The following is a 56958-nucleotide window of genomic DNA, read 5'->3' as shown; positions in this document are numbered from 1 at the left end:
CGAGCTCGACGCCTTCGCAAAGCTTGTCGTGCCGGAGCTGCAGCGGCGCGGCCTGTTCCGCAAGGACTATGAAGGCCGGACGCTGCGCGAGCATCTCGGCCTGAAGCGGCCTGTGTGAAGCGCCTCAGCCGGCTTTCATCAATCGCGCCGTTCCGGACACCCTGATCGAGCTGCCCGGTGTCGGCGGGATATCGGCATGAAGCCGCGAGCGCATGCCCATGTCCTCGCCCTGGACGATGTCGATCGCGCCGCCATGCGGCCAGCCGAGATCGCGCAGATAGCCGGCAAAGGCCGCGGTCGAAGCGCCCGTCGCCGGATCCTCGTAGACGCCACCGGAGGCGAAGGGATTGCGCGTGTGGAAGAGGCGCGGCGTCTCGGCATAAGCGAGCAGGATGGTGACTAGGCCTTCGCGCCGCATGAAGGACTGGCCTTTCTTGAGATCATAGGCCATGGCGGCCAGCGCCTCGCGCGACTTCAGCGCCAGCACGAGATGATCGGCGCCGCCATGGATGAGCGCCGGCGGAATGGCGGGATCGAGATCGCCCGGCTTGTATCCAAACAACGCCAAAGCCTCCCCGACCAGCTCGGCCGACGCAGGCGTGCTGCGCGTCGGTGGCGACTGCAAGGCGGCGGCAAAGTTGGCGCCATCGCGAAACCCTTCGACGGTGATGTCGGCCTGGTTGAGGGCCAGCTTGAAGATGCCGTCGCCGAACTTTCCGACCAGGGCCGCGCCCAGCGCGGTGGTGGCATGGCCGCAGAACGGCACTTCCGATTCCGGCGAGAAGTAGCGGACGCGCCAGCCGTCGCCTTCGGGCGCGGCGAAGGCGGTCTCCGAGAAGCCGACTTCGGCCGCGACACGCTGCATGTCGGCTGCGCCCGGCAAGGCCTCGCCGATCACCACGCCGGCGGGATTGCCGCCGGTGTTTCCGTCCGAAAATGCCGCTATGCGCAAAACGTCCATATCGCTTATCCGTGTTCGTGAGGTGCGCAGAAAACACGTTTCACAGCCGTTTGGGAAACGAAGAAAGCGACGAGCAGCTGTGAGTGGCAGTCATATCTCACGGCATCGTCGGTGCTCTTCGGGACGGAACGAAGTCGCGTCATCGCCGTTTGGCGAATGGCGGCGCGCTAGGCCGCCCCCCGCCAATCGACGCAGCGCGACAGGAGCCAACCATGGACGCCATCGTCACCAAGAACGACCTCAAATCCGATGCCAAGAAGGAATCGATCGATCTGCTCAATGCCAGGCTTGCAGACGCCATCGACCTGGCGCTGATCACCAAGCAGGCGCACTGGAACGTCAAAGGCCCGCAATTCATCGCCATCCATGAAATGCTGGATGAATTCCGCGAGGAGATCGACGGCCATGTCGACATCATCGCCGAGCGCGCCGTGCAGCTCGGCGGCACCGCGCATGGCACCTCGCAGGAAGTGTCGAAGGCGACCAAGCTGAAACCCTATCCGACCGACATCCACAAGACCAAGGACCATCTGGCGGCGCTGATCGACCGCTATGCCGCGGCGGCCAAGCTGACGCGCGAGGCGATCGATGAATCGGACGATGCCGGCGACGCCGACACCGCCGACATCTTCACCGCCTATTCGCGCTCGCTGGACAAATTGCTGTGGTTCCTGGAGGCGCACACGCAGGAGAAGGAATAGCAAGGAAACTGTTCGGCCTGGCTTGGATCAGCCGGCCATCGCCTTTTCAGCGCAGGCTGCGCTTGGCGCATCCGATGCATGCGAGACGAGCGCCGTCATGATCTCGGCGGCGGCGAGCGCGGCGATCACCGGCGGGCGCTTGTCCTTCACAGCATTGCCGCCGATCGGCGAGATAAGCCGGCCGAACTGCGCTTCGCTGCCATCGGCGGACTTCAGGAACCAGTTCCTGAACGTCGCCTTCTTGGTCTTGGAGCCGATCATGCCGACATAGGCCGTGTCGTCGCGCTTCAGCGCCTCGGCGACGATCAGGAAATCCAGCGCATGGTCGTGGGTCAGGATGGCGAAGGCCGATCCCGCGGGCGCCTCGCGCACCACGGCTTCGGGCATCGGCGTCAGCCGCGTTTCCACCGTTTCCGGCATGCCTTCCAGCGCCTCGGATCGGGTCTCGACGACGACGACGTGGATCGGCAGCAGCGCCAGCGACGCCGCGAGAGCCTGGCCGACATGGCCGCCGCCGAAAAGATAGACATGCGGAAGATGCGCTTCTTCCGCCTCAGCGCCGGCGATCAGCTTTTCTTCGATTATCGCATCGACCAAGCGGATCGACACCTCGACGCGGCCGCCGCAGCATTGGCCGATCTCCGGTCCGAGCGGGACATCGAGCGTGGCGCAGACCTCATCGACCTCGATGCGGGCTTCCCTCCCCCTTGAGGGGAGGGTGGCGGCGGAGCCGCCGGGTGGGGTCGCCCGCGCAGTGCTCGGCGTTTTTGCGGTGCCTCCTGAGAGGACCCCCTGTGGCCGCTTCGCGGCCATCTCCCCCTCAAGGGGGGAGAGCATCTGCCGCGCCTTGTCGATCGCCATATATTCGAGCTGGCCGCCGCCGATGGTGCCGAAAATCGCCGATGCCGAGACGATCATGAAGGCGCCGGCCTCGCGCGGTGTCGAGCCTTTCGTGGCCGCCACCTCGACGAGAGCGACCCGGCCGGCCTGGCCGAGAAACGCCTTCAGACTTTGCACTTTCGAGTTCATCGTCTGCATTTCCATCCTGGAAATATAGCGTTTTACGCCTCGATTTGCACGTTTGGCCGGATTTCAGGCCGGTTTCGCGGCTTCCTGCTTCAACCGCTCGATCGCCATCAGCACCCGTTCCGGCGTTGCCGGCGCATCGAGCCGCGGGCAGATCTTATGGTCGGCGACGCTCGCGATCGCATCGGAGAGCGCATGCAGCACCGACATGCCGTGCGGCAGCGGCGGCTCGCCGACAGCCTTGGAGCGGTGGATGGTCGGCTCATAGGCCGACGACCAGTCGGTCAGCTTGACGTTGAATATCTTCGGACGGTCGGAGGCGAGCGGGATCTTGTAGGTCGACGGCGCATGCGTGCGCAGCCGGCCGCTATTGTCCCACCAAAGCTCTTCCGTCGTCAGCCAGCCCATGCCCTGGATGAAGCCGCCCTCGATCTGGCCGAGGTCGATCGCCCGGTTCAGCGAACGGCCGGCGTCGTGCAGGATATCGGTGCGCTCGACGACATATTCGCCGGTCAGCGTATCGACCGAGACTTCCGCGCAAGCCGCGCCATAGGCGTAATAGTAGAAGGCGTGGCCGCGGCCCTTGGCGCGGTCCCAATGGATCTTCGGCGTCTTGTAGAAGCCCGCCGCCGACAGCTGGACGCGGTTGATGTAGGCCTGCTTGACCAGGTCGTTGAAGGCCACCTCCTGATTGCCGACACGCACCCGGTTGGGCAGGAACACCACCTGGTCGTGCGGCACCTGGTATTTGTCGGCGGCAAAATCAGTCAGCCGCTTGCGGATCTGGCGGGCGGCATCCTGCGCGGCCATGCCGTTGAGGTCGGCACCGGAGGAGGCGGCCGTCGGCGAGGTGTTCGGCACCTTGGCGGTGGTGGTGGCGGTGATCTTGACCCGGTCGAGATCGATCTGGAACTCTTCCGCCACGACCTGCGCCACCTTCAAGTGCAGGCCCTGGCCCATCTCGGTGCCGCCATGGTTCATATGCACCGAGCCGTCGGCATAGACATGCACCAGCGCGCCGGCCTGGTTGGCCTCCGTCTTGGTGAAGGAGATGCCGAACTTGACCGGCGTCATCGCCAGGCCGCGCTTGATGAAGCGGCTGTTGTTGTTGAAAGCGCTGATCTCGCGGCGGCGCCGCGCATAGTTCGCGCTTTCCTCCAGCTCGGCCACGATGCGCTGGATGATGCAGTCCTCGACCTTCTGGTGATAGGGCGTGACGCTGCGCTCGCCAATCGCCTCCATCGGGTCGTAGAAATTCAGCTTGCGGATCTCGAGCGAGTCCTTGCCGACGGCGAAGGCCACCTCGTCGATGACGCGCTCGGCGCCGACCATGCCTTGCGGGCCGCCGAAGCCGCGGAAGGCGGTGTTCGATACGGTGTTGGTGTAGAGCGGCGCCGACTTCGCATGCACCGCCGGATAGAAATAGGCGTTGTCGCAGTGGAACAGCGCGCGGTCGCCGACCGGACCGGACAGGTCCGCGGAGAAACCGCAACGCAGGGCATAGGTGAAGTCGACGCCGAGGATGTTGCCCTCGTCGTCGAACCCGACCTCGTAGTCGATGGCGAAATCGTGCCGCTTGCCGGTGGCGGTCATATCCTCGTCGCGGTCGAGCCGGATTTTCACCGCGCGCTTGAGCTTCTTGGCCGCGATCGCGGCGATGGCGGCGCACTGGTTGGCCTGGGTCTCCTTGCCACCGAAACCGCCGCCCATGCGGCGCACCTCGACCGTGACGGCATGGCTCGGCACGCCGAGCGCATGGGCGACCAGGTGTTGCGTCTCGCTCGGCCCCTGCGTCGAGCAAAAGACGATGACCTCGTCATCCTCGCCGGGGATCGCCAGCGAGACCTGGCCTTCGAGATAGAAATGGTCCTGGCCGCCGAGCCACATGCGGTTCTTGATGCGGCGGGGTGCGGCAGCGATCGCCGCGGCCGCGTCGCCACGCTTCAGGATCAACGGCGTGGTGACCTGCTTGTCCTTGACCGGGTCGAGGTCCCATATCTCGACGACGGCGGGAAGCTCGTCATATTCGATCTTGGCCAGTCGTGCCGCGCGGCGTGCTTCCTCGCGCGTCTCGGCGATCACGGCGAAAATCGGCTGTCCGTAAAACTCAACCTTGCCTTCGGCGAGCACCGGATCGTCATGCATGTTGCTCGGCGAAACATCGTTCTCGCCCGGCACGTCGGCATAGGTCAGCACGTCGACCACGCCAGGCGCCGTGCGCACCGCCGACAGGTCGACGCTCTTCAACGCGCCGTGCGCGACCTTGGAAAGGCCCAGGCCAATATGCAGCGTGCCGGCAGGCTCCGGCATGTCGTCGATATAGACGGCGGCGCCGCTGACATGCTTGTGCGCGGAATCGTGCCGCTGGTCGGTGGCGATGCCGCCTACGATCTTCTCGGCCTTGAGGTTGGCTGGAGCGTGCTTGTTCATCAGGCCGCCTCGTCGCGTGAGACCTGGAACGGCGCCTTCGTTCCGGTCGTCTCGATATAAAAGCGCAGCAACAGGTTCCTTGCCGCCAGCGCCCGGTATTCCGCGGTCGCCCGCATGTCGGTCAGCGGCGTGAAATCCTTGGCGTACTCAGCCATCGCGGCCTCCACCGTCGCCTCGTTCCAGACCTTGCCGGCAAGCGCCTTCTCCACCGCCGCGGCGCGCTTCGGCGTCGCCGCCATGCCGCCATAGGCGATGCGGATGTCGGCCACCGTGCCATCCTTGGTCAAGGTCAGATAAAATGCCCCGAGCGTCGCCGTGATATCCTCGTCCCGGCGCTTGGTGACCTTATAGACGGCAAACTTCGTGCTTTTTGCCGGCACGGGCACGTGGACCGCCTCGACGAACTCGCCGGGCTGGCGGTCCTGCTTGCCATAGGCGATGAAGAAGGTTTCGAGCGGGATCGTGCGGCGCTTCTTGCCCTTGCGCAGGGTGAGCTGCGCGCCGAGCGCGATCAGCGGCGGCGGCGTGTCGCCGATCGGCGAGCCATTGGCGATGTTGCCGCCGATCGTGCCCATGTTGCGCACCTGCTCGCCGCCGATGCGGTCGACCAGCGGTCCCAGTGCCGGGATACGTCTCGACAGCGTCTCGAAAGCCTCGGTGTAGGTGACGCCGGCGCCGATGGTGATCACGCCATCCTTCTCGGACATCGCGCCAAGGCCATCGAGATTGCCGATGAAGATCGCCGGCGCGATGTCGCGCATGTGCTTGGTGACCCAAAGGCCCACATCGGTCGAGCCGGCAACGACGGTCGCTTTCGGCTCGTTTTCGAAGATGGCAGCGAAATCGTCGGCATTGGCCGGCACGATCAGCCGCGCCTTGCCCGACCCGATCTCGACCCTGGCGCCGTCGCGCAGCGCCTTCAGCCGCGCGATGATGTCCTTGCGCTCCACCGCCAGCGGATCCTTAGCCGCCTTGCCATAGCTCGAAATGGCGTGCGCGGCGCGCATGATCGCCTCATAGCCGGTGCAGCGGCAGAGATTGCCCTGCAGCGCCTTTTCGATCGCGGCATTGGACGGATCGGGCGTCTTCATCCAGAGCCCGTAGAGCGACATGATAAAGCCCGGCGTGCAGAAGCCGCATTGCGAGCCATGGAAATCGACCATCGCCTGCTGCACCGGATGCAATTTTTCGCCGTCGCCGCGCAGGTGCTCGACCGTGACGACATGGGTGCCGTCGAGCGAGCCCATGAAGCGGATGCAGGCGTTGACGCTTTCGTAGACCAGGCCTTCGGCGGAGAGCTTGCCGACCAGCACCGTGCAGGCGCCGCAGTCGCCCTCGGCGCAACCCTCCTTGGTGCCGCGCAGCGAGCGGTTGAGCCGCAGCCAGTCGAGCAAGGTCGCATCGGGCGCGACGTCTTTCAGGGCCACGTCGGCGCCATTCAGGATGAAGCGTATCTCGTTGCGGGTCTCAGCCATGTCTCAGCTCCCCCGATAGGTCGAGTAGCCATAGGGCGAAATCAAGAGCGGGACATGATAATGCCGCGCTTCCGCCATGCCGAAGCGGATCGGCACGATGTCCAGGAAAGCGGGCTCGGGCAGGTTGGTGCCTTGGCCGCGCAGATAGTCGCCGGCGGCGAAGACCAGCTCATACTCGCCGGTGCGGAAATCGGCGCCGGTCAGCAGCGGCGCGTCGCAGCGGCCATCCTCATTGGTGGCAACGGTCTTGAGATGCGTGCGGCTTTGCCCTTCGATGCGGAAAAGCCCGATCGACAGGCCCTTTGCCGGCCGTCCGGTCGCTGTGTCGAGCACATGGGTCGTCAGGCGCCCGCCATCGGCTTTCGACGTTTCTGCCACTGGCGGCCTCCCATCCCGGTACAGTTTCAGGTCAATTGTGCGCCAATTAAAGGCCATGCTTAAGCCCCGGTCGAGCGGAGCGCGGCAAAAAGCACTTTCAAAAATTTTCGGGGGAATGCATGCGCACTCCTTTCGATATCTTCATCTCAACCATCGGGCAGGAGCGACAATGCGTTACGATAGGGACATGCGCGGTTACGGGGCCAATCCGCCGGACCCGAAATGGCCTGGAGGCGCGCATGTCGCGGTGCAGTTCGTCGTCAACTATGAAGAAGGCGGCGAGAACTGCGTGCTGCATGGCGACAAGGCTTCCGAAGCCTTCCTGTCCGAGATCGTCGGGGCGGCGCCCTGGGTCGGCCAGCGCCATTGGAACATGGAATCGATCTATGAATACGGCGCCCGCGCCGGCTTCTGGCGGCTCCACCGGCTGTTCACCGAGGCGCAGGTGCCGGTGACCTGCTACGGTGTCGCCACCGCGCTGGCGCGCTCGCCCGACCAGGTCACGGCGATGCAGGAGGCCGGCTGGGAAATCGCCTCGCACGGGCTGAAATGGATCGATTATCGCGACTACGCGGCCGAGGACGAGCGGCACGATCTCGAAGAGACGATCAAGCTGCATTACGAGGTGACCGGCGCACGGCCGACCGGCTGGTACACCGGCCGCACCTCGGTCAACACCGTTCGCCTCGTCGCCGAGGAAGGCGGCTTCGATTACGTCTCCGACACCTATGACGACGAGCTGCCCTACTGGTTCGACCGCGACGGGCTGGAAAAGCCGCAGCTCGTCATTCCCTATACGCTCGACGCCAACGACATGCGCTTCGCGACGCCGCAGGGCTTCAATTCGGGCGACCAGTTCTTCGCCTATCTGAAGGACAGTTTCGACACGCTCTATGCCGAGGGCAAGGCGGGCCGGCCGCGCATGATGAATATCGGCCTGCATTGCCGGCTGGTCGGCCGCCCAGGCCGTGTCGCGGCGCTGAAGCGTTTCATCGACTATGTGAAATCGCACGACAAGGTCTGGCTGACGCGGCGCATCGACATCGCCAAGCACTGGCGCGAAACGCACCCCTACGAGGCGCCGGCGCTGCGTCCGTCGCGGATGGAGTTCGAGGAATTCGTACATGCCTTCGGCGGCGTTTTCGAGCATTCGCCCTGGATCGCCGAGCGCGCCTACGAATTGGAACTCGGGCCGGCGCATGACAGCGCCGGCGGCCTGCACAATGCGCTCTGCCGCGTCTTCCGCGCGGCGACGGAGGTTGAACGGCTTTCGGTGCTCAACGCTCACCCCGATCTTGCCGGCAAGCTGGCCAAGGCCAGGCGCCTGACGCCGGAATCAACCAAGGAACAAGCCTCCGCCGGGCTCGACGCGCTGACCGACAAGGAGCGCGAGCTGTTCTCGAAACTCAACGCCGCCTATGTCACCACCTTCGGCTTCCCCTTCATCATCGCGGTCAAGGGCAAGACCAAGGACGAAATCCTGGCGGAGTTCGAGACGCGCATCGGCAACAGCCGCGGCGTCGAGTTCGAAACCGCCTGCAGACAGGTCGAGCGCATCGCGCTGCTCCGCCTGAAAGACATGCTCCCGAAATAATGCCAGGGATCCCCATGGATATGATCAAGACTGCCGAGCGAACCTATTATGCGCCGCAAGGCGGCCATCCCGGCCAAAACGAGCTTTCGACCGGTCGAGCCGTCTTCACCGAAGCCTATGCGGTCATCCCCAAGGGCGTGATGCAGGACATCGTCACAAGCCCGCTGCCGTTCTGGGACGAGACGCGGGCCTGGATCATCGCAAGACCGCTGTCGGGCTTCGCCGAGACCTTCTCGCAATACATCGTCGAGGTCCTGCCCGGCGGCGGCAGCGACCGGCCGGAACTCGATGCCGGCGCCGAAGGCGTGCTGTTCGTCGTCGAGGGCGAGATCACCATATCGCTTGCCGGCAAAAAGCATGTGCTTGTCCCGGGCGGCTTCGCCTTCCTGCCGCCGGCGAGCGGTTGGACGGTGCGCAACGGGAGTGGCGCCGCCGCCCGCTTCCACTGGATCCGCAAGGCCTATGAAGCGGTCGACGGCCTCGACGTGCCGGAAGCCTTCTTCTCGAGCGACCAGGACGTGGCGCCGAGCCCGATGCCGGGCACGGAAGGGCGCTGGGCAACGACCCGCTTCGTCGACCCCGCCGACATGCGCCACGACATGCACGTCACCATCGTCACGCTGAAGCCGGGCGCGGTCATCCCCTTCGCCGAAACCCATGTCATGGAGCATGGGCTCTATGTGCTCGAAGGCAAGGCGGTCTATCGTCTCAACCAGGACTGGGTCGAGGTCGAAGCCGGCGACTTCATGTGGCTGCGCGCTTTCTGCCCGCAGGCCTGCTATGCCGGCGGCCCCGGCAATTTCCGCTATCTGCTCTACAAGGACGTCAACCGGCACGCCAGGCTTGGTGGCTATCTTGGGGGCGGCTATCTCGGGGGCAAGGCGCGGTGAGCCACATCGTCGCCCGACCGCTGATCCGCGAGAACTTCGCGCCCTTCGGTGACGTCATCGACATGGGCGGCGACAACCGCTACCCGATCAATGGCGGCCGAGCCATGCGCTATCACGACCTCGCCACCGCCGAGGCTACAGGCCCGAATGCGCGCGTGCTGATCTCGATGGTGCGCGGCACGCCCTACGAGATGCCGCTGAAGCTCACCATGGTCGAGCGCCATCCGCTCGGCAGCCAGGCGTTCATCCCACTGTCGCCACGCCCGTTCCTGGTCGTCGTCTGCCACGAGACCAAGGATGGGCCGGGCGAGCCGCATGCCTTTCTCGCCGGCCCCGGTCAAGGCATCAATTACCGCCGCAACCTTTGGCACGGCGTGCTGACGCCGATCGGCGAGGAACAGGATTTCCTCATCGTGGACCGCGGCGGCGACGGCTCCAATCTCGAAGAGTTTTACTTCTCGCATCCTTACGAGATCCACCTTCCCTGAAAGCCTTTCCCATGACCGACGTTTCGCTGATCGACCGCCTGCTCGACGTGATCGAGCACGACATCGTGCCGAAGACGGCGCAAGGCGTCGCCCATGGCAACAAGCTGTTCGGCGCCGCAATCCTGCGGAAGCACGACCGCTCGCTGGTGCTGGCCGAGACCAACAACGAGATGGAAAATCCGCTGTGGCATGGCGAAGTGCATTGCCTGAAGCGCTTTTACGAGATGCCCAGGGCCGAGCGTGTCGACACCAAGGATGCGCTGTTCGTCGCCACGCATGAGCCCTGCTCGCTCTGCCTATCGGCGATCACCTGGACCGGCTTCGACAATTTCTACTACCTGTTCAGCCACGAGGATTCGCGCGACAGCTTTGCCATCCCGCACGATCTGAAAATCCTGAAAGAGGTCTTCACCCTCGATCCTGGCGGTTACAACGCCGAGAACGCCTATTGGAAAAGCTTTTCCATCCGCAGGCTGGTGCGGGCTTTGCCCGAGGCCGAGCGCAAGCGGCTGGAAGCGCGCATCGGCAGGATTTCGACGCGTTATGACGAGCTGTCGGGCGCCTATCAGGCAAGCAAGGCCGAGAACGACATTCCGTTGAACTGACGCGGATTGCCTACCTTACCTTCGCGTTTTTCAGCACTTCATTTATCTTTGCCTGCCAGCCTTTGCCGGTCGCCTTGAATTTTCTGACGACGTCCTGGTCCAGGCGGATGGAGACGACTTGCTTTGGTTTCTCCAGGGCCGGCCGGCCACGGGAACGCCTTATGCTCTCGAAAAGTTCCGGGAGCGCTTCCGCGAAAGACTTGGCTTGCGCCAGCTGTTCGTCGGTCGCCTCCCCGTCTTCGGGATCAGCGGCAATCTGTCTTTGAATTTCAGCTTCCTCGGCATCGGTAAGCCGCCGAGACTTAGTGTTGCTCATACACGGACCTTTCCTTTCGGCTGGCATGACGCATCGAGATTCACCGAGATCGCTTCGGAACCGAGAGGCTTGAAGATCACGGCGAGAATGATCCCTCCAAATTCTCCAATTGCCTTGAGCCGACCGGCCTTGGCCGGGAGGACGATCGACGCGGCAAAAAACTCGATATCGAGATCGGCGAAGTCGAGACCTCGGTTTTCGAGGTTCGTCACCCGTTTTGGCTCATCCCAAACGATTTTCAGGCGAGATCATCCACTGTGTATGCGTCGAGCCACGTGAATAAACGTAATACATAAATTAATCTATGCAAGAAGAAGCTGGGTAATCGGAGATGCGCTCGCTAACGACCCAGGTCGCATTTTTTGATGCTCCAGTCGCGATTGGCGATTGAAAGTCGCTACGCCGCGGAGCGTTATGCGTCCCATGAAAACCGTCACCGAATTCCCTCGAAAAGTCATCGAAATTCCCGATATGGGCATCGTCATGCCGGATGGCTGCCGGCTGTCGGCGCGCATCTGGATGCCCGAGGATGCCGCCGATGATCCGGTGCCGGCGATCCTCGAACACCTGCCTTACCGCAAGCGCGACGGCACCATCTTTCGCGATCAGCTCACCCACCCCTATTTCGCCGGGCACGGCTACGCCTCGATCCGGGTCGACATGCGCGGCAACGGCGATTCCGAAGGGCTGATGGACGACGAATATTCCGAGCAGGAATTGCAGGACGCCTGCGACGTCATCGCCTGGGCGGCGGCGCAGCCCTGGTGCAACGGCAATGTCGGCATGATGGGCATTTCCTGGGGCGGCTTCAACTGCCTGCAGGTGTCGGCGAAACAGCCGCCGGCGCTGAAGGCGGTGATCAGCCTGTGCTCGACCGTCGACCGCTATGCCGACGACATTCACTACAAGGGCGGTTGCCTGCTGCTCGAAAATTTCGGCTGGGCCTCGACGATGCTGTCCTATTCGTCGCGGCCACCGGATCCGGCGATAGCCGGCGGCAATCGCTGGCGCGACCTGTGGCTCAGCCGGCTGGAGAACCAGTCTTTCCTCCTCCCACTCTGGCTCAGCCACCAGCATCGCGACGCCTATTGGAAGCGCGGCTCGATCTGCGAGGACTTTTCGGCGGTGAAAGCGGCCGTGCTGTCGATCGGCGGCTGGCACGACGGCTACCGCAACACGATCTCCAATCTGGTCACCAGCATCCAGTCGCCGGTCAAAGGCATCGTCGGCCCCTGGATTCACAAATACCCGCATTACGCCGGACCCAATCCGGCGATCGGCTTCCTGCAGGAAGCGTTGCGCTGGTGGGACCGCTGGCTGAAAAGTGCTGCGACCGGCGTCGAGGCCGATCCGGCCTACCGCGCCTATGTGATGGACAGCGTGCGGCCGGCGCGCTGGCATCCCGACCGGCCTGGCCGCTGGGTGGCGGAGCAGCAGTGGCCGTCCTCAAACATCAGGGTCGAGGCGATCGAGCTCATTTCGGCGGGCGCGAGACCTTCAATCGTCGCTTCGCCGCAGACTTGCGGGCTTGCCGGCGGCGAGTATTTTCCCTTCACCTTCGGGCCGGAACTGCCGGGCGACCAGCGCCCCGACGACGCGCTGTCGGTTTGTTTCGACCAGCCCGAGCTCGGCGAGGCGATCGACATCGTCGGGGCGCCGGAGCTCGAGGTCCGGGTCGCCTCCGATCGGCACCAGGCCAACATCGCGGTGCGTCTCTGCGACGTGCATCCCGACGGCGCCTCGGAGCTGATCTCCTATGGCGTGCTCAATCTCACCCACCGGAACTCGCATGAATTCCCCGAGATGCTGGTTCCCGGCGAGACGGTGTCGGCGCGCGTCGTGCTCGACCAATGCGCCTACCGGGTGCCGGCCGGCCACAAATTGCGTATCGCCGTTTCGACCGCCTACTGGCCGATGATCTGGCCCTCGCCGGAGCCGGTACAGCTGGATCTCGCGAAGGCCACGCTGAGACTGCCACTGCGCCCGCCGGCGAAAGGCAATGAGGTTTCGTTCCCCGAGCCGGAAGGCGCGACGCCGTGGGCGACCGAGACGGTCCGGCCGGCCAACTCCGAACGCCACATCGATCGCAATGAGAAGACCGGCCTTGTCACGCTCTCCATAACCGATGATTTCGGCGAGGTGCGCGATCTCGACCATGGGCTGGCCAATGGCAGCATCGTGCGCGAGACATGGACGATCCATCCCGACGACCCGCTATCGGCCACCGGAGCCACACATTGGACGCAGACATTGTCGCGCAATGAATGGTCGGTGCGGACCGAAACCTTTGCCCAGATACGATCGGACGCCGGGAACTTCATCGTCAGCGCCAGGATCGAAGCCTATGAGGGCGAAAAGCTGGTCTTCGAACGCGACTTCGAGCAGACGATTCCCCGCGCCCTGGTTTGAGCCGGGCAAGATTGGTCCAAACCCGACGTGCGATTTACGCCACCGCATGTCGCATTCGGTCTTGCCTGCCGCTTTCCCTTACGGTCATTATCTCCTCCAATAGCAAGAAACGACCAAAAGGTCGGATACCCAGAGTGAGGAACCGTAATGTCCAACGAACTCGACTATCTCAGCCGGCGAGTCGCGGCCGGAAAACTTAGCCGTCGCGACTTTCTCGGTCGCGCCGCGGCGCTCGGCGTCGCCGCCACCGTCGCCAACTCGATGCTCTCCAGCGCCGTGCGCGCTGCCGGTCCGGTCAAGGGCGGCACGCTGAAGGCCGGCTTGCAGGGCGGCGAATCCACCAACAGCCTCGATCCGGCGACCTTCCTCAGCCAGGTTCCGTTCGCCTTCGGCAAATGCTGGGGCGAGACGCTGGTCGAGCTCGCGCCGGGCGGCGGCATCGAATATCTCATCGCCGAGGAGATCGGCAGCTCGAAGGACGCCAAGACCTGGACGATGAAGATCCGCAAGGGTGTCCAGTTCCATAACGGCAAGGAAGTGAGCGCCGACGACGTCGCGGCGACGCTGAAGCGTCACAGTGACGAGAAGTCGAAATCCGGTGCGCTCGGCGTGCTGAAGAGCATCGACACCATCAAGGTAGACGGCGGCAATGTCGTGGTCACGCTCAAAGACCCGAACGCCGACATGCCCTATCTGATGGCCGACTATCACATCATCATCCAGCCGAATGGCGGGACGGACAAGCCGGACGCCGGCATCGGCACCGGGCCGTACAAGATCACCGGCAACCAGCCCGGCGTGAAACACACCGCCGCGCGTTTCGACCACTACTGGCAGCCCGACAAATACGGCCATGCCGACCAGGTCGAGATCGTCGTCGTCAACGACCCGACCGCCCGCATGGCAGCGCTCCAGGGCGGCCAGGTCAACATGATCAACCGCGTCGAGCCGAAGATCGTCGACCTGGTCAAGCGGCTGCCGGGCGTCACCATCCGCGCCGCCTCGGGGCGCGGCTTCTACCCGTTCAACATGTTCTGCGACACCGCGCCCTTCGACAACAACGACCTCAGGATGGCGCTGAAGCTCGCCATGGACCGCGAGGAGATGCTGCAGAAGATCCTGCGCGGCTACGGCTCGGTCGGCAACGACATGCCCGTCAATGCCGCCTACCCGCTGTTTGCGGAAGACTTCGAACAGCGCAAGTTCGATCCGGAAAAGGCCGCGGCCGCCTACAAGAAGTCGGGCCATAGCGGCTCGATCCTGATGCGCACCTCCGACGTCGCCTTCCCGGGCGCGGTCGACGCCGCCCAGCTCTACCAGCAGAGCGCCGCCAAGGCCGGCATCAAGATCGAGATCAAGCGCGAGCCGGGCGACGGCTACTGGACGGAAGTCTGGAACAAGCAGCCCTTCTCGCTCTCCTACTGGGGCGGCCGTCCGACCCAGGACCAGATGTACTCGACCGCCTACCTGTCGACCGCCGACTGGAACGACACCCGCTGGAAGCGTCCGGACTTCGACAAGATGGTGCTTTCGGCGCGCGGCGAGCTCGACGAAGCCAAGCGCAAGAAGATCTACCGCGACATGGGCGAGATCATGCGCGACGAAGGCGGCCTGATCGTGCCGTTCTTCAACCAGTTCGTCGACGCGACCGGCAAGGGCGTCGAAGGTTGGGTCGACAACCCGGCGCAGGAACTCAGCAACGGCCACGCCCTGATCGAGTGCTGGCTGCAGGCTTGACGAAGGACAAAGGAAGGGCCGGCGCGAGCCGGCCCTTCCCCTGCTTTCATGACCCGCCCGAAAGGCGGGCGTCATCCCTTCTTCACCATTGCAGGTAGCCGATGTCGTCTCCGATCCTGAGATTGGTCGCTCAGCGTATCTTGCTGGGCCTGGTTCTTCTTTTGGCCGTTTCGGTGCTCATCTTCGCCGGCACGCAGATCCTGCCGGGCGACGTCGCCCAGGCGATCCTCGGCCAGTCGGCAACGCCGGAGGCGCTGGCGAATCTGCGCGAGCAGCTCGGCCTCAACGATCCGGCATGGCTGCGCTATGTGCACTGGCTGTGGGGCATCCTGCATGGCGACTTCGGCACGGCGCAATCGAGCGGACTGGACATCGCAAGCTCGATCAGCACCCGGCTGAAGAACACGCTGTTCCTGGCCGCCTGCGCGGCAATCGTCGCGGTGCCGCTGGCGATCATCCTCGGCTTGATTGCCGTGCGCTACCGCAACGGCTTCGTCGACAAGCTGATCTCCGGCCTGGCGCTGGCCTCGACATCGTTCCCGGAATTCTTCATCGGCTACGTGCTGATCTATTTCTTCGCCGTGAAATGGCAAATCTTCCCGAGCATCTCGACTGTGGACGACTCCACGCCGTTCCTCGAAAGGCTGCAGGCCGTCGTGCTGCCAGCGACCGCGCTGACGCTGGTGGTGCTTGCCCACATGATGCGCATGACGCGCGCGGCGATCCTCAACGTCATGCAATCGGCCTATATCGAAACGGCTGAATTGAAGGGGCTGAAAGCCTTCGATATCATCCGCAAGCATGCTTTCCCGAACGCGATCGCGCCGGTCGTCAACGTCGTCATGCTCAACCTCGCCTACCTCATCGTCGGTGTCGTCGTGGTCGAGGTGATCTTCGTCTATCCGGGCATGGGACAGTATCTGGTCGACCATGTCGCCAAACGCGACGTGCCGGTGGTGCAGGCGGTCGGCCTGATCTTCGCCGCGGTCTACATCACGCTCAACATCGTCGCGGACATCGCCGCCATCGTGGCCAATCCGCGGCTTAGGCATCCGAAGTGACGGGAGCATCCGAAATGACGAACCGGATGCAAGACGACCAGAAGGGGAACTGAGGCGAATGGCCCTACGACAAATCCCAGTCACCGCCTGGATCGGGCTGATCCTGACCGGCGCTTTCGCGTTCTGCGCCATCTTCGCGCCCTGGGTCGCGCCGCACGGCAATGGCGAGATCGTCGGCGACGTGTGGGAGCCGATGTCGGCCGCTCATTGGCTGGGCACCGACAATCTCGGCCGCGATCTTATCTCGCGCATGATCTACGGCGCGCGCATCACCATGGAGATCGCGGTGGCGGCGACCGCGCTGTCCTTCTCGCTGGGGTCGATCCTGGGCTTCTCCGCGGCGGTGTTCGGCGGCTGGTTCGACACGCTGATGTCGCGCTTCGTCGATCTTTTGATGTCGATCCCGACGCTGATCTTCGGGCTCGTCGTGTTGTCGGTGCTGCCGACCAACGCGCTGACGCTGATCCTGGTCATGGGCATCCTGGATTCCACCCGCGTCTATCGCCTGTCGCGCGCCGTCGCGGTCGACATCAACGTCATGGACTTCGTCGAGGCGGCGAAGCTACGTGGCGAGGGCAAGGCCTGGATCATCTTCCGCGAGATCCTGCCCAACGCGCTGTCGCCGCTGGTGGCGGAGCTTGGCGTGCGCTTCATCTTCGCTGTTCTCTTCCTGTCGGCGCTCTCGTTCCTCGGCCTCGGCGTGCAGCCGCCGGATTCGGACTGGGGCGGCATGGTCAAGGAGAACAAGGACGGCATCGTGTTCGGCGTGCCGGCGGCGTTGATCCCGGCCGCCGCGATCGCGGTGCTGGCGATCTCGGTCAACCTCGTCGCCGACTGGGTGCTCAACCGCACGACGAGCCTGAAGGGAGGACGCGGCTGATGGCTGGCAATCAGGCGAAGTCCGGGCAAGCAGGCCAGGCAAGTTCGGGCAAGCTCCTGGACATCCGCAATCTGCGCATCGAGGCGACGGTCTATCCGCCGGGCGAAGCGCCGAAGACCATCACGCTCGTCCACGACGTTTCGCTGACGCTTGAAAAAGGCAAGGTGCTCGGTCTCATCGGCGAATCCGGCGCCGGCAAGTCGACCATCGGCCTGTCGTCCATGGCCTATGGCCGCGGCGGCGTGCGCATCACCGGCGGCGAGGTGATCCTCAACGGCCGCGACATCCTTAAGGCCGGCGCCAGGGGCGTGCGGGCGCTGCGCGGCCGCGAGGTCTGCTATGTCGCGCAGTCGGCGGCGGCCGCTTTCAACCCGGCGCACAGGCTGATCGACCAGGTGGTCGAGGCAACCCTCCTGCACGGCACCGCGAACCGCGCCGAGGCGGAGAAGCGGGCCATTGCGCTGTTCAAGAAGCTCAGCCTGCCCAATCCCGAAACGATCGGCGAGCGCTACCCGCACCAGGTCTCCGGCGGCCAGTTGCAGCGCGTGATGACGGCGATGGCGCTCTGCTCGGAGCCCGACCTCATCGTCTTCGACGAGCCGACCACGGCGCTCGACGTGACGACGCAGATCGACGTGCTGGCGGCGATCAAGGACGCCATCCGCGACACGCATGTGGCGGCTCTCTACATCACCCACGATCTTGCCGTCGTCGCCCAGGTGTCGGACGAGATCATGGTGCTGCGCCACGGCCGGCTGGTGGAGTGGGGCGGCACGCGGCAGATCATCAAGGAGCCGCGCCAGGAATACACCAACGCGTTGGTCTCTGTGCATGAGATCGAGCACCAGGAGCAGCAGCCCGGCACAACGCCCTTCCTGTCGGTGAAGAATGTCACCGCCGCGTATGGCGGCGGCCATGTGAAGGTTCTGAAAAACGTCTCGGTCGACATCTATCCGGGACAGACGCTGGCCGTGGTCGGCGAGAGCGGTTCCGGCAAGTCGACGCTGGCGCGCGCCATAACCGGCCTGTTGCCGCCCGAACAGGGTAGCGTCGTCTTCGATGGCCGCACGCTCGGCAACAGGCTGGCGGACCGGCCGAAGGAGGATCTGCGCCAGTTGCAGATGATCTACCAGATGGCCGACGTGGCGATGAATCCGCGCCAGACGGTGGGCACCATCATCGGCCGCCCGCTGGAATTCTATTTCGGCATGAAGGGACGCGAGCGCGACAAGCGCGTGACCGAACTGCTCGACGAGATCGAGATGGGCAAGGGTTTTGTCGACCGCTATCCGGCCGAGCTGTCCGGCGGCCAGAAGCAGCGCGTCTGCATCGCGCGCTCGCTCGCCGCCAAGCCGAAGCTGATCATCTGCGACGAGGTGACCTCGGCGCTCGACCCGCTGGTCGCCAACGGCATCCTGAAGCTGCTCTTGAACCTGCAGCAGCACGAAAAGGTCGCCTATCTGTTCATCACCCATGACCTGGCGACGGTGAAGTCGATCGCCGATTCGATCGCGGTCATGTATCGCGGCGAGGTGGTGCGCTACGGCTCCAAGAGCAAGGTGCTGACGCCGCCTTTCGATGCCTATACGGACCTGCTGCTCTCCTCCGTGCCGGAAATGGAGATCGGCTGGCTGGAGAAGGCGATCAAGGGCCGGCGCATGGCGAGCGCCGGCAATTAAAGCGCGTCGCGCTGAAACGGATTCAGGCGACGCGCTTTAAGTCTTTGTTTTGATGCATGCCGTTCCCCCAAAACCGCTGCGCACTTTTGGGCGACATGCATTAGCCCACGAAAAGTCTGCCTCCGAGGCGGCAGCTGTCATGCGGCTGCAATAGGGAACGGGAAAGATCGGCCGCGGGCGGGCAGAGCTCGCACCGAGATCAGTTTTCGAAAGGGGGGCAGGACATGCAGACCGAACTCGACCATCTCGCCGCACTCGCCGGCAAGGGCAGGATCTCGCGGCGCGATTTCCTCGGCCGCGCGGCAGCGCTCGGCGCCTCGGCGGCGCTGGCGACGACGCTGGCCGGCAAGGCCTTCGCCGCGAGCCCGGTGAAGGGCGGCATCATCAAGGCCGGTCTGCAGGGCGGCGAATCGACCAACAGCCTCGACCCGGCGCTGAACCTCAGCCAGGTCACCTTCAGCTTCTGCAAGCAGTGGGGCGAATTCCTCGTCCGCCTGACCCCGGAAGGCGGCGTCGACAACCTCATCGCCGAGGAGATCGGCGCCTCCGCTGACGCCAAGACCTGGACGATGAAGATCCGCGACGGCATCGAGTTCCACAATGGCAACACGGTGACGGCGGAAGACGTTGTCGCCACGCTCGAGCGCCATGCCGACGAGAAGTCGAAATCCGGCGCGCTCGGCATTCTGAAGAACATCAAGACCATCAAGGCCAGCGGCAAGGACGTGGTGGTCACGCTCGGCGACGCCGATGCCGACTTCCCCTATCTGATGGCCGACTACCATCTCGTCATCCAGCCGAATGGCGGCAAGGACAACCCGAATGCCGGCATCAGCGCCGGCCCGTACAAGGTCGCCGTCAACCAGCCCGGCGTGAAGCATGGCGGCGAGCGCTTCGCCAATTACTGGCGCGGCGACAAGGCCGGCCATGCCGACCAGATCGAGATCGTCGTCATCAACGACCCGACGGCCCGGCTTGCGGCGCTGCAGGGCGGCCAGGTGCATCTCATCAACCGCGTCGAGCCGAAGGTGGTCGATCTGGTCAAGCGCATGCCGGGCGTCACCATCGAGAACGTGGCGGGGCGCGGCTATTACCCGTTCAACATGTTCTGCGACACGCCGCCCTTCGACAACAACGATTTGCGCATGGCGCTCAAGCTCGCCATGGACCGCGAGGAGATGGTCGACAAGATCCTGCGCGGCTACGGTTCGGTCGGCAACGACTTCCCGATCAACGAGGCCTATCCGCTGTTTTCCAACGACATCGAGCAGCGCAAGTTCGATCCGGAGAAGGCGGCCGCCGCCTACAAGAAGTCGGGCCATAGCGGCTCGATCCTGCTGCGCACCTCGGACGTCGCCTTCCCCGGCGCGGTCGACGCCGCGCAGCTCTACCAGCAGAGCTGCGCCAAGGCCGGCATCAAGATCGAGATCAAGCGCGAGCCCGGCGACGGCTACTGGTCGGAAGTGTGGAACAAGCAGCCATTCTCGCTCTCCTACTGGGGCGGAAGGCCAACGCAGGGCCAGATGTATTCCACCGGCTATCTGTCGACCGCCGACTGGAACGACACGCGCTTCAAGCGGCCCGAATTCGACAAGATGCTCTATACGGCGCGCGCCGAGCTGGACCAGGCCAAGCGCAAGACGATCTATCGCGACATGGCGATGCTGATGCGCGACGAAGGCGGCCTGATCGTGCCGTTCTTCAACCAGTTCGTCGATGCCGCCAACACCAAGAAGATCAGCGGCTACGCCAAGAACCCCAATGGCGAGATGATGGACGGCTACGCGCTCTGCGAGTGCTGGCTGAACGCCTGATATCAGGCTATCCAAGGCAAGCGCCGCGTGTCCGCGCGACACGCGGCGCTTTTGTTTCGAAGAACAATCACAGGAACCTTCCGTGGCGCTCAAATCCAAACTGCTGCTCATCATCCTCGACGGCGTGCCCTACCGGAACTGGCGCCGGCTGATGGGCAATCTGGAGGGCTGGGCGCAGTCCGGCGAGGCGCAGGTGTGGAGGATGCGCTCGGTGCTGCCGTCGACGTCCGCCTGCTGCTACGCCTCGATCCACACCGGTGTCACGCCGCAGGTGCACGGCATCCTTTCCAATGAGAACCGCTTCCGCGTCACGCAGCCGGATATCTTCTCGGAAGTCAGCAAGGCCGGCGGCAAGACGGGCGCGGTGACCCATTCCTACTGGTCGGAATTCTTCCGTTCGTATCCGTTCGATCTTATCGAGGACATGGAGTTCGACGAGCCGGACGGGCCGATCACCCATGGCCGCTTCCACACCATGACCGGCTACAATCTCAAGAACCAGATGACGCCGAGCGACGTCGACCTGTTCGCGACGCTGACCATGCTGGCGAAGCGCCACGGCATCGACTACGGCATCCTGCACACCTGCACGCTGGATTCGATGGGGCATCGCTTCGGCCATGACTGCCACGAGATGGACCATGCCTGCTACGCCATGGACGGCATGCTCGCGGCCTTCCTGCCGCAATGGCGCGCGGCCGGCTATGAAGTGATGGTGACGGCCGATCATGGCCAGACCGACCGTGGCCACCATGGCGGCCATGACGACGAGATGCAGGATTTCGCGCTCTATTATTTCGGTCCCGCGAAGGGCCCCGAGGCCGACACGCTGCTCGACCAGCTGCAGCTCGCGCCGACGGTGCTGAGCCGGCTTGGTGTTGAGATACCCGAGACGATGAAGGCGAAGGTGTTCTTGGGGTAAGCGCGGCTTCTCCTTCGCCTCTTGGGGGGAAGGAAAAGCGCTCCCTCTGGCAACACTCACTCTCTTCGGTTAGCCTCCGAAAAATCCTTGGCGGAGGGTGAACCTTTTTGGACCGATCAGCGACAGAGCTTCGAGGAGCCAGGCGGCTCGACCGGCCATGAATGCGGCGACCGAAACCGATCGCGCGCTTGTAGACCGGGTCGCGAAGGGCGACCGGGCCGCCGTTCGGCTCCTGTTCATGCGTCACCACGCGCGGATCTACCGCTTCGTGGCGCGCCAGACGGGATCGGAAATGATGGCCGACGATATCGCGAACGAGGTCTTTCTGGAGCTGTGGAAGCAGGCGCCGGGCTTCGAGGGACGCTCTGAGGTTTCCACGTGGCTGCTCGGCATCGCCCGCTTCAAGGCGCTGTCCATGCTGCGCAAGAAGAAGGAAGACTGGATCGACGACGACGACGCGGCGCAGGTTCCAGACGGCGCCGACACGCCGGAAGTCGTGACCATGAAGGAGGACAAGGCCGCCGCCTTGCGCCGCTTCGTCGACGCCTTACCGGAAGAACACCGCACGGTGATCGACCTTGCCTATTACCACGGACAGTCGGTGACCGAGATCGGCGAGGTGCTCGCCATTCCGGTCGCGACCGTCAAGACCAGGATGTTCTACGCCCGCAAGAAACTCGGCGAGGCCCTCAAGGCCGCCGGTTACGACAGGGGGTGGCCATGAGCGCCGCTGAAAAGATGTCGCGCCGCGACGAGATGGAAACGCTGCTGCCGTTCTACCTGAACGGCTCGCTGGAAGGCGCTGAACTGGAGGCCGTCGAGGAATGGCTGGCGACCGATCCGGCGGCGCTTTCAGCACTTGGCGAAGCCGAGGCCGAGTTTTCCGGCACCGCTGCCGCCAACGAGGCGATCCGCCCGCCGGCCGATGCGCTGAGCCGTTTTACCAGGGCGCTCGACGCCGAGGCCGGACCCGTGCGCGCGCCCGCCGGCCAATCCTGGCTGGCGAAAGTCTTCGGTCGGGTCGCAGCGATGCCGGCCGGCGTCGCCTGGGCGGCCGCCGCGGCGCTGCTTGCCTTGGTGCTGGTGCAATCCTTCGAACAGCCGGGCGGCAAGGGCAACGACTTCGAGGTGGCCGGCGCCGAGGACGATCTGGCGAAGCTGCCTTTCGCGCTGGTGAAGTTCAAGCCGGATGCGAAGATGGCCGATATCGCCGCCTTCCTCGGCCAGAACGGATTGAAGATCGCCGCCGGCCCGACCGCGGATGGCGTGTTCCACCTGACGATCCCGGCCAGCACGGCGGCCGACTACGACCGGATTGTCGGCCTTATTGCCGCCCAGCCTTTCGCGGATGCTGTGATCCAGGGAAGGAAACCGGTCGGTGGCGGCTAACGCAATTCCAGGAAAAGTGCGCCGCGGTTTTCCGTCCGGAATTGCGTCGGGGCCGAAAGCCATTCTTCGCGCGGTGATCCTCGCGGCGGCATTTGTCGCCGCGCCGGCGTTCGCGCAGACCAACGACCCCAACCTGACGCAAAAGCAGGTCGATTGCCTGAACCGCACGACCGCGACGGGCGCGGGCTGCGACAAGGATGACGGCGCCAAGAACAACGGCGGGACGCCGGGCACCGCCACGGGCGGCGCGGTGTTCCTGCCGGCGCTGATCGTCGACCTGTTCCCGAACCCGCCGGCGGGCGCGGCACCACAAACGTCCGCACCGTCCAACGGAACATCGTCGAACGGTCCCTCCAACACGCCGCCGCCAGCGCCGAGCGGTCCCGTCACGGTGCCGCAAGGCCTCAACCTGGCGGAGCCGCCGCGGGCGATCGCCGGTGAGTTCGTGCCCGACGAGGTGCTGGTGACGGTCGATGGCGACGCCGGCGTGGTGCAGCAGATCGCCAACTCCTTCGGCCTGCAGGTGCGCTCGCAGCGCCAGTCGCGGCTGCTCGGCACGACCTTGGTGCGCTTCGGCATAACCGACGGGCGGCCCGTCGGCGTGGTGCTGGCGCAGCTCGCCGCCGACGGGCGCACGCAGCGGCGCGAGCCCAATCACATCTACACGCTGCAGCAGGCGGCCGGCATCGTGAACTATGCCTTCGACCGCATCGCGCTCGATTCGAAAGAAGCAAGCGGGGAAAATGTGCGCGTCGCCGTCATCGATACCGGCATCGACGACACCAACCCGGCGCTCGCCGGCGTGATTGCCGACCAGTATGACGCGATGCCCAATGTGCCGATCGAGAAGCGCGACCACGGCACTTCGGTCGACGGGCTGATCGCCGGCGTCGGTCCACTGGAAGGCATGGCGCCCGGCGCCAGGATCTACCATGCGCGCGCCTTCGAAGGCGGCAAGTCGACCATGGACGTCATCCTGTCGGCGCTCGACTGGGCGGCCGAGCAGAATGTGCGCATCATCAACATGAGCTTCGTCGGCCCGAAGAACGACCTGCTCGGCACCGCTTGCCGCAATGCCCGGGCGATGGGCATGGTGCTGGTGGCCGCCGCCGGCAACAATGGCCCGAAAGCGCCCTATGGCTATCCGGCCGCCTTCGACGGCGTCATTGCGGTGACCGCCACGGACGCCAAGGACGGGCTGATGCCGCAGGCCAATCGCGGCGCCTATGTCTTCATCTCGGCGCCTGGCGTCGAAATGGTGGCGCCGAGCGGCGCCGGGTCGGATGTGGTGACCGGCACCTCCTTCGCCGCCGCGATCGTCAGCGGCGCCATCGCCAACCTGATCCATGCCGCGCCGGACCGCGCGGCCGACGACATCGAGAAAGCGCTTGCCGCTACGGCCAAGGATCTCGGGCCGAAGGGGCGGGACAATGATTTCGGCTATGGGTTGCTGGACATCAAGGCGGCCGAGGCAGCGAAGGAGTAAGGTCAATCCGCTAGCCGCCACCGGGCGGGGATTCGCTGCATCTGATCCCGGCGGTTACGTCATCGATGTCGTCGCCTGGCTCAAGGCCAAAGCCTCTGTTTCCGCACTTTGGACAGACCTATCGTTATTTTTCTCGAAGGCGAACCAACGCGGTCGGCAGAGAATTAAGAAACAAAACCAGGCAAACACAGAGAAGCACTATGTCTTTGTAGAGAAACTCCCCGGCCAGATTCCACGCAATGGGATCGGTGGAGATGCTCCATACTACGACACCAGGGGTCGTAAAGAAAAATGACCAGGTGATGAGAAACGTACCGACCCCGATCAAGGCGCCAAGGGCGGACAAGACAGGCACAAACGCCCCCAACGCCAGGAGGGCAGCCGTCCCCAACTCGATGCATCCCAGAAGATAGGCCTCGCCTCTAATTCCAAAAATCTGGAGCCAAGAAACGAACGGACTGTTTGAGATGTAGAGAGCGATTCCTTGTGCTGACTGCGGTGTGAACTTCTGGATCCCGAACGACACGAAAATCAGCACCATTACCCACCTGAGGATGGCAAGCGGCCAATAAGAGCCGAAGCCTGTCTCAGCGATATTAAACTCTCTATGCATGCTATGTCCTTTGCCGGAAGCGATATATCAGGCCAAGGAACCGCAGCCGGCAGTGGTTTTAGCAAGCTGCAGGCTCTTGAAGGCCGCACAGCTTACTTCGTCGCCAGACAAATTTCGTTACATCCCCCACACCCGAAGACAGAGGGCCCGGCAATCGCGGCGCCCATGCCTTCATCTCGGCGCCGGGCGTCGATATGGTGGCACTGAGCGGAGGCGGCTCCTGGTGCGAACCAGCTCCGCGCCTGGAACCGCTCTATAATGCCGGCCCTAACCGCACAGGGCTTCCATCATAGAAGCGCGGCAGCCGGAAGCGGCTGAGATCGTGCCCGATGTCGTTTCCCTGGATCATGTCGGAGACGACGCGGCCTATGCCGGGCCCTATGCCGAAGCCATGGCCGCTCATTCCGGTCGCGACGAAAAGACCGCCGATCGCCTGGACCCGATCCACGACGGGGACGACGTCGGGCATGGCGTCGATCATGCCGCCCCAGCCGACCTTCAGGCGAACTTTCTCGAACTGTGGAAAAAGCTGCTTGAAATTGCGCTCGATCGAACGAAGCCGGGCCGGTTCGGAGGCCGGGTTGAGCACCCGCATTCTCTCGAAAGGACTCGTCGAATCCGGCGCCCAATCGCGCGGCGTCGACCAGCCATCCGGGTAGCCTGACGGAGCGAAGGGGAAATAGCTCGCTCCGAACGGATCGTTCCTGAGGGCGGGAATGTACTTGGTGGCGTGCCGGAATGCGTCAGGCCCCAGGTAAAGCAAGTGGCTGCCACCTCCGGCGAGCGTGTAGCCGCCATCCTGTCTGCGCCGGAAAGCGATGTGGTTGTCGGCGGCCGCGCCTGCATAGATCTCAGGCAAGGGCTCCGTTGCGGCCACGGTCACCCGGACGCTGAGCTGAGGGATGGATACGCCGTGTCTTTTCAGGAACAGGGACGACCAGGCGCCGCCCGCGACCAGCACGCTGGAAGTCTCGATATATCCCGCCTCGGTCCACACACCCTTGACCCTGCCGGCCGCGATGTCGAGGCCTCGCGCCGCGCAATTCTCGACGATCCTGGCGCCTTTGCGCACCGCAAGCCGGGCCAGCGCAGGCACCGCCAGCCAGGGTTCCGCACGCATATCGGAGGGCGTCGTCATCGCGCCCACGAACCTGCGCGACATGCCGGTGATGAGCTTCGCGGTTTCGCTCGCGTCGAGCAGGCGCGTGTCGAGCTCATGGATCGCGGCGACCTTCATGAACGCTTCGAAGCCGGCCATGTCCTTGTCGGCGTTCGCCAGGTAGGTCACGCCTGTCTGGGTCAGCCCGATGTCCTCGCCGCTTTCCTCGGCCAATTGCCGCCACAGGCGGATAGCCTCGATGACGATCGGCAGCTCATCCGCGTCCCGTCCCTGCTTTCTGATCCAGCCCCAATTTCGCGAGGACTGTTCGGCCGCGACACGGCCTTTTTCCAGCAGCGTCACCGGAATGTTCCGGGAGGCAAGGAAGAGCGCCGTCGTTACGCCGATAATGCCGCCACCGACAATCACCACCTGCGACGTCTTCGGCGGCGGCCCAGCGTATTGGATTGAATCCGCTTCGGTGAAGGGGAATGTGGGCAAATGGCGTACTCTGGACGACTGGTTGACGGTTCTGGCTTACCGGTTGTCACCGTCCAAGATCAGGAGCAGGCGAAGGCGGATCATTGTCCCACGAGGTAAAGGGTGCCGGGAAGCGCTCGAAGAAGCTGCCGTATCCTGACCTAGACCGGCGCCCCTGCCACCGATCCCCGCACCACAAGATCCACCGGCCAGACCTCGCCGCGGGGGCCCTCTTCGAGCCCCGATATCCGCGCCGCGAGGCGCTCGGCGACACGCGCGCCGGCAAGCCGGATCGAGGAGCGCGTGGTCGACAGCGGCACCGGGAAATTCTCTGGACGCAGCCAGGGGAAGACGTCGTCATGGGCGACCAGCGACAGGTCGCCCGGAATGGTGAGGTCCAGGTCGCGCACGGCGCGCACGACGCCCAGCGCCATGATCAGGCTGGAGCAGACGATCGCCGTCGGCGGCTCGGCCTCCTCGAGCAGGCGGCGGGCGGCGCGATAGCCGTTCTCCTCGGTCATGGTCACCGAGCGGATGTGGCGCTCGCCGAGCGTCAGCCCGCTCGCGGCAAGCGCGCGGCGCATGCCGCGCTCGCGGTGGATGGCGAAGGTCTCGCGCTCATTGCCGTTGATCAGCGCCAGGCGCTTGTGGCCGAGCTGGATCAGCAGGCGCGCCGCTTCGTGGAACGCGCCCTCATTGTCGATGTCGAGATAGGGATAGTCGAAGTCGAAGCCTTCGCTGCGGCCATGGACGATGAAGGGAATGCCCAGCGTGTTGACCAGCGCCAGCCGCTTGTCGGCCGGACGCGGCGAGGAGAGGTAGACGGCGTCGACCTGGCGGTTGGCGACGATGCGCCGGTAGGTCGTCTCCTCGTCGTCGGCATCGGCGGGCGAAAGCACGAGGTCGAGCTCGTGCGCGCGGGCATAATCGCCGAGGCCGGAGAGGAATTCCACGAAGTGCGGATCGATGTCGACGGCGGCGCCCGTCGGCAGCACATAGCCGATCATGCCCGACTTGCCGGTGGCGAGCCGGCGCGCGCTGGGGTTCGGCCGGTAGCCATGGCGCTTGGCCGCGTCCATCACCCGGCGCCGGGTTTCCTCATTGACCTCGGGATAGCCGTTCAGCGCCCGGCTCACCGTGGTCTGCGAGAGCGACAGCATATGCGAGAGTTGCTTGAGGTTCATCGGAGGCCTCCAGCCTCAAAGCGCTTTCAATTTTGAATCGATCCGATGATTGTTGGCGAGATCGCCGAGCATGACGACCTTAGAGGGGCACAGGCGCCGTTTGAAGCAAAATTACTGCTGCAGTGCCAAAAAAACATGCTGCAGCGCACTTTCTTCCCTCAATCCGATCGAATTTAAATCGATTAACGAACGCACCCACTTGACTCCCAGGCGATTCAATGGCGAGATCAAAACAGCCAAAGCGCTTTGGAAGTCTCTTCGAAAGGTTGCGGTTGCCCTTTCGCTGAGTCACAGTTCCGCGGGCGTCGGCGGACGAAATGGAGGTTTCGTCCTGTTTGTGACCACTGGGAGGACTTGCGATGAAGAAAATGCTTCTCTTGGGTGCGGCGTGCGCGGCACTCACCCTCAGCCTGCCGGCGCAAGCCGAACTGAAGTTCAAGCCGGGCGAGGATCAGAAGTTTCACTGGGCGAACTACGACGACCTCAAGAAGGTTGATCTCAAGGGCGAGACGCTGACGATCTTCGGGCCGTGGCGCGGCGAGGACGAGGCGCTCGTGCGTTCGGTTCTCGACTATTTCCAGGAAGCGACCGGCGCCGAGGTCAAGTATTCCTCGTCCGAAAATTATGAGCAGCAGATCGTCATCGACACCCAGGCCGGCAGCCCGCCCAACATCGCCGTCCTGCCGCAGCCCGGCCTGATCCAGGACCTTGCTTCCAAGGGCGTGCTCACCCCGCTCGGCGACGACGTCGCCGCCTGGATCAAGGAAAATTACGCCGCCGGCGACTCCTGGGCCAAGCTCGGCACTTATAACGGCAAGGACGGCAAGCCCGGCTTCTACGCCTTCCCCTACAAGATCGACGTGAAAGGGCTGGTCTGGTACTCGCCCGACAATTTCGACGAGGCCGGCTACAAGGTGCCGAAGACCCAGGAAGAACTCGCCGATCTCGAAAAGAAGATCATCGCCGATGGCGGCAAGCCCTGGTGCATCGGGCTCGGCTCCGGCGGCGCCACCGGCTGGCCGGCGACCGACTGGGTCGAGGACATCATGCTGAGGACCCAGCCGCCGGAAGTCTACGACAAGTGGGTCAAGAACGAGATCCCGTTCACCGACCCGGCCGTGGTCAACGCCATCGACATCTTCGGCAAGATCGCCACCGACGACAAGATGGTGGACGGCGGCGCCAAGGCGGTCGCGGCGACCGACTTCCGCGACAGCCCGAAGGGCCTCTTCACCGTGCCGCCCAAGTGCTACATGCACCATCAGGCATCGTTCATCCCGTCGTTCTTCCCGGAAAACGTGAAGCTCGGCCAGGACGCCGACTTCTTCCCCTATCCGCCTTACGCCTCCAAGCCGGAACTGGGCACGCCGCTGGAAGTGGCCGGGACGCTGGTGATGATCACCAAGGATTCCAAGGCCTCGCGCGAATTCATCAAGTTCCTCGAAATGCCGCTCGCGCATGAATTGTGGATGGCGCAGAAGAGCTTCGTCACTCCGTTCAAGGCGGCCAACAAGGATGCCTATGGCAGCGAGGCGCTGAAGAAGCAGGGCGAGATCCTGGTCGGCGCCACGACGGTTCGGTTCGACGGATCCGACCTGATGCCCGGCAAGATCGGCGCGGGCTCCTTCTGGACCGGCATGGTCGACCTGGTCGGCGGCAAGTCGGCGCAGGACGTCGCCGGCGACATCCAGAAAAGCTGGGACGGCATCAAGTAAGCCATCCTGAAATCCTCCTCATCCTCCTAATGGATCCGGGCTACGGCCCGGGCCCGACCGGCGGCCGACGCCGGAAGCCTTCGCGTTTCGATCGTTCCGAATAACCGAAAGTCGGCGCATCCGATCGGCAGCCTCGGCTGGCCGGTCATGCGCAGGGAGAGGGACCCATGGCGGCTCAGATTTTCTCGGCCATATTCGTCATCATCATCGGCGTCGGCGGCTGTGTCGCCTATTTCTGGGGCGCCAACAGACTGCTCGACCTCATCTTCCCCTCACGCGGGGTATCCGGCGGCGCCGCCATCAACAATCTGCGCCGGCAGGGATATGTGCGGCCGTGGCTGTTCGTCGGCCCGGCGCTGATCATCCTTACCGTATACCTGATCTACCCGGTGATCGCGACGCTGTGGCTGTCCTTCTTCGACCGCGGCGGCACCAGTTTCGTCGGGCTCGCCAATTATGAATGGGCGGCCGGCGACCACGACCTGCGCAACTCGATCCTCAACAACATATTGTGGCTCGCCGTGGTGCCGGCCGCCTGCACCTTCCTCGGCCTGATCATCGCCGTGCTCACCGACAAGATCTGGTGGGGCACCATCGCCAAGAGCCTGATCTTCCTGCCGCTGGCGATCTCCTTCGTCGGCGCCAGCGTGATCTGGAAATTCATCTACGAGTATCGCGGCGAGGGCCAGATCCAGATCGGCCTGCTCAACGCCATCATCCAGTATTTCGGCGGCCAGCCGCAGGTGTGGATATCGCTGCCGTTCTGGAACAACTTCTTCCTGATGGTGATCCTGATCTGGATCCAGACCGGCTTCGCCATGGTCATCCTGTCGTCGGCGCTGCGCGGCATTCCCGAAGAGACGCTCGAGGCCGCGGTGATCGACGGCGCCAACCCGTTCCAGATCTTCTGGAAGATCATGGTGCCGCAGATCTGGGGAACGATCGCGGTGGTGTGGACCACCATCACCATCCTGGTGCTGAAAGTGTTCGACATCGTGCTGACCATGACCAACGGCCAGTGGAACAGCCAGGTGCTCGCCAATCTGATGTTCGATTGGATGTTCCGCGGCGGCGGCGATTTCGGCCGCGGCGCGACCATCGCCATCATCATCATGATCGCGGTCATCCCGATCATGGTCTGGAACATCCGCCAGGCCAACAAAGAGACGGGGGGACACTGAGATGGCCGCCAAAACCGGAAAGTCCTTTATCGGCCGCTTCGGCGTCCATATCGCCGTGCTCGTCTTCGTGACGATCTGGACCATCCCCACCCTCGGCATCCTCGTCTCGTCGCTGCGCGACAAGGACCAGATCGTCGCGTCGGGCTGGTGGAACTCCTTCGCCAGCTCCAGCCAGAGCGAGGCCGGCCGATTGCCGGCCGCCTCGGCGCAGACCCAGAAGGACGGCAAATACGTCATCGAGGGCAACATCTTCGGCGACGGCCCCAAGCGCGAGATCAGCGCCTTCGGCGTGAAATCTGCCGCGCCGACGCAGTACAAGGCGGGATCGGTCGCCGACCTCAATGACGGCGTCAGCCTGCAGATGAATGCCGACGGCGGCTTCGTGCTGTCCTCACCGAAAGCCTTCGAGGGCGACCGCGGCCAGCGCGTCTATTTCGCCTCCTCGGCGCCGCCCAAATTCACCACCGACAACTATCAGGCGGTGCTGTTCTCGGAGGGCATCGGCCGCTCCTTCATGAACTCGCTGACGGTGACTATTCCAGCGACCGTGATCCCGATCCTGATCGCCGCCTTCGCGGCCTATGCGCTGGCCTGGATGCGCTTTCCCGGACGGGCGCTGCTGATCGCGGTCATCATCGGCCTTCTGGTGGTGCCGCTGCAGATGTCGCTGATCCCGTTGCTCAGGCTCTATAACGGCGTCGGCACCTTCTTCGGCGTGCCGTCCAAGACCTATCTCGGCATCTGGCTGGCGCATACCGGCTTCGGCCTGCCCTTCGCCATCTACCTGCTCAGGAGCTACATTGCCGGCCTGCCGCGCGAGATCATGGAATCGGCGCGCATCGACGGCGCCAGCGATTTCGAGATCTTCGTCAAGATCGTGCTGCCGCTGTCGTTCCCGGTACTTGCCTCCTTTGCCATCTTCCAGTTCCTGTGGGTATGGAACGATCTTCTGGTGGCGATGGTTTTCCTCGGTACGGCGCCCGATCAGATCGTGCTGACGGCCAAGCTCAACGCGCTGCTCGGCTCGCGCGGCGGCAACTGGGAGATCCTGACGACATCGGCGTTCATCACCATCATCGTGCCGCTGATCGTGTTCTTCTCGCTGCAGCGCTATTTCGTCCGCGGGCTGCTTGCCGGCTCGGTGAAAGGAGGTTGAAGACATGCAATCGGCTTTGAAGGCGACTTCGAGACCAGACCCCGCCCCAGACCCCGACATCGACCGCGACTGGTGGCGGGGCGCGGTGATCTACCAGATCTATCCGCGCTCCTACCAGGACTCCAACGACGACGGCATCGGCGACCTGAAGGGCATCGTGCAGCGCCTGCCCTACATCGCTTCGCTCGGCGTCGATGCCATCTGGATCTCGCCCTTCTTCAAATCGCCGATGAAGGATTTCGGCTACGACGTGTCGGATTATTGCGACGTCGACCCGATGTTCGGAACGCTTGCCGATTTCGACGCGCTGGTTACGGAAGCCCACTGGCTGGGGCTCAAGGTGATGATCGACGAGGTGCTGTCGCACACCGCCGACATCCACCCGTGGTTCAAGGAAAGCCGTTCCAGCCGCGGCAATCCGAAAGCCGACTGGTATGTGTGGGCCGACGCCAAGCCCGACGGCACGCCGCCCAACAACTGGCTGTCGATCTTCGGCGGCTCGGCCTGGCAGTGGGACACCAGCCGCCAGCAATATTACATGCACAATTTCCTGGCCGAGCAGCCCGACCTCAACTTCCACAATGAGCAAGTCCAGGATGCGCTGCTCGACATCACCCGTTTTTGGCTGGAGCGCGGCGTCGACGGCTTCCGCCTCGACACGATCAATTTCTACTTCCACAGCCTGGGGCTGGAGGACAATCCGCCGCTGCCGCCGGAACAGCGCAACGACCAGACCGCACCCGCGGTCAATCCCTACAACTACCAGGACCATCTCTACGACAAGAGCCGCCCGGAGAACCTCGGCTTCCTGGAGCGCTTCCGCGCGCTGCTCGACGAATACCCGGCGCAGGCCGCCGTCGGCGAGGTGGGCGACTCCCAGCGCGGCCTGGAAGTGGTCGCCGCCTACACCGCGGACGGCAAGCGCGTGCATATGTGCTATTCCTTCGACTTCCTGGCGCCGGAGAAGATCAGCGCGGCGAAAGTGCGCGCGGTGCTGGAGGCCTTCGGCACGGTCGCCAGCGACGGCTGGTCGTGCTGGGCCTTCTCCAACCATGACGTGATGCGGGTCGCCTCGCGCTGGGCCGCCAACGAGGCGAACCCGACCGCCTATCTCAAGGTGATCTCGGGGCTTTTGATGTCGCTGCGCGGCTCGGTGTGCATCTATCAAGGCGAAGAGCTCGGCCTTGGCGAGGCGGAGCTGAAGTTCGAAGACCTGCAGGATCCCTACGGCATCCGGTTCTGGCCGGAATTCAAGGGCCGCGATGGCTGCCGCACGCCGATGGTGTGGGACGCGGCCGCCAAGAATGGCGGGTTCTCGGCCGCCAAGCCCTGGCTGCCTGTGCCGGGCAAGCATCTGTCGCAGGCCGTCAACGTGCAGCAGGGCGACGCAAGCTCGCTGCTCGAGCACTACCGACGCTTCCTCGCCTTCCGGCGCCAGCATCCGGCGCTGGCCAAGGGCGACATCGACTTCATCGAAAGCGACGGCGACACCGTCGCCTTCACGCGCCGCGAGGGCAATGAGCGGATCGTCTGCGCCTTCAACCTCGGCAGCAAGGCCGCCGAGATCAATCTCGGCAAAGGCGCGCTGCAACCCTTGCCCGGGCATGGCTTTTCGGGACAGACTGGCAGCGGGCCGGTCCGCCTCGGCGGATACGGCGCCTGGTTCGGGCGCATCGACTGAATTTCTAAAACAGAGATCAACGGGAGAGGAAAAACATGGCCGATGTCACGCTCAACCAGGTGAAGAAATCATACGGCAACCTCAACATTCTCCACGGCATCGACCTCGACATCAAATCGGGCGAGTTCATCGTCTTCGTCGGGCCGTCGGGTTGCGGCAAGTCAACCTTGCTGAGGTCGATCGCCGGCCTCGAGGAGATCACTTCGGGCGAGCTGAAGATCGACGGCGAGGTGGTGAACGACGTGCCGCCGTCGAAGCGGGGCATCGCCATGGTGTTCCAGTCCTATGCGCTCTATCCGCATATGACCGTTTACGACAACATGGCCTTCTCGATGAAGATCGGCAAGGAAAGCAAGGCCGAGATCGACAAGCGCGTGCGCCAGGCGGCGGAGATCCTGCAGCTGACCAAGTATCTCGACCGCCTTCCCAAGGCGATGTCGGGCGGCCAGCGCCAGCGCGTCGCCATCGGCCGCGCCATCGTGCGCAACCCGAAGGTGTTCCTGTTCGACGAGCCGCTGTCGAATCTCGACGCAGCACTTCGCGTCGCCACCCGCATCGAGATCGCCAAGCTCAAGGAATCGATGCCGAACACGACGATGATCTACGTCACGCACGACCAGGTCGAGGCGATGACGCTGGCGGACCGCATCGTGGTGCTGAAGGACGGCCGGATCGAGCAGGTCGGCACGCCGATGGAACTCTACAAGCGCCCCGGTAACCTGTTCGTCGCCCAGTTCATCGGCTCGCCGGCGATGAACATCCTGCCGGCCAAGATCGACAAGGCCGGCAACCCGACCGTGGTCAGCCATGTCGGCGGCCGCAAGGCCACGGTGCCGATCGCGACGCCGGCCTCGGCCAATGGCGCGGCGGTGAGCTTCGGCGTGCGGCCGGAGGATCTCGCGATCGCGACCGGCGCGGACTATCTGTTCGAAGGCAAGGTCGACTATATCGAGCAGCTCGGCGAGGTTCAGCTCGTCTATGTCGATATCGGCCGCACCGACCTGCCGCTGGTGGCCAAGCTGCCGGGCAATGTTGAGGTCAAGCGTGGCGAGACGTTGCGGCTCAACGCCAACGGCGGCGATCTGCACATCTTCGACGCCGACGGCCATTCCTTCACGCTGCATCACGAGGAAGCGAAGGCGGCCTGAGGCTTGGAGCGGTCCAGCATTCGATAGAAGCTGAAGCCTATGCGGAAAAGAAAAACGGCGGGCCAAGACCCGCCGTTTTCTGTTCTTGCGTCGTCTCTTTGTTTTACGCAACTCCGAACGGAAAAGCGTTCAGACTTTCCTGGAATTGCTACCGCTGTTAGCGGCCGAAGAGGTTGTGGTCGCTGCCCTGAGCGGCCGGCTTGTGAACGTCGTTCGACGAGTTCAACAGCTTGTAGGCCGTCGAGTCGGTATTGATCGACGACGTGCGCGTGGTGTCCACGGCGGGAGCCGGCTGGTTGCCGCCGACGTTGCCGGTATGGCCACTCTCCGCGGCAAAAGCAGCGCCGGAAACGGCCAACAGAGCGGCCGTGGCAAGGATGATCTTCTTCATTTCAGTGCTCCTGAATCTTGCGATCCGACCGATGCGGCGGGCGAGCCCGCCGCCGGTTCAAGGTCGGCTGTTAGTTGTTGCCGAAAAGGTTGTGGTCGGCGCCCGTCGCGGCAGGCTGCTGGGTGGCCGGCGCGGACTTGTGAACCGAAGCCGTGTAGGACGAGTCGACCTGAGCGGACGCCTGATTGGCTTCGTTCGGGTTGTAATGGTCGCTACCAGCGAAGGCGCTGCCGGAAATTGCCAGAAGGGCTGCGGCAGTGAGAACAATCTTTTTCATTTTTGCTACTCCAGTATCATTATTCAGTCCGTCTAGCGGCGTGTCTTGGGAATGAAATCGCGTCGTTCGGACAATGCTGATTTGGGTGAGCCGGCTCCCGGATTCCAATCACGAAGTTTTTCCGTCTGGACCACGAATCCGCCTCTTGAAGTTTTCATAAGCATGCCTATGACTTTATTTTTATGCATATTAATCAACGTGTTATGTGAATTCTTCAGTTGGCTCACCAAATGTGTCGGAGCCCCGACGTTCACACCGTCCTGCACGCACCGTCAACAGAAACGAACCGTTCAGTTCGATTTTAGAACCTCCTAATAGTCACTTTTCGATACTGTTAACCATCCTGCCCCTGTTCCGAAGGCCGATTCGGTTCGCTCCGGAACCGCATTCAGACTGAAAGCCAAGGGGCGTTCGTGCCGGAAGGAGTCGCACCCGCCTCCTTGCCGGCGCTGGAAATCGAGGCCTGAACCCGCCGGTTAACGTTCAAAATGGTCGTCATGGTGCCAACTTGCCTTGCCTTGCCAAGCATGAGCCGAGTGTTTACAGCCGTTCTCCAGGGGTCAGGGCAATGATGCGACCGGCACAGCCGCCGGCTTGCAGAGCGGGGTCAGGAACATGCCTCTTTCCGAGGTCTATGCTGTCGCGAGCAAGGACATCGTCTTCGAATCCTTCGACGGCGAAGCCGTCGTGCTCGACCTCTCCAACGGCAAGTATTTCGGCTTCTCCGATTCCGGCAGCAAGGTGTGGCAAGCGCTGTCCTCGGGCGTCGGCACCGAGGCGCTGATCCGATCGGCCGCGGGCGCCGAAATGGTGAGCGCCGAAGCACTCGAGACATTCATCGCGCAGCTGGTCGAGCTTGGGCTGCTGGCTCCCTCCAGCGCAACGCCGCTGCCCTCTTCCGACGATTTGCCGGCGGCGCTGGCGGCGGCAAGCGAGCCGCTCAATGTCAGCGTCCATGACGATCTTGCCGACCTCATCACCGTCGACCCGATCCACGAGGTCGAGGAACCGCTCGGCTGGCCGGCCGTCAAGCAGGTTTCCTGAGCGGTCGGCGGCGGACGAGGTCAGGCTGGAACAGACCATGCCGCGCGTGACGCTCGAGACCCTGCCCGACTACGCCCGCTTTCTCATCGCCGCCGCCGAAGGCGCTGCCGCGCAGTTTCCAGTCCGGCGAACCGTCCGCCTGCCCGGGCTGGAATTGATCGCGCATCTCGATCCCGGCGCGTTCGCGGATGCCCTTGGCCACGCGTTCCTGGAAACCGACGGCGATTCGCTGAGCTCCCGCCAATGCCGCATCTTCATCGGCCATCCGGGCGTCGGCGGCATGCCGGTGCCGGCAAGCTGGGGCGATGCGCATTTCACCGAACATGGCTTTGCCCAGAAACTCGCCGAGGTCGGGCTGCGCGGCCATCATTACCACGATCTGGATTTCTGGCAGGTCTACGATCCCGACCGACGGGTCGGCGTCCAGTTGATGCGGTCCGCCGACGCGTTTCCGCCCTGGGAACAGGGGGCGCCGTTGCGCGCCTTCCTGCACTGGGAATACGCCGCCCGCGGCATGCGTCTTGCCCATGCCGGCACGCTGGGCCTCGACGGCAGGGGCGTGCTGCTGGCCGGCGCCGGGGGTGCGGGAAAATCCGGAACCGTCGTTGCCGGCCTGCTCAACGGACTGGACAGCGTCGGCGACGACTATGTGCTCATCGACCTCGAGAGCGGCGTGACCGCGCGACCACTATTCTCAATCCTGAAACAGGACCCGCAGGGTTTTGTCCGGCTCGGGCTGGAAAGGCGGCTGGGCACCGACCGCCCGATCAACTGGCAGGGCAAGCATGCCTTTCACATTAACGAGATCGCGCCTCGACCAATGCGTGCAACCCTGGACATTTTTGCGTTGATGGTGCCACATATCGGTGGCGGCGAGACAAGCTCGATCGTGCCGATGTCGCGTAAGGATGCAGTGATCGCGCTGGCGTCGTCGGGCATCGCGCAGATGCCTGGCGAGCGGGAAAGCGGCTTTCGCTTCTTCAGCGATCTCACGCGCTTGCTGCCATGCTACCGGCTTCTCCTCGGGACGCATCCGGAGGAGATCGCCGGTACGATTGCGGATTTCCTAGCGCGGGCGCCCGATGAAGCTGAGCGTGATCATGCCGGTCTATAATCGCGAGCGCTTCGTCGTCCCGGCCCTGCGATCGCTGCTGCGGCAGCGCGATGGCGCCGATCTCGACATCATCGTCATCGACGACGGCTCGACGGACGGATCGGTCGAGGCGGTTCGCGCCATGATGGACAAGGACACCTGCATCCGCCTGTTCCGGCAAGCTCATATAGGGGTTGCCGGAGCCCGCAATGCCGGGCTGCGGCAATTGCCGGCGGATGCCGGCTTCGTGTCCTTCCTCGATTCCGACGATATTTCGCTCGCCAACCGGTTCAAGGCCGACCTCGACCATTTCGAAACGCATCCCGGCCTCGATCTGACCTACTCGCTGATGACGGTGGTCGACCGGATCGACGACGAGACGTTGGAGCCGGCCGCGAACAGCCGTATCATGACGCTTCGCGGGCTCTCCTTGAGCACCGCCCTGTTCAGCCGGGCGCTTGTCGATCGCATCGGCTGGTTCGACGAGGAGTTCGAATTGTCCGAGGACACAGACTATCTGCTGCGCGTCTTCGAAACGGGCCCCCGTTTCGAGCTTCTGGACAGCGTCGCGGTCTACTACCGGCGCCATGCGGGGAACGCCACCAGGGAGAATAACCGCAGGCTGCGCGACCATCTGCGGGCGATGCACAAATCGATGCGGCGGCGCAGGGCGGACCCTTCGCTGCGCGAGGCTCCGGGAATTTTCGAGTTCAAGAGCCCGCCTGACTGGCAGGTCATGTGATGAGCGCCGGGGGGCGGGACCAAACAAGACAGCCGGGGAGCCACGAATGAGGCTCTCCGTGATCATGCCGGTCCACAATCGCGAGACTTATGTAGGCGCAGCACTTCGCTCGCTGCTCAGGCAGCGCGACGCCGCCGATCTCGATATCATCGTCATCGATGACGGCTCGACCGACGGTTCGGCCGATGCGGTGCGCACGATGATGGACGAAGCACCTCACATCCGGCTGTTCCAGCAGGAAAACATGGGCGTGACCCGGGCGCGCAACAGCGGGCTCGGGCGGCTCAAGCCGGAAACGGAACTGGTGTCCTTTCTCGATTCGGACGACATCTCGCCGGCCGGGCGCTTCGCGACGGATCTCGATTTTTTTAGACGGGATCCCTCGCTCGAGCTCACCTATTCCAGGATGATGCTGGTCGACCGGATCGACGACGAGACGCTCGAGCCAACCCGCGACAGCAACACGATCAGCGTTCGCGGCATCCATCTCTCTGCCGCGATCTTCTCGCGTGGCCTGGTCGACCGGATCGGCGGTTTCGACGAGGACTTCGTCCAGGCCGAGGATACGGACTTCCTGTTGCGCAGCTTCGAGGCCGGCCCCCGATACGCGCTGCCGGACACGCTGGCGCTTTATTACCGTCGGCATGCCGGCAACATGACGAAGCAGGATGACGTGCAGTCGCGCGAGTTCATGCGCGCCATCTACAAATCGATGAAGCGCCGCAGGGCCGACCCGTCGCTCAAGCCCATCGAAGGCATCTTCGAACTGAAGAAACTCGCGGACTGGCGGTTCATGTGATGAGCGCATACAGCGTCGTCATTCCGGCCTACAACGCCAGCGCCACGCTCGCCGAGACGCTGCGATCGGTGGCGGCGCAGACGCTGCGGCCCGAACTGGTCGTGGTGGTCGATGACGGCTCGACCGACGATCTTGCCGCGGCGAGCGGCGGTATCGACCTGCCGCTCAGGCTTTTGCGCCAGGACAATGCCGGGCCGGGCAGCGCGACCACCCGCGGCATCGCCGCGCTGTCGACGCCCTTCATCGCCACGCTCGACGCCGACGACCTTTGGCTGCCCGGAAAGATCGCCGCGCAGCTTGCCCATCTCGAACGGCTTCCCGGGACATCCGGGGTCTTCACGCATATGCGCAGTTTCCGCGACGGAGAGCCCGATGCGATGGCCCCGACCGCAACGCCCGGCTGGTCGCGCTCGACGATGCTGATGCGCCGGGCGGCCGTGGAGAGCGTCGGCCCGATGGTCGACCCGCCGGGCGGCCGTGGCGAGATGATCGACTGGATCGCCCGCGCGCGGGAAAGCGGTTTTGTCCTCGACATGATGCCTGACGTGCTGGCGCTGCGGCGCATCCGGCCGGGCAGCCTGTCCTACGGGCGCGACACGGCGCGCGACCGCGGCTACCTGGAAGTGGCACGGCTCGCCATGCTGCGGCGGGCGCAAAGCAAGGCCGGCTCCAGCTGATGGCCAGGATCCGTCGCATCGGCAGGCGTTTTCCCGACTATGGCTGGTCCTGGCCGACCGGCTCGCTCGACCAGTTGCTCAAGGCCGCACTTCTGCCCGACGAAGAGGCGGCGCGCCTTTGCGCCGAAGGCTGGCTGGACGAGAACGACATCGACCATGTCTCCTTCCGGGAACACCGCCTGCTTGCCGCGATTTCCGATCGGTTCGGACGCAAGCTTGCCGGCCACGCCGCCTATCCGCGCCTGGTCGGCCTGCAGAAGATGCTGTGGACCAAGTCGCGCATGGCCATGCGCGAGGCCGAGCCGGCATTGAAGGCGATGGTCGATGCCGGTTGCACGGTGATGTTGATCAAGGGCGCCAGCCGCATCGCGCTCGACGCCGCCGCGCAACGCGGGCGCGTGGCGCATGACATCGACATACTGGTGCGGCCGCACGATATGCAGCCGGCTTTCGATGTGCTGCGCGACCGCGGCTGGCAGATCGCCACCGGTGTTTCCCCGCAATATCTGCGCACAAGGCTGGCATCGCTGCGCTCGATGAATTTCTTCAAGGGCAATTACGGCGACATCGACCTGCATCAGCTGGCCTATGACGGCTCGCAGCAGGACGCCGAAGACGACCTCGCGATCTGGCGCCGCGCGATTGCCGCCAAATTCAGCGATGTCGGCGTGGTCGTGCCCTCGCCCGCCGACCGCATCGCGCTCGCCATCGCGCATGGCGGCCTCGACGCGCATACGCATAGCGACTGGCTGGTCGACTGCACTGTCGCCATCGAAGGCGGTGATGTCGACTGGGCCATATTCCTCGATATCGTCGCCAGGCGCGGCCTCGCCGTCGCCGCGGCGGTGGCGCTTTCCTACCTTGCGCTGGAGATCGGCATCGCGGTGCCGGAGGCTGTCCTGGCCAAGGTGGTGGACATGGCAGACCGGCGCGGCGCGGCGCGCCTGTCGTCCGTCCTGCAGGCCAAGCCGCGCACCGATTTCGGCGCGCTGACCTGGCTGTCGCGGGGATTTGCAAAGCAGCTGCGCCTGCAGCGCAAGAAAGGCCGACTGAAGCAGACCGAGCCGGACATCGTGTGGCGCGGCAAGTCGATGGCGGCGAACGCAGCCGGGAGGCCCGCGCCGTTCATGCTTTCCCAGCCGCTGGATGAGCCGCAGGGCGACGTCAGCGAGATGATGCTCGATCTCATCGTGCGCATCGTCGTTCCGCCGGTCAGGCGTCGCATCGAGATGGAGATCAATGCGGGCGACCGGCACGTGGCCCGGCTGCGCTCGATGGCGATCAGCCGCTCCGGCGGCGAGCGGATGCTGCGCTTCCGCGGCAAGGTGAAGCTCGACCGGGCGGGGCGGACCCTGGTGCTGGAGGCGCGGCCGTCACGGCAGTTTCGCGTCTGGGACAACGAGCAGGCCGTCGCCACCTATGGCGCGCTGCCCTTCCAGCTCGTTTCGGCAAAATTCTCGTCGAGCGGCTGATAGGGCTGTATCAAACGCCATAGCGTTCGGTGCGGATCGGCCCCGCCGGAACGCCGGCGCCGATCAGCGCATCGGCGGCGGCCGAGACGAACGCATTCGAGCCGCAGACATAGGCGAGCCTTGGCGCCTTCGGCAGGCGCTTGATGGCCTGCGCCATCATGCGGGCGTCGACGCGACGGGAATAATCGGACGGTCGCCTCGCCGGTTCGCGCGTCAGCGTCAGCACCAGATCGAACCCGTCGCGACGATCGTCGAGGCCGATCAGCTCGTCACGAAAAATCACCTCATCCCAGACCCGCGCCGAGAACACCAGCGCGACGGGCACCGCGTTGTTGCGCAGCGTGCGATGGCGCACCATCGCCATCAGCGGCACGACGCCCGATCCGCCGCCGACCAGAAGGATCGGCCCGCCGTCGCTCTCCTCCCAGATGAAATGGCCGCCCAGCGGGCCGCGCAGCTCGATCTCGTCGCCGACGGCCGCCACGTCGTGGAAGAAGGGCGAGACCTCGCCGTCGTCGAGCCGCTCGATCGCGAGCTCAACGCCGCCGCCTGTCTCCGGCGCCGAAGCGATGGAATAGGAACGGCGCGCCTGATAGCCGTCCGGCGCCGTCAACCTGATGTCGACATGCTGCCCGGCCAGATGGGCGAAGGGCCGCGACGGCTGGAACCAGAAGCTGGTGACGCGCGGCGTGCGCTTTTCGATGCGGGTGATCGTGGCTGCCTGCCAGGGCGATTGCGGCGACGGCTCGGCGGTCATCGACTGCTGCCCACGGATCGCCCCTCACGGGTCACTGGAATAGCGCTGCTCGCGCCAGGGGTCGCCATACATGTGATAGCCGCGCAGCTCCCAGAAGCCCGGCTCGTCGCGCTCGGTGAACTGCAGCCCGTTCACCCATTTGGCCGATTTCCAGAAATAGAGATGCGGCACCAGCAGCCGCGCCGGCCCGCCATGATCCGATGTGATCGGCTTGCCCTCGTAGAGCAGCGCCACCATCGCCTTGCCGGTGACGAGGTCCTTGGTCGGCACATTGGTGGAATAGCCGTCGAAGGACAGCGCCAGCGTGTAGGCGGTCGGCGGCTCGATGCCGGCGTCGGCGAGGATGTCGTCGATCATCACGCCTTGCCATGGCGTGTTGAACTTGGTCCAGGCCGTGACGCAATGGATGTCGCGCGTCATCTTGCTTTGCGGCAAGGCGTTGAATTCGGCCCAGTTCCATTTCTTGAGCGGTTTTGGCCCCTGCTTGAGTGTGAAGGACCAATCCTCGGTGCGCACCCGTGGGGTCGGCCCTGCCGAGAGCACGGGAAAACCCTGCTCCAGATACTGGCCGGGCGGAATCCGCGCGTCGGTGTCGGAAGGTGGACGCCGTCCGGAAAAGAAACCACGCGTGACCATCAAGACGCCTCCTGCACCGGCAGAAACGATCGGCGCAGTGTTCTCGAAGATATCGCCATGGGCAACAGGAATCTCGGCGACCCGTCGAATAGCGGCGGGTCGCCGTGCATTGTCAGCCGGCGGCGAAGGGCACCGCTACGAATATCTGCGCATCACCGCGATCGATCAGCAACAGCACCGACTTCTTGCCGGACTTGCCTGCTTCGGCGATCGCCTGGTTGGCCTGCCTGGCCGTCTTCACCGGCATCTGGTCGACGCCGACGATGACATCGCCGGGCTGGATGCCGGCGACCGAAGCCGCCTTGTCCGGATTGACCCGCTCGACCACCGCGCCGCGCTGGTTGTCGGCAAGATTGAGCTGGTCGCGGATATCGGGCGTGAGATCGGTCAGGCCGAGGCCGAGCGAGGGGACGCGCAGTCCCTGTCCGGCCGACGGGCTGCCGCCTTCATTGCCGTTCGACGCGGTCTTCTGATCGTCGCTGTTGCGGCCGACATCGGCGGAAATCTGCATCGCCTTGCCCTTGCGCCAGACATCGACGGTTTCCTTGGCGCCCGGCGACACGTCGGCGACGGCGCGCGACAGATCCTTCGGATCCTTGATCTCCTGGCCGCCGAAGCCGGTGATGACGTCGCCGGTTTCAATACCAGCCTTGGCCGCCGGCGACCCGTCGGTGACCTGGGAAACCAGCGCGCCGGCCGGATGATCGAGGCCGATGGCGCTGGCGACATCCGGGGTGACCGGCTGGATCTGCACGCCGAGATAGCCGTATTCGATGTCGCCGCCCTTCATCAGCTTGGCGACGACCTTCTCAGCCTGGTCCGAGGGGATGGCGAAGCCGACGCCGACGCTGCCGCCATTGGGCGAATAGATGGCGGTGTTGATGCCGATGACATTGCCGTTGACGTCGACCAGCGGGCCGCCGGAATTGCCGTGGTTGATCGGCGCGTCGATCTGGATGAAGTCGTCGAACGGCCCGCTATGCAGGTCACGGCCGCGCGCCGAGACGATGCCGGCGGTGACGGTGGTGCCGATGCCGAACGGATTGCCGATCGCCAGCACCTGGTCGCCGGTCATCAGCTTGTTGGAATCGCCCCATTTGACGGTCGGCAGAGGCTTGTCGGCCTTGATCTTGAGCACCGCCAGGTCGTTCTTGGCGTCGTGGCCGACGAGCTTGGCGGGAAGCTCGGTGCCGTCGTCGAGCGTCACCTTGATCGAGCTTGCGCCGTCGATAACGTGATTGTTGGTGACGATGGTGCCGTCCGCGCCGACGATGAAGCCGGAGCCAAGCGCCTCGGCGCGCTGCCCCTGCCGCTGCGGCGGCGCTTTCGGCATCGGCATGCCCTGGTCGCCGAAGAACTGCTGGAAGAACTGGTCGAAAGGCGCATTGCCGCCCATCGGCGAACCCTCGTCCTCGGGCTGCGCCTTCATCACCGAAGTGATGGTGACAACGGCCGGCTTGGTGACGGCAATGATCGGCGCGAAGGAGCCGTTCGGGGCCGTGATGCCGGCGACGGGCGTCTGCGTGGTCGCGGCCACGGTGCTGAGGCCGGCATTGCTCTGTGCGAAGGAAACGACGACGGGCGAAATGATCAGCGCGGCGCCCAACAGGGCGGCGACGCGATGTCTGCGAAGAATGCTTGAGGGTGACATGGTCGTTCTGTCCGGGCGAGCGTTGATCCGGCGTCGCGGGCGCTCCCACGGGATCGTCCGTCGACGTGCCGATGACCGGATTTGCCTGTCTCGCCGTGCATGGCAGCCGGCCGTCTCGACAGACAAGCATCTAGGACGCCTAATTGCCGTAATTAGGGTTTTGAGGCGACCTTACGAAGATTTAATTCAGAGCGCGCTTACGAAGCGTTCCCGCCGGCGCAGATAAGACGATGCAATTTCGCGCATCCTGGCGCGGTCGAAACTTGGGCCGTGGCCGCCATGGCCGATGCGGATCGGCAGGTCGAGCAGGCGTTGCATGGTGCGGCAATAAGCGGTGCGATCGGAATCTTCCAGATCGTCGATCAGCATGCCGTCATAGATGGCGTCGCCGGCGAAGAAGAGGCCGTCGGCCTCGTCGAAAAGCGCGATCGAGTCCGGCGAGTGTCCCGGCAGATGCAGCACGCGGAATTTCCGGTCGCCGAGATCGACGATATCGCCCTCGTCGAGCGCGCGGGTCAGCGGCGCGGGCGAGATGCGGTAGTCAGCCGCCTTCCAATCCGGCGCCGGCAATTTCGTGACGGCGCCGTCGAGATTGTGGAACATGTAGGCGTAAGTGACGGCGTCATCCATGCCGTCGAACCGCGCCGCGCTCATCTTCGGCCCCATGCGCAGCGGGAATTCGTGCAGCGAGCCGACATGGTCGAGATGGATGTGGGTGGCGACGACGATGAGCGGCTTGCCGGCCGGCGTGTCGATCTGCGGCGCCAGCGGACAGATGCCCATGCCGGTGTCGACCAGCAGGTCGGCGTCGCGGCCCTTCAGGTGCCACATGTTGGCGCGCACGAAATCATGCACGAAAGGCTCGGTCAGCATCGTCGTGCGTTCGTCGATAACCGCCTTGCCGAACCAGTCGCCCACCTCAAGCTCGGGCATCGCGCCGCCCGCCATCAGACGAACGGCTTCCCGACCTCGTATTTTTCCGGCACCAGCCGCTTCAGATAGGCCATGCCGGCTTCCGAAAGCTGGTTTGCGTCCGGCTGCATGAAATCGTCGGGCATGTGGCGCGTCTTGCCGGCCACCGCCTTCAGCGGCACTTTCTTCAACACCGTCTTCGACCCGTCATACTGGATCGCGACCGAGCCGCCGCCTTCGCCGGCGACGGCGACCGCGAAGGCGCCGGCGTCGAAGGCCTCCTTGGCGTCGACGGCGCTGATCGCGCCGACATAGCCGCGCGGCATGTAGCCCAATGCATCGACCCGCGCGCGCTTGCCCGGCAGCCCTTCGGCGAGTGCCCGTTCAAGCGCCGCCGGCAGGTCGCTGCCCGACAGCTTGACGTTGCCGTGCTGGTCGCGCTCGAGCTTCTCCGGCGGCACCAGGCTTTCGACCAGCGCCTTGCCGTCGGCGGTGCTGACGCCTTCCGAGACGGCGACGATGCAGCGCTTGTGGCGATCCAGCTTTTCGCGCACTTCGTCGATGAAGCGCTTCGCCGAGAAGGCGCGCTCCGGCACGTAGACCAGATGCGGGCCGCTGTCGGGATCGAGCTGCCAGGCGGCCGCGGCGGCGGTGAGGAAGCCGGCATGCCGGCCCATGACGATGCCGACATAGATGCCGGGCAAAGCGCGGAAATCGAGATCGACCGAGAGGAAGGCGCCGGCGACGAATTCGGCCGCCGAGATGAAGCCCGGCGTGTGGTCGTTCTCCTCGAGGTCGTTGTCGATGGTTTTCGGCGCATGCACGAAGGCGATCGAGCCGCCGGCGGCATCGGTCAGGATCTGCTGGGTGCCCGAGGTGTCGTTGCCGCCGATATAGATGAAGGCGTCGGCAGCGGCCTTTTTCAGGCCGTTGAGGATGACCTCGCAATAGGCGGCGTCCGGCTTGTCTCGGGTCGAGCCAAGGGCTGCGCTCGGCGTGCCGGCGATCAGCCGCAGCCGGTCCTCGGGGATGGCGGAGAGATCGACATAATTGCCGTCGCGGATGCCGCGCACGCCATGGATCGAGCCCAGCACCTTGGCGCCGGGATGACGCTTACGGATTTCCAGCGTGGCGCCGACGACCGTCTGGTTGATGACGGCGGTCGGGCCACCGCCCTGCGCGATGACGAAGGTTCCAGCCATGCTTTTTCTCTCCCTAGAGCATGATGCCGAAAAGTGTGAAGCGGTTTTCGGACGACATCATGCTCTAATTCTTTGATTTAGAGACGGATTCAGATTTCAGGTCTGAATGGACCTGAAATCATCCGGCTCGAGGCGAAGGTTTTCATGGCACCTTCGCCTGTCTTGCGGCATCGCGCAACGGAAGAGTGGGCCGGCTGAGCGATCAGACCACGACGACCGGGTTCTTCTTGGAAACGCGGCTGTAGAGGTCGATGATGTCCTGGTTGATCAGGCGCACGCAGCCCGACGACATCGCCTGGCCGATGCTCCACCATTCGGGCGAGCCGTGGATGCGGTAGCCGGTGTCCTTGCCGTTCTGGTAGATGTAGAGCGCCCGGGCGCCGAGCGGATTGGTGAGGCCGCCGGGCTGGCCGCCCTGCCATTTCACCAGTTCGGGCTTGCGCTGGATCATTTCCGGCGGCGGCGTCCACACCGGCCATTCGCGGCCGTACTGGATGTTGGCGCGGCCCGACCAGCGGAAGCCGTCCTTGCCGATGCCGACGCCGTAGCGGATGGCATCGCCGCCCGACTGGACCAGATAGAGCATGCGTTCCTGCAGATGGACGACGATGGTGCCGGGCGCCTCGCCGGTCTTGTCGACGACGATCTGGCGGCGGAACTGCGGCTTGACCTTCTGCCACGGCACCTCCGGCACCTGGAAGCCGCCATCGGTGAGCGAGGCGTACATGACGTCGGGACCGGTGATGTTCTTGTCGACGCTGATCGCCGGGCGCATCGGTGGCACGGAACCGGTGACGGTGTTGTCGAGCTGCATTTGCGGCAGGTCGAGCGTGTCGGTGGTGCTGCAGCCGGCCATGCCAAGCAGCGCCATGGCGCCGGCGCCGGACAATACGGCGCGGCGGGAAAGCTGAATTTCAGTATCGATTGCGGCGCCGTTTGAAGGCGGCGTCAGACGTTGCGGCAACTCGCGCATGCACCAAACCCTACGCTGCCGGCGGGAAGCACGGTCCGGCCGGATCGCAGGCATTTTCGCCACTCATGGTTGAAAAAGGGTGAAAGACCGGAAGCGAGGCTTAACCCTAACGGATCGTTGCGGCAATCAATGGACCTGCGGCCCAGGCGTCGAAGATTTTTCCAACGGCCTCTTTACATTCCCGACGACCCCAGGATTTATCCTTTTCTTTGCGCTCAAGGAGCAGGGAAATGTCCTTCGAAAACTGGGCTGCCTTCGCCGCCGCCTCTTCCATCCTTCTCGTCATTCCAGGCCCAACGATCCTGCTGGTCGTCTCCTACGCGCTGGGACAGGGCTGGCGCACCGCACTGCCGATGGCGGCGGGCGTCGCGCTGGGCGACTTCACCGCCATGACGCTGTCGATGCTCGGCATCGGCGCGCTGCTCGCGGCGTCGGCCACGGTGTTCACCGTGCTAAAGGTGATCGGCGCCGGCTACCTCATCTATCTGGGTATAAAGCTGTTTCGCGCCGGCGGCGCGCTGAAGGCCGAACCGCGCACCGACGCGGTCTCGGCGGCTAGGATGATGGCGCATGCCTGGCTGGTGACGGCGCTCAACCCGAAGAGCATCACCTTCTTCGTCGCCTTCCTGCCGCAGTTCCTGGACCGGCACGCCGATTTCTGGACGCAGATGCTGATCTTCGAGACGACCTTCCTGACCTTGGCTTTCGCCAACGCGTTCGGCTACGCGCTGATTGCGTCCAGGGCCCGCGCGATCGTGCGCAACCCGAAGGCGATCCGCATCTTCAACCGCACCGGCGGCACGCTGCTGGTCGGCGCCGGCATCGCCACGGTGGCGATGCGGTCGGGGAACTGACATCGTCCCGCGCAAATGGTGAGGCTGGTCAGCCTCACCATTTTACACTGACGCCGAGATTGCCTTCCAGCACGCGCCGCTTGTCGCCGCCAAGGTTGGTGCTGTAGTCGGCAGTGGCGAAGACGCTGACCTTGTCGGTCATCTTGGCGACCACACCGCCGCCGAATTCGAAGGACGTTGACCGGCTTTCGGTCGAGATGTCGGTGCCCTCGAAATCGACGCGGTCGGTGCCGCCGAAATCGCGCCAGAGATTGGCCTTGAGATAAGGCTGCAGCGGCATCCCGTTGAGGACCGTCTCGCCTTGCAGCCTCAGTCCGATCCTGCCGGTGACGTTGTCGTCGGAATCGAACGATACCGAGGAGAACCGGTCCTTGGCATCGTCGAGCGACAGATGCTGCCAGACCAGTTGCGCCTGCGGCTCCAGCGTCCAGCCTTGTCCGAGCGCGACCGGATAGCCGCCTTCTAGCGATGCGGTGATCCCGGTTCCGCCGACATCGATGCCGATGTCGCGTGACGATGAGGCCGAGCCGCCGAAGAAGGTCGCCATCAGCACACCGTCCAGGTACCAGCCGGCCTTGCCTAGCCGTGTCCAGTAACCGCCGACGCTGGTGCCGGTAACATCGAGGCTGCCGACAGCGAGCCCATCCTGAGCCAGCGCCTGGCCACGCAGGTCGCCGTTCATGCTGCCATAGGCAAGGAACAGGCCGGCGCGGTCGACCGAGCCGGAGGCGGTTTCACGGCCGATGAGGTCGAAGCCGGCCTGAAGACCGAACAAGGTGCCGCCGAAGGAGGGCGAGACCGTTCCCGACCAGCCCATCTTGGCGTCCTGGCCGAAGATACGGCCCCAGACCGGCTGCAAATCGGCGTCTGACGACAACAGGCTCTGCTCGCCGCGGCGTTCGTGGAAGGTGCCGAGCGTCGCCATCGTCAGGTGTTCCGCGACCGGCGGCACGGCCGAATAGACCGGCACCTCGACTCGATAGAGCAGGATTTCCTGACCCGGCGCCGGCGTCGGCAGATCGGGTACGGCGGTCGGCACCGGGGGCGGCGGCGGCGGCGGATCAGCCGGCGGCGCCTCGGACGGAGCCGGCGGCGCCTCGGGTTCCGGATCGCTGACCTGCACAGGCTGCGTCGGATCGACCGGCGGATTGTTGATATCGCCATCGGTCGGCACCGGCACCGGCGGCAATTCGGACGGTGGCGGCGGCGCTTCGGTTTCCGGCGGCACGGGTTCCAGTGCAGGCGTGGGTTCGGACGCGGACGGAGCCGCGGCCGGCGATGTCGGCGTGATCAGTGCCGAGCGCAGGTACCAGTTCTCCGCACTGCCGGCGCCGGCGCCACCCTTGAATAGGTAGTATTCGAAGGCGCCGGCCGCGACCGGCGCATCGAGCGCGAAGGCGCTGGCGGTCGATGTGGCGCCGTTGACCGCCTGCACGACCATGATGCCGTCGGCCGTGGTCTCGGCACCGGCGCCGCCGTCATTGATCACCGCGATGCCGGTTGAGCCTGAGGCCGTGCCGCCGGACAGGACCAGCCTGTCGGAAGCGGAGGAATCATCGCCCAGCTCGGTCTGAAGGAGCAGCAGACCACCGAGCCCGGTATAGTTGCCGTTGATGGTCAGGCGATCGGTAGCGCCGGTGCTGCCATTGGTCAGGTCGATGCGGCCGGCATTGAAGACCTCGGCCAGTTGGCCGGATGTAAAGGCCTGGATCGAAGCGTTGAAGCCACCGCCATAAAGCGTGCTTGCCTGGTCGACGTTCAGCCTGCCGGTGCCCGTGCCGGAATCGCCGAGCGCGAGATTGCCGTCCAGCGTCAATTCGGTGTCGTTGGTGGCGTTGATTGTCTCCCAGTTCTGGACCCTGGCGATGCCGTCGAGCTTTACGTTGTCGAAGGTGAGCGTGTCGGTACCGAGGCCACCGTTGAGCGCGTCGGCGCCGCCGAGATTGGCCTTGGTGAGGTTGCTGAGCTTGGCGGTGTCGTTGTCGGCGCCGAGATCGACGCTGCCGTAGATGATGCCGCCGCCGTCCCAGACGAAATTGTCGGAGCCAAAACTCATCAGCACGTCGCCGCCGACGGTGCCGCCGGTGACCGTGACACTGTCGTCGCCGCCGCTGACGCTGATGTTGCCGCCGATGGTGCCGCCGGAGAGAATGATCGTGTCCTGGTCGAAACCGGTGACGAGGTTGCGGTCGATGATGCCGCCCGACATGTTGAAATAGTTCTTGTCGAGCTTCATGTTGACCCGACCGATGCGGCCGCCGGTCATCACGGCACGATCGCCATCGTCGAAGAAATCGACGATGCGCCCGCCGCTCATGGTGAAGGTGTCGAGCCCGTCGCCCTGGTTGAGCGAGCCGATCTGGCCGCCGCTCATGTTGAAATCGTCGATGCCGGCGCCCTGCTGGACATTGCCGGTGACGGTGCCGGACTGGATGTCGACACGGTCGGCACCAGGGCCGAAAGTGACATTGCCGCTGATCTGGCCGGTGCCGCCGGCCGGGAAGGTCAGCGTGTTGTCGCCGCCGGTATCGGTAAGGCTGCCGCCCGAATCGCCACTGTCGCAAACGAAAGTGTCGTTGCCGGGGGTGGGAGCAAATACGCATGCCGCGAAGGCTTCGGAGCCGGGTAGAAACGTCAGTGCAGTCGAGGCGAAGAGGCCAATCATCCAAGGATGATCCAGGCCCCTCATCTGTCGATCAGCATTTGCTGATATAATTTTATCTTCCGAGAATAGTCTCGGGAGAGAATTTCCAAAGCGCCGCATCGCGTCCTCGCAATTCGCGATTTAAGCCGCCCCGTCCCTGCCGCAATGAAGACATAATTCGTCTCGGTTTTCAAAGCCTATTCTGTGTCCTATGGTTGATGAACTGCGATATCGGGCGGATAGACCTGAGTATTGATTGATCCAGGCGGCCGTTGGCACGCTCCGCGCCGATGCTTTAGGATCGCGCTCCGAACAACAAATTCACTATCGTCGAAGGACACCCAATGGCGCTGAAGGACGCATTCGGCCTGACTTATTCGGGCGCGACCGAAGCCGGGTTTTCGTCCTACGCCCGCGCCGTGCATGAATTGCAATGCTTCATCGGCGACCCGGTCCGCTCCATCGACCGCGCCATTGCCGACGACCCGGCCTTCGTCATGGCGCATGTCTTCAAGGGCTACCTGTTCGGCCTTGCCACCGAGCGGGACGCGATGGCCGTCGTGCAATCCTGTCATACGGCGGCGCAGTCGCTTGCCGGCACCACGCGCGAGCAGGCGCATGTCGCGGCGCTCGGCCATCTCGCCGAAGGGCGATGGCATGAGGCCGCACGCATCCTCGAGGACATCACGATCGACAGTCCGCACGATGCGCTGGCGTTGCAGGTCGGGCACCAGATCGATTTCTTCACCGGCAATGCCCGCATGCTGCGCGACCGCATCGGCCGGGCGCTGCCGGCTTGGCAGAAAGGCATGCCGGGCTACCACGCCATTCTCGGCATGCAGGCCTTCGGGCTGGAAGAAATGGGCGATTACGCCCGTGCCGAATCCCTGGGCCGGCAGGCCGTCGAGATCGAACCGCGCGACGGTTGGGCGCAGCATGCGGTCGCGCATGTCATGGAAATGCAAAGCCGGCAAAGAGACGGCATCGCCTGGATGCGCGCCAATCCGGATGCATGGACGAAGGAGAGCTTCCTCCAGATTCACAATTGGTGGCATCTGGCGCTGTTCCACTATGACCTCGGCGAGACGAGCGAGGTGCTCCGGCTCTATGACGGGCCGATCTATGGCGACCGCTCGACACTGGCGCTCAACATGGTCGATGCCTCGGCGATCCTGTGGCGCCTCACTCTCGGCTGCGTCGATGTCAGCGACCGCTGGGCGACACTTGCCGCCAACTGGATGCCGAAAGCCGCCGCCGGCAATTATGCCTTCAACGACGCGCATGCGATGATGGCCTTTGTCGGCGCGGGGCTGGAGGCGCCGGCGCAGACGCTGCTCGAGGCGCAGCGCGAGGCGATGCGCGGCAGCGACGACAATGCCGCCTTCACGCGCGATGTCGGGCATCCGCTGACGCTTGCGATCAAGGCGTTTGGCGAGGGCAATCACCACGAGGCCGCGCGACTGATCCGGCCGATCCGCTCGATCGCGCACCGCTTCGGCGGCAGCCATGCGCAGCGCGACGTGATCGACCTGACGCTGATCGAGGCCGCGTTGCGCGCCGGCGAGACGGCGCTGGCGCGGGCGTTGACCGCCGAACGGCAACTCGCCCGGCCCGATAGCCCGCTGTCGGCGCTGTTCTCGCGGCGCGCAGCCGATTTGTCTGAGAATTGACCCGAAGCGGATCTTGTCTTAAAAGCTGGCCGAGCCAGATTTTTTCGAGACCCGAAAAAATTAATGGCAATGGGAGGAAATCATGTATCTCGGCCTCGACCTGGGCACATCGGGCGTCAAGGCGCTGCTGATTGACGATGGCCAGAAGGTCATCGGCTCCGGCCACGGATCGCTCGACGTCTCGCGGCCGCATCCCGGCTGGTCGGAACAGGATCCGGCGTATTGGATCGAAGCCTGCGAGGCGGCGGTTGCCGAGCTCAAGGCTTCGCATCCGAAGGAACTCGCGGCGGTCAAGGGCATCGGCCTGTCCGGCCAGATGCATGGCGCCACGCTGCTCGATGCCTCGGACAAGGTGCTGCGCCCGTGCATCCTGTGGAACGACACGCGCAGCCATGTCGAAGCGGCTGCGCTCGACGCCGATCCGCGCTTCCGCAAGCTCACCGGCAACATCGTCTTCCCGGGCTTCACCGCCCCGAAGCTTGCCTGGGTGAAAGAACACGAAGCCGGGATCTTCGCCGCCGTCGCCAAGGTGCTGCTCCCCAAGGATTACCTGCGGCTCTGGCTGACTGGCGAGCACATTTCCGAAATGTCGGATTCGGCAGGTACCGCATGGCTCGATGTCGGCAAGCGGCGCTGGTCGCCGGAACTGCTGGCGGCGACCTCGCTCGACGAGAAGCACATGCCGTCGCTGGTCGAAGGCACCGCGAAGGCCGGCGGATTGCGCGGCGAGCTCGCGGCGAAATGGGGCATCGCGGCGGGTATCCCGATTGCCGGCGGCGCCGGCGACAACGCGGCCTCGGCCTGCGGCATGGGCACGGTCGGCGCCGGGCACGCCTTCGTCTCGCTTGGGACGTCGGGCGTGCTGTTCGCGGCCAACGCCTCTTACCTGCCCAATCCGGAAAGCGCGGTACATACTTTCTGCCATGCGCTGCCCGACACCTGGCATCAGATGGGCGTGATCCTGTCGGCCACCGATTCGCTCAACTGGCTGTCGGAAATCACCGGTAAGAGCGCCGGCGACCTGACCGGCGAGCTCGGCGATGCGCTGAGGGCGCCGACGGGCGTCACCTTCCTGCCCTATCTTTCGGGCGAGCGGACGCCACACAATGACTCCGCCATTCGCGGCTCCTTCACCGGGCTGGCGCATGAATCGAGCCGGGCCGTGCTGACGCAGGCGGTGCTGGAGGGCGTCGCCTTCGCTTTCCGCGACAGTCTCGAGGCGCTGAAGAAGGCCGGCACGACGCTGAACCGGGTGACCGCGATCGGCGGCGGCTCGCGCTCGCGCTACTGGCTGAAGGCAATCGCCACCGCGCTGCAGATGCCGGTCGATATTCCCGCCGACGGCGATTTCGGCGCCGCGTTCGGGGCGGCAAGGCTTGGGTTGATCGCCGCGACCGGCGCCGATCCGCTTGCCGTCTGCACCGCGCCGGCGACGGATGCGACGGTTGAGCCGGATGCCGGGCTTGGTGGGACTTATGCCGATGCCTATCAAAGGTATCGTGCGCTTTATCCGGCGATCCGGGCTGTGACTGCGTGAGTATGCGCGGGGCCCCCCTCTCTGCCCTGCCGGGCATCTCCCCCTCAAAGGGGGAGATTGGCAGTTGGGGCGCTGGCTCTTTTCTTTCGGCGTCGGTGGTTGGCGAAGGTCCGCGTGACGATCGATCTCCCCCCTTGAGGGGGAGATGGCCGGCAGGCCAGAGAGGGGGGCCTCGCGCCTCCCTTACCCAGCAACCCTCACTGCGCCGGCACCTTGTCGAGGAAGCCCGTGACGCTCTTCAGGCGGCCATCCTCGATAACGCCGATGTCGGTGCCCTCGATGACGGACTCGACACCTTCGGGTCCGAGGTTCCACGAGAAACGGATCTTGTCGGCGAAGCCGTCCGGCTCACCCTTCAGCGAGAAGCGGAAGCCGGCGAAACGCTGCTGGACGCCTTCGATAAGTGCTGCGACGCCGGCATGGCCGTCGCCCTGCATGACCGGGTCGCGATAGCTGACGTCGCTGGTAAAGGCCGCTTCGAGCAGGGACTTGCGGCGAGCCGCATCGCTCTCGTTCCAGGCGGCGATGTAGTTGCGGGCGATGGTGTTGAGGTCGGTCATTGTCATGTTCCTTCGTTGGATCGTTTCGACATGACCGTTTTGATCGCGCAAAAGAGCGAAACCAATTACGCCTGAGGTAATCGGGCGAATGCACTCGGAGAGGAAGGAAACCATGAGCAGCGGATTTTTCGGCGACATCAAGACGATCAAATATGAGGGGCCGGATTCGACCAATCCGCTGGCCTACCGCTTCTACAACCCGGACGAGGTCGTGGCCGGCAAGCGGTTGGAAGACCATCTGCGCTTCGCCGTCGCCTATTGGCATTCCTTCGCATGGCCGGGCGGCGACCCGTTCGGCGGCCAGACCTTCGATCGGCCGTGGTTCGCCAAGCCGGGCGGCGTCGACACGATGGAACTGGCCAGGCTCAAGGCCGACGTCGCCTTCGAGATGTTCTCGCTGCTCGGCGCGCCCTATTTCTGCTTCCACGACGCCGATGTGCGTCCGGAGGGCAAGGATTTCTCGGAGAGCGCCGCGCGCCTCGACGAGATCACCGACTATTTCGCCGACAAGATGAAAAAGACCGGCGTCAAGCTGCTCTGGGGAACAGCGAACCTGTTCTCGCACCGCCGCTTCATGTCGGGCGCCGCAACCAATCCCGATCCGGACGTGTTCGCCTATGCGGCGGCGACAGTGAAGAAGTGCATCGACGTCACCAAGAAGCTGAAGGGCGAGAATTATGTGCTGTGGGGCGGGCGCGAGGGCTACGAGACGCTGCTCAACACCGACCTCGCCCGCGAGCAGGAGCAGGCCGGCCGCTTCCTCAACCTCGTCGTCGACTACAAGCACAGAATAGGCTTCAAGGGCACGATCCTGATCGAGCCGAAGCCACAGGAGCCGACCAAGCATCAGTACGACTATGACGTCGCCACGGTGTACGGCTTCCTCAAGCGCTTCGGGCTGGAGAACGAAGTAAAACTTAACATCGAGCAGGGCCACGCGATCCTGGCCGGCCATTCCTTCGAGCACGAGTTGGCCCTGGCCAACGCGCTGGGCGTCTTCGGTTCGATCGACATGAACCGCAACGACTATCAGTCGGGCTGGGACACCGACCAGTTCCCCAACAACGTGCCGGAAATGGCGCTGGCCTATTACCAGGTCCTGCAGGGCGGTGGCTTCAAGACCGGCGGCACCAATTTCGACGCCAAGCTCAGGCGCCAGTCACTCGACCCGGACGATCTCCTGATCGGCCATATCGGCGGCATGGACGCCTGCGCTCGCGGCCTGAAGGCCGCGGCCAAGATGATCGAGGACAAGGCGCTGTCCGGTCCGCTCGCCGAACGCTATGCCGGCTGGAACACGGCCGAAGGCAAGGCGATGCTGTCGGGCAAGCGCTCGCTGGAGGAGATCGCCGAGCGCGTGGTCAAGAAGAAGATCGAGCCGCAGCCGCGTTCCGGCCGCCAGGAGTTGCTGGAAAACATCGTAAACCGCTACGTTTAGAGCGGGTCCGGCCCTGCATTCGCCGCGCGTGGCCGCATAGCCACCGCGGCCCGCCTCTGCTGGTCGGCGTTGCGCAGGTGAGCCGAGACGATGATGGAAGCAAGCGAGAATCGGCTTGCCGCAGATCAACCTTGGCTGACAAAACTTTGCCCCGCGATGCCCCTCAATGACCTCGTTCTTGCCTTCAAACAGCCGTCACGGAACTCGTATAAACGAGGCTCCTGTGGCGGGTGAAGAAGAAGGAGGCGAACCGATATGCAGCACGAACGCGAAATCGACGCCCTGCTCTCGTCCGGCGAAGCCGGATCGATCATCGACCGGCTGATGGCGTTGCCGCGGCCGACCGACGACGTGAAGACCGAATGGGACCGCGCCGTCAGCAACCGCTTTGAAATCCGTCTGGCGAGACAGATGCGCTCGCAGATGGGCAGCGCCGGCGAGCGCAAGAGCGCAGCCTGACCCTACCCCCGGCGAAGCCTGACCGGCGCCTCGCCGAACGCTCTTGAAAATGCCCTGGAAAATGCCGCGGCGGACGAAAAGCCTGTCCGCCCGGCAATATCCGCCATGGCGATGCGCGTGTCGACCACCAGGCGACGGGCGGCGCTGAGGCGCAGCCTCAAATAGTAGGCGCCGGGCGTCTCGCCGATCGATTTGCGAAAAATGCTTTCCAGCGTCCTTGCCGTGACACCGGCGCGTTTTGCCACGGCGTCGATGGTGAGCGGCTGGTCGACATGCGCTTCCATCAGCCGGATCGCCTGGGCAAGCCTTGGATCGTAGCCGTCGAGGCGGCCGAGCGAGACCAGCGGCTGCGCGTCGGTCGCCGCACGGGCCTGGTCGTAGATGAAGACGCTCGCCACATCGAGCGCCGCCGCCATGCCGAGCCTGGTGCGGACGAGATGCAGCATCAAGTCGAAGGTCGGCGAGGCACCGCCCGAGGTGAAGACCGGCCCGTCGATGACATAGCGGTCCGGCCGCACATCGACGCCGGGAAAGGCGGTCGAAAAATCCTCCATGTCCTCCCAATGCGTGGTGGCGCTGCGGCTCTCGAGCAGGCCGGCGCGCGCCACCAGCCAGGTGCCCGCCTCGACCCCGCCGCAGGCGCGGGCCGCACGCGCCGCGCGGCGAAGGCCG

Annotated in this window: 52 protein-coding genes and 1 pseudogene (2 of these 53 running past the window's edge); 32 read left to right on the top strand and 21 right to left on the bottom strand. The window is 64.4% G+C overall.

What is annotated here, in order from left to right; genetic code table 11:
* On the top strand, positions 1-118 hold the end of the coding sequence (locus LB572_RS25170) for an LLM class flavin-dependent oxidoreductase (protein WP_224669630.1). It extends 1133 nt beyond the left edge of the window; the window shows 118 of its 1251 coding nt (coding positions 1134-1251); its start codon lies off the left edge, out of view; its stop codon occupies positions 116-118.
* Between the two features lie 6 nt (positions 119-124).
* On the opposite strand, the gene LB572_RS25165 is transcribed toward LB572_RS25170, so the two are convergent.
* Complete coding sequence (locus LB572_RS25165) at positions 125-961, bottom strand: PhzF family phenazine biosynthesis protein (protein ID WP_224669629.1); 837 nt, start codon at positions 959-961, stop codon at positions 125-127.
* A 212-nt stretch (positions 962-1173) separates the two neighbouring features.
* Between LB572_RS25165 and dps the strand changes: the two genes are divergently transcribed.
* Positions 1174-1662, top strand: a complete 489-nt coding sequence (gene dps, locus LB572_RS25160) for a DNA starvation/stationary phase protection protein Dps (RefSeq protein WP_224669628.1) — start codon at positions 1174-1176, stop codon at positions 1660-1662.
* Positions 1663-1689: 27 nt separating this feature from the next.
* On the opposite strand, the gene xdhC is transcribed toward dps, so the two are convergent.
* The 4 genes from xdhC to uraH all read right to left on the bottom strand — a co-directional run bounded on the left by xdhC (position 1690) and on the right by uraH (position 6971).
* Positions 1690-2691, bottom strand: a complete 1002-nt coding sequence (xdhC, locus tag LB572_RS25155) for a xanthine dehydrogenase accessory protein XdhC (protein ID WP_224669627.1) — start codon at positions 2689-2691, stop codon at positions 1690-1692.
* A gap of 63 nt (positions 2692-2754) precedes the next feature.
* A complete protein-coding gene (xdhB, locus tag LB572_RS25150) occupies positions 2755-5118 on the bottom strand; it encodes a xanthine dehydrogenase molybdopterin binding subunit (RefSeq protein ID WP_224669626.1) in 2364 nt (787 codons plus the stop codon).
* Complete coding sequence (xdhA, locus tag LB572_RS25145) at positions 5118-6593, bottom strand: xanthine dehydrogenase small subunit (protein ID WP_224669625.1); 1476 nt, start codon at positions 6591-6593, stop codon at positions 5118-5120. The genes xdhB and xdhA overlap by 1 nt, the downstream gene beginning before the upstream one ends.
* Positions 6594-6596: 3 nt before the next feature.
* A complete protein-coding gene (uraH, locus tag LB572_RS25140; RefSeq protein ID WP_224669624.1) occupies positions 6597-6971 on the bottom strand; it encodes a hydroxyisourate hydrolase in 375 nt (124 codons plus the stop codon).
* A gap of 169 nt (positions 6972-7140) precedes the next feature.
* Here uraH and puuE point away from each other — a divergent pair, with 169 nt between their 5' ends.
* The 4 genes from puuE to LB572_RS25120 are packed head-to-tail and all read left to right on the top strand — an operon-like array spanning position 7141 to position 10548.
* Positions 7141-8565, top strand: a complete 1425-nt coding sequence (puuE, locus tag LB572_RS25135; protein WP_224669623.1) for an allantoinase PuuE — start codon at positions 7141-7143, stop codon at positions 8563-8565.
* Positions 8566-8579: 14 nt separating this feature from the next.
* The gene (locus LB572_RS25130) at positions 8580-9455 is read left to right on the top strand and encodes a bifunctional allantoicase/(S)-ureidoglycine aminohydrolase (protein ID WP_224669622.1); all 876 of its coding nucleotides are present in this window, start codon (positions 8580-8582) and stop codon (positions 9453-9455) included.
* Positions 9452-9943: an ureidoglycolate lyase gene (locus tag LB572_RS25125; protein ID WP_224669621.1), complete on the top strand. Its 492-nt coding sequence runs from the start codon at positions 9452-9454 to the stop codon at positions 9941-9943. The genes LB572_RS25130 and LB572_RS25125 overlap by 4 nt, the downstream gene beginning before the upstream one ends.
* Before the next feature lie 11 nt (positions 9944-9954).
* Positions 9955-10548 (top strand): nucleoside deaminase, encoded by a 594-nt coding sequence (locus LB572_RS25120; RefSeq protein WP_224669620.1) that lies wholly within the window; start codon positions 9955-9957, stop codon positions 10546-10548.
* Between the two features lie 10 nt (positions 10549-10558).
* Here the strand turns inward: LB572_RS25120 and LB572_RS25115 are convergent, their stop codons facing one another.
* Positions 10559-10864: a BrnA antitoxin family protein gene (locus LB572_RS25115; RefSeq protein ID WP_140807144.1), complete on the bottom strand. Its 306-nt coding sequence runs from the start codon at positions 10862-10864 to the stop codon at positions 10559-10561.
* Positions 10851-11106, bottom strand: a pseudogene (locus LB572_RS25110) (BrnT family toxin). Before LB572_RS25110 ends, LB572_RS25115 begins: the two are co-directional and overlap by 14 nt.
* A 181-nt stretch (positions 11107-11287) precedes the next feature.
* Between LB572_RS25110 and LB572_RS25105 the strand changes: the two are divergent.
* The 10 genes from LB572_RS25105 to LB572_RS25060 all read left to right on the top strand — a co-directional run bounded on the left by LB572_RS25105 (position 11288) and on the right by LB572_RS25060 (position 24241).
* Positions 11288-13273 (top strand): CocE/NonD family hydrolase, encoded by a 1986-nt coding sequence (locus LB572_RS25105; protein WP_224669619.1) that lies wholly within the window; start codon positions 11288-11290, stop codon positions 13271-13273.
* Positions 13274-13420: 147 nt separating this feature from the next.
* On the top strand, positions 13421-15010 hold the full coding sequence (locus LB572_RS25100; protein WP_140807142.1) for an ABC transporter substrate-binding protein: 1590 nt from the start codon (positions 13421-13423) through the stop codon (positions 15008-15010).
* A 101-nt stretch (positions 15011-15111) separates the two neighbouring features.
* Positions 15112-16071 carry an ABC transporter permease gene (locus LB572_RS25095; protein ID WP_140807141.1) on the top strand — a complete coding sequence of 320 codons (960 nt, stop codon included), beginning with the start codon at positions 15112-15114 and terminating at the stop codon, positions 16069-16071.
* A gap of 58 nt (positions 16072-16129) precedes the next feature.
* Positions 16130-16951 (top strand): ABC transporter permease, encoded by an 822-nt coding sequence (locus tag LB572_RS25090; protein WP_140807140.1) that lies wholly within the window; start codon positions 16130-16132, stop codon positions 16949-16951.
* Positions 16951-18630 (top strand): ABC transporter ATP-binding protein, encoded by a 1680-nt coding sequence (locus LB572_RS25085; protein WP_224669618.1) that lies wholly within the window; start codon positions 16951-16953, stop codon positions 18628-18630. The genes LB572_RS25090 and LB572_RS25085 overlap by 1 nt, the downstream gene beginning before the upstream one ends.
* Before the next feature lie 224 nt (positions 18631-18854).
* A complete protein-coding gene (locus LB572_RS25080; protein ID WP_224669617.1) occupies positions 18855-20444 on the top strand; it encodes an ABC transporter substrate-binding protein in 1590 nt (529 codons plus the stop codon).
* An 82-nt stretch (positions 20445-20526) separates the two neighbouring features.
* Positions 20527-21366: an alkaline phosphatase family protein gene (locus LB572_RS25075; RefSeq protein ID WP_224669616.1), complete on the top strand. Its 840-nt coding sequence runs from the start codon at positions 20527-20529 to the stop codon at positions 21364-21366.
* A gap of 157 nt (positions 21367-21523) precedes the next feature.
* Positions 21524-22090 carry a sigma-70 family RNA polymerase sigma factor gene (locus LB572_RS25070; protein WP_224669615.1) on the top strand — a complete coding sequence of 189 codons (567 nt, stop codon included), beginning with the start codon at positions 21524-21526 and terminating at the stop codon, positions 22088-22090.
* Positions 22087-22755, top strand: a complete 669-nt coding sequence (locus LB572_RS25065; RefSeq protein ID WP_140806979.1) for an anti-sigma factor — start codon at positions 22087-22089, stop codon at positions 22753-22755. The genes LB572_RS25070 and LB572_RS25065 overlap by 4 nt, the downstream gene beginning before the upstream one ends.
* A gap of 40 nt (positions 22756-22795) precedes the next feature.
* A complete protein-coding gene (locus tag LB572_RS25060) occupies positions 22796-24241 on the top strand; it encodes a S8 family serine peptidase (protein WP_224669644.1) in 1446 nt (481 codons plus the stop codon).
* 124 nt (positions 24242-24365) lie between these two features.
* Here LB572_RS25060 and LB572_RS25055 read toward each other — a convergent pair whose 3' ends face one another.
* From LB572_RS25055 to LB572_RS25045, 3 genes are all read right to left on the bottom strand, one after another.
* A complete protein-coding gene (locus LB572_RS25055) occupies positions 24366-24854 on the bottom strand; it encodes a DUF417 family protein (protein ID WP_224669614.1) in 489 nt (162 codons plus the stop codon).
* 253 nt (positions 24855-25107) lie between these two features.
* On the bottom strand, positions 25108-26454 hold the full coding sequence (locus LB572_RS25050) for an NAD(P)/FAD-dependent oxidoreductase (protein WP_224669613.1): 1347 nt from the start codon (positions 26452-26454) through the stop codon (positions 25108-25110).
* Positions 26455-26594: 140 nt separating this feature from the next.
* Entirely contained in the window at positions 26595-27617 is a 1023-nt protein-coding gene (locus LB572_RS25045; protein ID WP_224669612.1) for a substrate-binding domain-containing protein, read from the bottom strand.
* 359 nt (positions 27618-27976) lie between these two features.
* On the opposite strand from LB572_RS25045, the gene LB572_RS25040 reads away from it, so the two are divergent.
* The 5 genes from LB572_RS25040 (at position 27977) to LB572_RS25020 (ending at position 34498) form a co-directional block, all read left to right on the top strand.
* Entirely contained in the window at positions 27977-29332 is a 1356-nt protein-coding gene (locus LB572_RS25040; protein ID WP_224669611.1) for an ABC transporter substrate-binding protein, read from the top strand.
* A gap of 167 nt (positions 29333-29499) precedes the next feature.
* Positions 29500-30513 carry a carbohydrate ABC transporter permease gene (locus LB572_RS25035; RefSeq protein ID WP_224669610.1) on the top strand — a complete coding sequence of 338 codons (1014 nt, stop codon included), beginning with the start codon at positions 29500-29502 and terminating at the stop codon, positions 30511-30513.
* 1 nt (position 30514) lies between these two features.
* Positions 30515-31669, top strand: coding sequence for a carbohydrate ABC transporter permease (locus LB572_RS25030; protein ID WP_140806984.1), 1155 nt, complete (start codon positions 30515-30517; stop codon positions 31667-31669).
* A 4-nt stretch (positions 31670-31673) separates the two neighbouring features.
* Complete coding sequence (locus LB572_RS25025) at positions 31674-33350, top strand: alpha-glucosidase (protein ID WP_224669609.1); 1677 nt, start codon at positions 31674-31676, stop codon at positions 33348-33350.
* A gap of 35 nt (positions 33351-33385) precedes the next feature.
* Positions 33386-34498 (top strand): ABC transporter ATP-binding protein, encoded by a 1113-nt coding sequence (locus LB572_RS25020; RefSeq protein WP_140806986.1) that lies wholly within the window; start codon positions 33386-33388, stop codon positions 34496-34498.
* Between the two features lie 157 nt (positions 34499-34655).
* Here the strand turns inward: LB572_RS25020 and LB572_RS25015 are convergent, their stop codons facing one another.
* Positions 34656-34889, bottom strand: coding sequence for a DUF680 domain-containing protein (locus tag LB572_RS25015; protein ID WP_140806987.1), 234 nt, complete (start codon positions 34887-34889; stop codon positions 34656-34658).
* Positions 34890-34959: 70 nt separating this feature from the next.
* The gene (locus LB572_RS25010) at positions 34960-35166 is read right to left on the bottom strand and encodes a DUF680 domain-containing protein (RefSeq protein WP_140806988.1); all 207 of its coding nucleotides are present in this window, start codon (positions 35164-35166) and stop codon (positions 34960-34962) included.
* Positions 35167-35781: 615 nt separating this feature from the next.
* Here LB572_RS25010 and LB572_RS25005 point away from each other — a divergent pair.
* From LB572_RS25005 to LB572_RS24980, 6 genes are read left to right on the top strand one after another with little or no spacing between them, the layout of a single operon-like run.
* Positions 35782-36210: a PqqD family protein gene (locus LB572_RS25005; protein WP_140806989.1), complete on the top strand. Its 429-nt coding sequence runs from the start codon at positions 35782-35784 to the stop codon at positions 36208-36210.
* 37 nt (positions 36211-36247) lie between these two features.
* A complete protein-coding gene (locus tag LB572_RS25000) occupies positions 36248-37324 on the top strand; it encodes a serine kinase (RefSeq protein WP_224669608.1) in 1077 nt (358 codons plus the stop codon).
* Complete coding sequence (locus tag LB572_RS24995) at positions 37293-38045, top strand: glycosyltransferase family 2 protein (RefSeq protein ID WP_224669607.1); 753 nt, start codon at positions 37293-37295, stop codon at positions 38043-38045. The genes LB572_RS25000 and LB572_RS24995 overlap by 32 nt, the downstream gene beginning before the upstream one ends.
* A gap of 46 nt (positions 38046-38091) precedes the next feature.
* Entirely contained in the window at positions 38092-38844 is a 753-nt protein-coding gene (locus tag LB572_RS24990) for a glycosyltransferase family 2 protein (protein ID WP_224669606.1), read from the top strand.
* The gene (locus LB572_RS24985; protein WP_224669605.1) at positions 38844-39521 is read left to right on the top strand and encodes a glycosyltransferase family 2 protein; all 678 of its coding nucleotides are present in this window, start codon (positions 38844-38846) and stop codon (positions 39519-39521) included. Before LB572_RS24990 ends, LB572_RS24985 begins: the two co-directional genes overlap by 1 nt.
* On the top strand, positions 39521-40993 hold the full coding sequence (locus tag LB572_RS24980) for a nucleotidyltransferase family protein (protein WP_224669604.1): 1473 nt from the start codon (positions 39521-39523) through the stop codon (positions 40991-40993). Before LB572_RS24985 ends, LB572_RS24980 begins: the two co-directional genes overlap by 1 nt.
* 10 nt (positions 40994-41003) lie before the next feature.
* Here the strand turns inward: LB572_RS24980 and LB572_RS24975 are convergent, their stop codons facing one another.
* From LB572_RS24975 to LB572_RS24950, 6 genes are all read right to left on the bottom strand, one after another.
* Positions 41004-41750 (bottom strand): ferredoxin reductase, encoded by a 747-nt coding sequence (locus tag LB572_RS24975; RefSeq protein WP_224669603.1) that lies wholly within the window; start codon positions 41748-41750, stop codon positions 41004-41006.
* 24 nt (positions 41751-41774) lie between these two features.
* A complete protein-coding gene (locus LB572_RS24970; protein ID WP_140806995.1) occupies positions 41775-42386 on the bottom strand; it encodes a sulfite oxidase-like oxidoreductase in 612 nt (203 codons plus the stop codon).
* Positions 42387-42498: 112 nt separating this feature from the next.
* A complete protein-coding gene (locus LB572_RS24965) occupies positions 42499-44037 on the bottom strand; it encodes a DegQ family serine endoprotease (RefSeq protein WP_224669602.1) in 1539 nt (512 codons plus the stop codon).
* A gap of 186 nt (positions 44038-44223) precedes the next feature.
* The gene (locus tag LB572_RS24960; RefSeq protein WP_224669601.1) at positions 44224-44985 is read right to left on the bottom strand and encodes an MBL fold metallo-hydrolase; all 762 of its coding nucleotides are present in this window, start codon (positions 44983-44985) and stop codon (positions 44224-44226) included.
* The gene (locus tag LB572_RS24955) at positions 44985-46151 is read right to left on the bottom strand and encodes a diphosphate--fructose-6-phosphate 1-phosphotransferase (RefSeq protein ID WP_224669600.1); all 1167 of its coding nucleotides are present in this window, start codon (positions 46149-46151) and stop codon (positions 44985-44987) included. Before LB572_RS24955 ends, LB572_RS24960 begins: the two co-directional genes overlap by 1 nt.
* Positions 46152-46353: 202 nt before the next feature.
* Entirely contained in the window at positions 46354-47022 is a 669-nt protein-coding gene (locus LB572_RS24950) for a L,D-transpeptidase (protein ID WP_224669643.1), read from the bottom strand.
* Between the two features lie 332 nt (positions 47023-47354).
* Here LB572_RS24950 and LB572_RS24945 point away from each other — a divergent pair, with 332 nt between their 5' ends.
* Complete coding sequence (locus LB572_RS24945; protein WP_224669599.1) at positions 47355-47978, top strand: LysE family translocator; 624 nt, start codon at positions 47355-47357, stop codon at positions 47976-47978.
* Positions 47979-48012: 34 nt separating this feature from the next.
* Here LB572_RS24945 and LB572_RS24940 read toward each other — a convergent pair whose 3' ends face one another.
* Entirely contained in the window at positions 48013-50643 is a 2631-nt protein-coding gene (locus LB572_RS24940) for an autotransporter outer membrane beta-barrel domain-containing protein (RefSeq protein ID WP_224669598.1), read from the bottom strand.
* A 323-nt stretch (positions 50644-50966) separates the two neighbouring features.
* On the opposite strand from LB572_RS24940, the gene LB572_RS24935 reads away from it, so the two are divergent.
* Both LB572_RS24935 and xylB read left to right on the top strand, forming a co-directional pair.
* Positions 50967-52292 carry a tetratricopeptide repeat protein gene (locus LB572_RS24935; RefSeq protein WP_224669597.1) on the top strand — a complete coding sequence of 442 codons (1326 nt, stop codon included), beginning with the start codon at positions 50967-50969 and terminating at the stop codon, positions 52290-52292.
* 82 nt (positions 52293-52374) lie between these two features.
* A complete protein-coding gene (gene xylB / locus LB572_RS24930) occupies positions 52375-53829 on the top strand; it encodes a xylulokinase (RefSeq protein ID WP_224669596.1) in 1455 nt (484 codons plus the stop codon).
* Positions 53830-54026: 197 nt separating this feature from the next.
* Here xylB and LB572_RS24925 read toward each other — a convergent pair whose 3' ends face one another.
* Positions 54027-54389 carry a nuclear transport factor 2 family protein gene (locus tag LB572_RS24925; RefSeq protein WP_140804724.1) on the bottom strand — a complete coding sequence of 121 codons (363 nt, stop codon included), beginning with the start codon at positions 54387-54389 and terminating at the stop codon, positions 54027-54029.
* Positions 54390-54501: 112 nt separating this feature from the next.
* On the opposite strand from LB572_RS24925, the gene xylA reads away from it, so the two are divergent.
* Positions 54502-55827 carry a xylose isomerase gene (gene xylA, locus LB572_RS24920; protein ID WP_140804722.1) on the top strand — a complete coding sequence of 442 codons (1326 nt, stop codon included), beginning with the start codon at positions 54502-54504 and terminating at the stop codon, positions 55825-55827.
* Between the two features lie 255 nt (positions 55828-56082).
* Complete coding sequence (locus tag LB572_RS24915) at positions 56083-56286, top strand: hypothetical protein (RefSeq protein WP_140804720.1); 204 nt, start codon at positions 56083-56085, stop codon at positions 56284-56286.
* A 2-nt stretch (positions 56287-56288) separates the two neighbouring features.
* Here LB572_RS24915 and LB572_RS24910 read toward each other — a convergent pair whose 3' ends face one another.
* Positions 56289-56958: the 3' portion of a GlxA family transcriptional regulator gene (locus LB572_RS24910; RefSeq protein WP_224669595.1), read on the bottom strand. 311 nt of this gene lie beyond the right edge of the window; only the last 670 of its 981 coding nucleotides appear in the window; its start codon lies off the right edge, out of view; it ends in the stop codon at positions 56289-56291.

The organism is Mesorhizobium sp. BH1-1-5 (assembly GCF_020165615.1).
GTDB lineage: Bacteria > Pseudomonadota > Alphaproteobacteria > Rhizobiales > Rhizobiaceae > Mesorhizobium.
Note: the sequence above shows the minus strand (reverse complement) of the source record. Positions and strands in the feature narration are given on the sequence as shown.

Coding starts and splice junctions, on each gene's coding strand:
- LB572_RS25165 (WP_224669629.1), bottom strand. CDS start 961: ATGGACGTTTTGCGCATAGCGGCATTTTCGGACGGAAACACCGGCGGC.
- dps (WP_224669628.1), top strand. CDS start 1,174: ATGGACGCCATCGTCACCAAGAACGACCTCAAATCCGATGCCAAGAAG.
- xdhC (WP_224669627.1), bottom strand. CDS start 2,691: ATGAACTCGAAAGTGCAAAGTCTGAAGGCGTTTCTCGGCCAGGCCGGC.
- xdhB (WP_224669626.1), bottom strand. CDS start 5,118: ATGAACAAGCACGCTCCAGCCAACCTCAAGGCCGAGAAGATCGTAGGC.
- xdhA (WP_224669625.1), bottom strand. CDS start 6,593: ATGGCTGAGACCCGCAACGAGATACGCTTCATCCTGAATGGCGCCGAC.
- puuE (WP_224669623.1), top strand. CDS start 7,141: ATGCGTTACGATAGGGACATGCGCGGTTACGGGGCCAATCCGCCGGAC.
- LB572_RS25130 (WP_224669622.1), top strand. CDS start 8,580: ATGGATATGATCAAGACTGCCGAGCGAACCTATTATGCGCCGCAAGGC.
- LB572_RS25120 (WP_224669620.1), top strand. CDS start 9,955: ATGACCGACGTTTCGCTGATCGACCGCCTGCTCGACGTGATCGAGCAC.
- LB572_RS25115 (WP_140807144.1), bottom strand. CDS start 10,864: ATGAGCAACACTAAGTCTCGGCGGCTTACCGATGCCGAGGAAGCTGAA.
- LB572_RS25105 (WP_224669619.1), top strand. CDS start 11,288: ATGAAAACCGTCACCGAATTCCCTCGAAAAGTCATCGAAATTCCCGAT.
- LB572_RS25100 (WP_140807142.1), top strand. CDS start 13,421: ATGTCCAACGAACTCGACTATCTCAGCCGGCGAGTCGCGGCCGGAAAA.
- LB572_RS25095 (WP_140807141.1), top strand. CDS start 15,112: ATGTCGTCTCCGATCCTGAGATTGGTCGCTCAGCGTATCTTGCTGGGC.
- LB572_RS25090 (WP_140807140.1), top strand. CDS start 16,130: ATGGCCCTACGACAAATCCCAGTCACCGCCTGGATCGGGCTGATCCTG.
- LB572_RS25085 (WP_224669618.1), top strand. CDS start 16,951: ATGGCTGGCAATCAGGCGAAGTCCGGGCAAGCAGGCCAGGCAAGTTCG.
- LB572_RS25080 (WP_224669617.1), top strand. CDS start 18,855: ATGCAGACCGAACTCGACCATCTCGCCGCACTCGCCGGCAAGGGCAGG.
- LB572_RS25070 (WP_224669615.1), top strand. CDS start 21,524: ATGAATGCGGCGACCGAAACCGATCGCGCGCTTGTAGACCGGGTCGCG.
- LB572_RS25065 (WP_140806979.1), top strand. CDS start 22,087: ATGAGCGCCGCTGAAAAGATGTCGCGCCGCGACGAGATGGAAACGCTG.
- LB572_RS25055 (WP_224669614.1), bottom strand. CDS start 24,854: ATGCATAGAGAGTTTAATATCGCTGAGACAGGCTTCGGCTCTTATTGG.
- LB572_RS25045 (WP_224669612.1), bottom strand. CDS start 27,617: ATGAACCTCAAGCAACTCTCGCATATGCTGTCGCTCTCGCAGACCACG.
- LB572_RS25040 (WP_224669611.1), top strand. CDS start 27,977: ATGAAGAAAATGCTTCTCTTGGGTGCGGCGTGCGCGGCACTCACCCTC.
- LB572_RS25035 (WP_224669610.1), top strand. CDS start 29,500: ATGGCGGCTCAGATTTTCTCGGCCATATTCGTCATCATCATCGGCGTC.
- LB572_RS25030 (WP_140806984.1), top strand. CDS start 30,515: ATGGCCGCCAAAACCGGAAAGTCCTTTATCGGCCGCTTCGGCGTCCAT.
- LB572_RS25025 (WP_224669609.1), top strand. CDS start 31,674: ATGCAATCGGCTTTGAAGGCGACTTCGAGACCAGACCCCGCCCCAGAC.
- LB572_RS25020 (WP_140806986.1), top strand. CDS start 33,386: ATGGCCGATGTCACGCTCAACCAGGTGAAGAAATCATACGGCAACCTC.
- LB572_RS25015 (WP_140806987.1), bottom strand. CDS start 34,889: ATGAAGAAGATCATCCTTGCCACGGCCGCTCTGTTGGCCGTTTCCGGC.
- LB572_RS25010 (WP_140806988.1), bottom strand. CDS start 35,166: ATGAAAAAGATTGTTCTCACTGCCGCAGCCCTTCTGGCAATTTCCGGC.
- LB572_RS25005 (WP_140806989.1), top strand. CDS start 35,782: ATGCCTCTTTCCGAGGTCTATGCTGTCGCGAGCAAGGACATCGTCTTC.
- LB572_RS25000 (WP_224669608.1), top strand. CDS start 36,248: ATGCCGCGCGTGACGCTCGAGACCCTGCCCGACTACGCCCGCTTTCTC.
- LB572_RS24995 (WP_224669607.1), top strand. CDS start 37,293: ATGAAGCTGAGCGTGATCATGCCGGTCTATAATCGCGAGCGCTTCGTC.
- LB572_RS24990 (WP_224669606.1), top strand. CDS start 38,092: ATGAGGCTCTCCGTGATCATGCCGGTCCACAATCGCGAGACTTATGTA.
- LB572_RS24985 (WP_224669605.1), top strand. CDS start 38,844: ATGAGCGCATACAGCGTCGTCATTCCGGCCTACAACGCCAGCGCCACG.
- LB572_RS24980 (WP_224669604.1), top strand. CDS start 39,521: ATGGCCAGGATCCGTCGCATCGGCAGGCGTTTTCCCGACTATGGCTGG.
- LB572_RS24975 (WP_224669603.1), bottom strand. CDS start 41,750: ATGACCGCCGAGCCGTCGCCGCAATCGCCCTGGCAGGCAGCCACGATC.
- LB572_RS24970 (WP_140806995.1), bottom strand. CDS start 42,386: ATGGTCACGCGTGGTTTCTTTTCCGGACGGCGTCCACCTTCCGACACC.
- LB572_RS24965 (WP_224669602.1), bottom strand. CDS start 44,037: ATGTCACCCTCAAGCATTCTTCGCAGACATCGCGTCGCCGCCCTGTTG.
- LB572_RS24960 (WP_224669601.1), bottom strand. CDS start 44,985: ATGGCGGGCGGCGCGATGCCCGAGCTTGAGGTGGGCGACTGGTTCGGC.
- LB572_RS24955 (WP_224669600.1), bottom strand. CDS start 46,151: ATGGCTGGAACCTTCGTCATCGCGCAGGGCGGTGGCCCGACCGCCGTC.
- LB572_RS24950 (WP_224669643.1), bottom strand. CDS start 47,022: ATGGCGCTGCTTGGCATGGCCGGCTGCAGCACCACCGACACGCTCGAC.
- LB572_RS24945 (WP_224669599.1), top strand. CDS start 47,355: ATGTCCTTCGAAAACTGGGCTGCCTTCGCCGCCGCCTCTTCCATCCTT.
- LB572_RS24940 (WP_224669598.1), bottom strand. CDS start 50,643: ATGATTGGCCTCTTCGCCTCGACTGCACTGACGTTTCTACCCGGCTCC.
- LB572_RS24935 (WP_224669597.1), top strand. CDS start 50,967: ATGGCGCTGAAGGACGCATTCGGCCTGACTTATTCGGGCGCGACCGAA.
- xylB (WP_224669596.1), top strand. CDS start 52,375: ATGTATCTCGGCCTCGACCTGGGCACATCGGGCGTCAAGGCGCTGCTG.
- LB572_RS24925 (WP_140804724.1), bottom strand. CDS start 54,389: ATGACCGACCTCAACACCATCGCCCGCAACTACATCGCCGCCTGGAAC.
- xylA (WP_140804722.1), top strand. CDS start 54,502: ATGAGCAGCGGATTTTTCGGCGACATCAAGACGATCAAATATGAGGGG.
- LB572_RS24915 (WP_140804720.1), top strand. CDS start 56,083: ATGCAGCACGAACGCGAAATCGACGCCCTGCTCTCGTCCGGCGAAGCC.